A 57671-nucleotide genomic window follows, 5' to 3' on the forward strand; every position below is an offset into this window, starting at 1 on the left:
TGCGCTGGCCCAGCTCCACCACCCGGCCGCGCACCGTCAGGGGAACCCCCAGGGGCGTCGGCCGCAGGTAGTCGACCTTGAGCGACGCGGTGACACAGCGCGGCACCGGCTCGGGATCGCCCAGCCGGTGGCCGTCCCGGCGATAGAGGGCCAGCGAGGCCGTGGCCATGCTGTGGCAGTCGATCAGGGAGGCGATCAGCCCGCCGTAGACGAACCCGGGCACCGCCATGTGTTCCGGGCGGGGTTCGAACACCGTGACGGTTTCGTCGCCGTCGGGATAGGTCTTCAGGTGCAGGCCCGCAGGGTTGTGCCGGCCGCAGCCGTAGCACCAGGCGAAGTCGTCCGGGTAGCGGTCCTGCACGGCCGGCCCGCGGCGGGCGGGGCCTGCATCCGGCTCCATCGGCACCGTCGCTCCAGCTCCTTCCTGTCCCCCAGGCCGGGGCAAGTTCCTCGACCCGCCGGCTCCGGCCGCGGATCGGGAGGGCTGGCTTCCTTTCTCAGGTTTAACGCTTCCCGGCGGGTGGAACGGCCCGGCGGGGGAGCGTCCCGGTGGGACAGCGCTCCGGTGGCGCTGCGTCCCTCACGCCGCCCCGCCTCGCCCCATCCTGCCCGGCTTCCCTGAAGCTTGCGGCCTACGCCCTGACGGCCGCCACCGGTGCTTTTCCCCCCGTGCCGCCGCCTTCCCTGCCGCCTCTCGCCTGCCCGACCGGGCGGGCGGCACCGCAGGCCTCCGCCCAGGCTGGGGGAGGTGGCCCGCGAGTCCCCCTGCCTCCGGATCCCCCACCGTCCTTGGGGCCCGTGACGGACGGGCCCGCCGCTGCACACCCGCCCATGGCCACGGCATATCGTGGGGTAGTCGTCACGGCCAGTGCGTCAGGTTTCCTGACGCCGGCCGGCGGCAATCCCTGCGGGGGGTCCAGTATGGGAGGAAGAAGCTGGAAGAGCAGGCAGTGGGGCCGCTTACTTCCCGCCCTGGTGGTGCTGCTGGCAGCGGCGCTGCTGCTGGCCGCCTGCGGCGCCGGTGGGGGCACGGGAAGCGGGACCCCGTCCGGCACGCCGGCCGGTGGAGCGGCCGGCGGCAGCGGGGGCGGGGACGGGGGCGGAGGGGCGGCCGCCGGCGACTGCAGCCAGCGGCCCGGCCTGGCCGGCGTCCCGCCGCTGCCCCAGGAGGTCACCGTCAAGATCGCGGAGGATGGGGCCCCGTCGGGGGCGGGCTTCTACATCGCCACCGAGAAGGGGTACTTCCGCGACCTTTGCATCAAGCCCGAGTTCGTCACCTTCGAGTCCAGCGCCTACATGCTGCCTGCCCTGGCGGCCGACCAGGTGCAGGTGGCCGGCGGGGTGCTGAGCGTCGGCCTCTGGAACGCCATCCAGAGCGGCCTTGACCTGCGGCTTATCGCCACCAAGGGCGAGAACATCCCCGGGCGTTCCTACTTCAACCTGACGGTGGCGGCCGGCAAGGCCGGCGAGATCAAGGACTACACCGACCTCAAGGGCAAGCGCATCGCCATCACCGCCGAGGCGTCGCTGGACGAACAGTTCGTCGATCTGGCCCTCCGGCACGCGGGCCTGACCCGGGACGACGTGGAGTACGTGATCATCAAGTCCTTCGGCGACATGAACGCCGCCCTGGCCAACGGGGCCGTCGACGTGGCGATGCACATCGAGCCCCTGATCACCCAGGCGGAAGAACAAGGCATCCTCAAGCGCTTCGGCGATGCGGCCCGGGACTACGCCCCCGGCTTCCAGATCGCCGAGGTGCTGGCCAGCCCCCAGTTCGTCGCCGACAAGGAACTGTCCCAGCGCTTCATGCTGGCGTACGTCAAGGCGCTGCGGGACTACAACGACGCCTTCGTCAAGCGGGATGAGGCCAAGATGGCCGAGATCATCCCCATCATGACCAAGTACACCGCCCTGAAGGACCCGGAGCTGTGGAAGAAGGTCTACGTCCCGGGGTTGAACCCCGATGGGCGGCTGAACGTGGAAAGCCTGCAGGCCCAGCTGGACTGGTACCGGGAGCGGGGCTACTTCACCGGGCAGATCAACCTGAACAAGGTGGTGGACCAGTCCCTAGTGGAGTATGCGGTCCAGGTCCTTGGTCCGTACGGCGGGGGTCAATAGGGAAGGCGGGGCCTCCCTGAGGGGCTGCCGGTGAACTTGGGGGCGGTCGCAAGCGGCTGGGGGGTGTCCGGGTCCCACTCCCGCGGCCCGGCGACCGCTCCCTTTCCCGGCCACCGTTCGCCCTCCCTCCGGGGCGGGCCCGGAGGCGGGTAGCCGGGAGTCTGGTCAAGGAGGGAATGCCATGCTGAACCGGCGACAGGTGCAGGGTGACGGCTGGGCGCGGCAGCCGGGGCTGGAAGCGCCGGCGGCCGCGGGGGGCCGGCAGGACCGGCAGGCGGTGGTCCCCGCGGGGGCCACCGCGGAAAGGGGGCCCGGCGGGCCGGACGACCGCCGGTACGAGGCCGGTGCCCTGTCTCCAGGCGCCAACGGCGCCGGCCGGCGCCGGGCGGGGATCCTGCCCGGAAGGGGATCCCGGTGGGGCCGGGCCGGCGGTGCCGGGGCGGTTCCGGGGCGCCGCGTCCCCTGGCTCGATCGCGAGCGGTGGCTTTCCGTTGTCAGCCCCATCGCCCTGCTCCTCATCTGGGAGCTCATGGTCCGGGCGGGCATGCTGGATCCCCGGTTCTTCCCGCCGCCCAGCCGAATTGCCGTGCGGTTTGCCGCCATGGTGGCCGACGGGACCCTGGCCCAGCACCTGGGCATCAGCCTCCTGCGCGTCATCCTGGGCTTTGCCGCCGGCGCCATCCCGGCGGTGATCCTGGGCCTGACCATGGGTCTCTTCCCCCTGGTGCGGGCGGTGCTGGAGCCCATCGTGGCGGCCATCTACCCGATCCCCAAGATCGCCCTGCTGCCGCTTCTGCTGATGATCTTCGGCGTGGGCGAGGCCTTCAAGGTGGTGACCATTGCCCTGGGCTGCTTCACCCTGGTGCTGGTCAACACCGTGGCCGGCGTGGTGAACATCGAGCGGATCTACGTGGACGTGGCGCGCAACTTCGGCGCCTCCCGCCTCGACTTCTACCGCACCGTGGCCTGGCCGGGCGCCCTGCCGATGATCTTCGCCGGCCTCAAGCTGGGCATGGGCGTCTCGCTGCTGCTCATCGTGGCCGCCGAGATGATCGGCGCCCGCAGCGGCCTGGGCTACCTGATCTGGAACTCCTACCAGGTTTGGGACATGGCCGCCATGTACATCGGCCTGGTGCTGATGAGCTTCTTCGGTTACGCCTTCACCATGGCCCTGAACGAACTGGAGCGGCTGGTGCTGCCCTGGCGCCCCCGGTAGGCGGGGCCCAGGGCCGGCAATGCCGGAACGGAGGTTGCGGGGCGGCGGCCTGCCGCGAGGGGGAAGCCGGGGTGACGGGACGGCTTCAGGGGGGATGAGGATGTCCGAGCGGTGGAAGATCCGGATCCGCGGCCTGCGCAAGGAGTTCGTCGCCCGCCGCCGGGTGGTGACCGCGCTGGACGGGGTCGACCTGGAGGTGCAGGAGGGCGAGTTCGTCTGCCTGGTGGGGCCGTCGGGCTGCGGCAAGACCACGCTGCTGCGGATCCTGGCCGGCCTGGAGAGACCCACGGCGGGCGACATCCAAGTGGCGCGCAGCGATCCCTCCCGGCCTCTGCAGGCCATGGTGTTCCAGGAGCAGTCGGTGTTCCCCTGGATGACCGTCCGGCGCAACATCGGCTACGGCCTGGCCCTGCGGCGGGTGCCCCGGGCCGAGCGGGAACGCATCGTCGACCACTACCTCAAGCTGGTGGGCCTCGAAGCCTTCGCCGACGCCTATCCCCACCAGCTCTCCGGCGGCATGAAGCAGCGGGTCAGCGTGGCCCGGGCCTTTGCGGTCGACCCGGAGATCCTGTTGATGGATGAACCCTTCGCCGCCCTGGACGAGCAGAACAAGCTGCTGCTGGCCCAAGAGCTGCTCCGCCTCTGGGAGGCGAACCGCAAGACGGTGCTCTACGTCACCCACTCCATCGACGAGGCGATCCACCTGGCCGACCGCATCGTGGTCTTCACCGCCTCGCCGGGGCGGATCAAGGCCCAGGTGCCGGTGGCCATCCCGCGCCAGCGGGACCTGGACACCCTGCGCAGCCACCCGGCCTACGCGGCCACCTACCAGCGGGTGTGGGAGGCCCTGCGGGACGAGGTGCTGGCGGCGCGGGAGCGCGACGAGCGCCGGCTGGTGGCCGGGCGGCGCTAGTGGATGCCGGCTCCCGGCCGCGGCCCGCCCATTCATCCCGGGCGCCTGGGGAGCGGCAGCCGCACCCGGGGTTCACCGGACCGGTGGCGGAGGCTATACTGGAACCGTTGTGGGAGGGAGGCCGCACCCCTGGGTGGCGGGCCTCCCTCCCCGCGTGTCGAGGGATTTGCACGACGGCAACCTTGTTGTGGGGAGGAAATCCGGTGACGGCGCAGGCGCGGGCTCACCGCCAGGGGCAGGACCAGGCCGTCCGGGCCAGCTTGAAGGGGGCCTGGCTGAGCGCAGCCAGCTACGTCGTGTTGAGTGCGGTGAAGATCGGGGTAGGCTGGCGGGCCGGGTCGCGGGGCATGCTGGCCGACGGGCTCAACAACCTGACCGACGTGCTGGCATCGGTGGCCGTCCTGTGGGGCATCCGGGCCGCGGCGCGGCCGGCCGACGCCGAGCACCGCTACGGCCACGGCCGGGCGGAGACCGTCGCCCAGCTGGTGGTGGGCACCGTGATGGGCATGGTCGGGCTGAACGTGGGCCTGTCGGCCCTGCAGGCCGCCCTGGCGCCCAACCTGGAGCCGCCGGAGCCCTATGCGGCCGGGGTGGGCCTCGCTGCGGCAGCGGTGATGGCCGCGGTGTACTTCTACAACCGGGCCCTGGCCCGGCGCACCGGCAGCCCCGCCCTGCGCGCAGCCGCCCGCGACCACAGCTCCGATGCTCTGGTCAGCCTGGGCACGGTGGTGGGCATCTGGGGAGCCGGCCGGGGCTGGACCTGGCTCGATCCCGTGGCGGGCGTGGTGGTGGGGCTGCTGGTGGTGCGGACGGCCTGGCGGCTGGCCAGCGAGGCGACGCATGAGCTCCTGGACGGCTTCGAGCCGGAGCGCGTGCAGCGGCTGGGCCGGCGGGTGGCCCGCGTGCCCGGCGTGGAGACGGTCCGGGACGTCCGGGGGCGCCGCCTGGGCAAGGCCACGGCCATCGACGTGACCATTACCGTCGACCCCGGCTTGACGGTGGAGGAATCCCACGCCGTGGCCGACCGGGTCGAACAGGTCCTGCGCCAGGATCCCGACGTGACGCACGTCCACGTGCACGTAGAGCCCCACCGGGGAAAGGGTCCGGCCCGCCGCCGGGGGCCGGACCCGGAGGCCGGCGCGAGGGCCGGACCGGCCGGTTCGTCCCCGGAAGCCGGGAGGCCGGGCCGCCCGGTGACGCCGGTGGGACCTGCCGGCCGCAGGGGAGAAGACCCGGGGGACGGCCGGAAGGGCTGAGGGATCCGGCGCCGCAGCAGGCCGGTTCAGGCCGGGTCAGGCCGGCCCGTCGCCGTGGATGGCGTCGTGGTGGGTTCCCGGTGCCTGCTTGATGTACCTTTCCGGGTCCTGCTCGAACTGCTTGCGGCAGTAGGGGCAGCAGAAATAATAGGTGGTGCCGCGGTACTGCACCGTCTCGATACCCATCTCCTCGGCGGTCGACTCGTCGATGGTCATGCCGCATACGGGATCGACGGCCACGTCCCATGCGCCTCCTCGGTGCAGGCTGCAGGCCGCGCAGGCGGTGCCCGCGGGCCCGTTGCATGTGTATGTAGAGAATTGGCCGCCCGCCCGGGCATCCCTGCCCCGGCGGGTTGGACCGGCCCGGGAGGACTGGTCATGCCGCAAGATTCGCACCGCCGCCCACGAGCCCGCTCCCGGCGTTCCGGGACCCGGTTCCCCGGGCAGCCCGCGGACCGGCACCAGGCTCACCGCCGGCCCGCTCCGGGGGGCCGGCCGCAGGGTGCCGAACCGCAGGGGCACCGGGCGGCGGCCGCTGATCCGGCAGGGCACGGGCCGCCCACCGTGTCCCCCGCGTCCCCCCAGGCCGCCCCATCCCCCGCGCCCCTTCAGGTGGGCCAGGTGGTCGAGCTGGAACCCCATGCCCTGGCGGCCGGCGGGGACGCGGTGGCCCGCTACGGCGGCATGGCCGTGTTCGTCCCCTGGGTCGCCCCGGGGGACCGGATCCGCGCCCGGGTGACCGAGGTGAAGCCCCGCTACGCCCGGGCGGCGGCGGAGGCCGTACTGGCGCCGGGGCCGGACCGGGTAAGCCCCACCTGTCCTCTCTTTGCCCGCTGCGGCGGTTGCCGGCTGCAGCACCTGTCGTACCCGGCCCAGCTGGCCTGGAAGCGCCGCCTGGTGGTCGACGCCCTGGAGCGGGTGGGGCGGCTGGAGGCGCCGCCGGTGGCTGAGACCCTGGGTATGGACCCGCCCTGGTTCTACCGCAACAAGGCCGCCCTGCCCGTCCGCCGGCTGCCCGGCGGGCGCGTGGCCATGGGCTTCTTCGCCCCCGGCACCCACACCGTCGTCGACCTGGAAGAACACGGCTGCGCCATCCAGCACCCGGTGATCAACCAGGTGGCGGCCGCCCTGCGCCGCTGGCTGGAGGAAGACCCGGACGGCCGGGCGACGAGCACCTATGACGAGGAGCGGCACCAGGGACTGTTGCGGCATCTGGTGGTGCGGGTGGGGCTGCGGACGGGCGAGGCGCTGGCCGGGCTGGTGATCAACGGCGACGGCCTGCCGGGGGAAGAGCGGCTGGCCCGGCACCTGCAAGAGCAGGTGCCGGCCCTGGCGGGTGTGGTGAAGAACCTGAACCGGCGCCGCGGCAATGCGATCCTCGGACCGGAGACGGTGCCCATCGCCGGCCGGCCGTGGATCGTCGACCGCCTGGGCGGGCTGGAGTTCCGCATCTCCCTGGAGTCCTTCTACCAGGTCAACCCCGTCCAGGCCGAGCGGCTCTACCAGGTGGCCCTGGACTACGCCCTGGCGGGCCGGGAGGCCGGGTCCGCCGCCATGGGTTCGAACCCGGGGGCGGCGGTGGCCGAACGGGATACCGCGGCCGGCCGGCCGGCCCGGGACGCCGGGGCCACCGGGGCGAGGCGGGACCCCGGGACGGGGGACGCCGGGACTGCGGCAGGCGGCCGTCCTTTCTGGCTGGTCGATGCCTACGCCGGGATCGGCACCCTGGCGCTGCTGGCGGCGGCCCGGCTGGCCGCCGGCACCGCCGGCCGGGGGGTGGCCGGCTCCGGCTACCGGGTGACGGCCATCGAGGTGGTGCCCGAGGCCACGGCCGACGCCCGCGTCAACGCCGAACGCAACGGCCTGCAGGGCGTGGAGTTCATCAACGGCGCGGTGGAGGACGTCCTGCCCCGCCTGGCCGCGGAGAGCCAGGGCGGCGCCGGAGGCGGGGACGGGGCCGCGGCCCGCGGCGGCCGGCCCGACGGGATCCTCCTCGATCCGCCGCGCAAGGGCTGCGAGCCCGCGGCGCTTGCGGCGTGCCTCGAGCTGGCGCCTCCCCGGATCGTCTACGTTTCCTGCAATCCCGTCACCCTGGCCCGGGACCTGGCCGTGCTCTGCGACACGGGCTCGCCGGCGGCGCCCGCCGTCCATGGCAGCGGCCGGCGGCGGGGGCGGCGGGCCCGCTACCGCCTCGAGGCCGTCCAGCCGGTGGACATGTTCCCCCATACCGCCCACGTGGAGTGTGCCGCACTGCTGGTCCTGGAGGAAGGGTGAGGGCAGGGGACCCGGTGCAGGGCTGCAAGTTGGGGACGGGCCGCCCGGTCCGGCCACGCCGCCCTTGTCCCTCGCCGCGCCTTCTGTCATGCTCGTGGCGGTGAGGTGGATGCCCATGCACCCCGGTGGAACCGAAACCAGCCATCACTCCGCAAACCCCCAGTCGACCCACAATGCACCGCCCTTCACCCTGGAGGGCTGGTTCATCCTGCACGATTTCCGGCGGCTCGACTGGCGCCGCTGGAAGGGGCTCGACCCCGCCCGGCGGGCCCAGATTGCCCGCGAGGCGGCCGCGTTCCTCCGCCACGTGGAGGCCGCGGGGGACACGGGCGAGGGGGCCAGCGCCCTCTATCGCGTGGTGGGCCACAAGGCGGATCTGCTGTGGCTCCACTTCCGCCCGGCCCTGGCCGACCTGGGCGAGCTGGAGGCGGCCTTGGCCCGGACGGCCCTGGGCGACTATCTGGAGCCGGTGTACTCCTACGTCTCGGTGACGGAGCTGAGCTTTTACCGGTCCGGACCGGGCGGTCCCGAGCGGGACGTGCGCCAGGAGCCCTTCGTCCGCGCTCGCCTGTACCCCGCCATCCCGCCGGCCCGGCACGCCTGCTTCTATCCGATGAACAAGAAGCGGGCCGGCGCCGACAACTGGTACACCCTGCCCTTTGAAGAACGCGGCCGCCTGATGCACAGCCACGGGCTCATCGGCCGCAAGTATGCGGGCCGGGTCACCCAGATCATCAGCGGGTCCGTGGGGCTGGACGACTGGGAGTGGGGTGTCACCCTCTTCGCCGACGACCCCGTGGACTTCAAGCGGGTGGTCTACGAGATGCGCTTCGACGAGGCCAGCGCCCGCTACGGCGAGTTCGGCCCCTTCTACGTGGGAGTTCGCCTGGAGCCCGGCGAGCTGGTGCGGTTCCTCTGCCCCGAGACGGCGGCCGGGGCGGCGGGGGCCCAGGCGGCTGGCGGCTCCGGGCGCTGAGCCGGGTGCCCGGCCTTTCCCACCGGCTCGCACCTCGGAGTCGTCGAGGCCACGCCGCGGGCATCATCCCCTGGGCCCAGGCGGTCATCCTCTGGCGGGTCCGGCGGCGGCGAACCCAGGCTGCCGGGCCTGCCCGGTTTTTCCCGGCCCTTCGCCGCGGCCGGGTAGGGACGGGCCGGCCCGTCACGAAATCCCCGGCAAAGCAAAGGCAACAGGGGGTGCCCTCTTGGAAGAGCTGGTCCGTTCCATGGCTGAAGAGCTCCTGGGCCGCGGCGCGGTGGAGGACGAGGTGATCCGGGAGACGGCCGCCCGCCTGGAGGGGCTCGTCGCCCGCCTGCGGGCCTTCGGCGAGGAGGTGCTGGGCGAGACGCTGCCCGCCATCGCCTTCGACCCCGGCCACCCCGCCTACCACGCCGCCCCCGGCCTGCCGGTGGCAGCCCTCGAACGCCTGGGCACGGCGGGCGGGACGGGCTACGGGGCGGCCCGCCCTGCGGCTCCGCCTTCCGGGACGGAAGGCGCCGGGACCGGGTCCAGCCGCGAGGCGGCGGGCGGGGACCGGGAACGTTCCACCCGGGCCGCCGGGTCCTGGGCGGCCCCCGGCCGGCGGGCCATGGCCGGCGGGCCGCTGGCCGGAGTGAGCGCGGGGGAACTGGTCGAAGCCTTCCGCCGCGGCCGGCTGGGGGTCGAGGAGGTCACCCGGGCCGTTCTCGAGCAGGTGGAAACCCTGGACCGGGACCTTCGCGCTTTCGTCACCGTGACGGCCGAACAGGCCCTGGCCACGGCCCGCCGCCGGGATGAGGAGCTGGCCCGCTGGCGGCGCGGCGGGGGCGGGGCAGGGGAGGGTGCCGGCGGGCCAGGTGCCCTGTTCGGGGTGCCCGTGGCCCTGAAGGACCTCATCGACCTGGCCGGCGTGCCCACCACGGCCGGCTCCCGGGTGCGGGCCGGCCACGTGGCCCGGGAGAGCGCCACGGTGGTCCGGCGGCTGGAGGCGGCGGGGGCCGTGATCGTGGGCAAGACGGCCACCCACGAGTTCGCCTTCGGCGCCACCACCGACACGCCCTTCCACGGCCCTGTGCACAACCCGTGGAACCTCGAGCACTCGGCGGGGGGTTCCAGCGGCGGCTCCGGTGCGGTGGTGGGGGCGGGCCTGTTGCCCGTGGCCCTGGGCACCGACACCGGCGGCTCCATCCGGATTCCCGCCGCCGCCTGCGGCACCGTGGGACTCAAGCCCACCTACGGCCGGGTAAGCCGGCACGGCACCGTGCCTCTCAGCTGGTCCCTGGACCATACCGGGCCCCTGGCGGGCACCGTGGCCGACGCCGCCCGGGTGCTGGAGGTCCTGGCCGGACCCGATCCCCTGGATCCGGCCACCGTGCCCGCCACCGCCCAGGGCCTGGTCGAGGCCGCGGCATCGGGGGCCGCCGGGGACCTGGGGGGCGTGCGGGTGGGGGTGCTGGCCGCCTGGGCCCGCGACCGGATCCACCCGGAGGTCGAGCAGGCCTTCGCCGCCGCCCTCCGGCACCTGCAGGCCATGGGGGCCGAGCTGGTGGAGATCGGAGGAACGGGTCCCGGCGAAGCCGACTTTCCCGCCGCCGGGGTACTGACCCTGGTGAACCGCCTGCTGGCCCTGGCCGAGGGGGGCGCCTACCATGCGGCCACCCTGGCGCGGCAGGGCGGGGACTACAGCCGGGAGGTGCGGATCCGGTTCGAGCTGGGCCAGTTCCTCCTGGCCCGGGACTACCTGCTGGCCCAGCGGCTGCGGACCGAGCTGGCCCGCCGGGCGGCGGCGGTGATGGCGCGCTGCCATGTGCTGGTGGCGCCCACCCTGCCCATCCCGGCGCCGCGGCTGGGGCAGGCCACGTGGCAGCCCGAGGGTGCCGGCGCCGAGCCGGTGCCCGAGGCGCTGATCCGGCTGACGGCGCCCTTCAACGTCACCGGCCAGCCGGTGCTGTCGGTGCCGGTGGCCATCGGCCCCAGCGGGCTGCCCCTGGCCATCCAGATCGTGGGTCGGGCCTTCGACGAGGCCACGGTCCTGTGGGTCGGCGCGGCCCTGGAACGGGCCCGGGGCCCCCTGCGGGGGTGAGGGGCGGTACCGGGAGGACCGGGGGCCCCTGGCGACCGGCGGTTGGACCCGACCCGGGGGCGTGGTGCCTGCGGCCGGCGGTGGGATGGGGCCCGGCGGTTGCACGCGACCCGTGGGCGGAGCCAGCCGCCGGCCGCGGGACGCGTCCGGCGACCGGCCGGTAGGGGGCGGCGCCTCCGCCCGGAGGTGCCCAGCGGCTCCGTTCCAGCGAAACCGGTGAGAGTGAGCCTGGAGCCCACAGGCGGGGCCGGGACGCTGCGGCGTCCCGGCCCCGCTTTGCTTGGCTTGGCTTGCCTCCTTTGCCCCGAAATCCGACCGCTCGTCTTGACGCCCCGGGCGGCGGCCCGTTATACTTGGCCGCGGGCCACCATTATTGACACTCATTATCAACAAACCAACCTCCTGCGCAACGCGACCGGAGTGGAGGCGTGCCCGTGAAAGCGGCATCGGCCTTTGAGGTCATCGCAGCCCGCGGCTGGAACCTGCTCAACGAGGGCAAGAGCTTCTACCCGATCTTCAACCTGGGCCTGCTGGCGGTTCTGGTGGCGGCCGACCCGGCCTGGCGCCGGGGCGCCCTGGCAGGGGGCGGGGCGGGCCTGGCCCTGGCCCTGCTGGCCAGCCTGCCCCTGGTGCTGGCCTACATCCGCTGGGATTTCCCCCTGCACCTGCGCTGGTTCCTCTGGCCGCCGCTGCTGGCTTTCGGCCTGCTCTTCGGCTGGCCGCCGGCCGCCGCGGTGGGCCTGTCGGCCGGGCTGTACTTCTTCTTCACCGTCATCGTCTGGGGAACGATCTACTACCACCTGCGCACCGGCACGACCCTTTGGAACTTCCTCCGCTTCTGGAAGCTCGTCCTCAAGAACGCCGATTCCACCAGCGGCAACGCCCAGGAACAGCTGCCCAAGTCCTTCCTCACCCTGGCGGTGTGGCACCACCTGCTGGCAAGACCGGGTACCGCCTCCGCCGCCGCGGCGGGGCGCATGGAGGACCTCCTGCCCGTGTTCCTCTTCGCCCTGGCGGTGGCGGCCTACGGGGCGGTGGTCCACCGCCTCGGGTTCAACTGGCGGCCGGCCGAGTACCCGGACTACGCCCCGGTGCCCCCGCCGCTGCCCCAGCCGTCGCAGCGGGTGGTGGTCATCGTCATCGACGGGTGCCGCAAGGACAAGCTGGAGCGGGCCGAGACCCCCTTCCTGGACTGGCTGGCGGCCCGGGGGACCCGGTTCGACCGGATGGAGACGGTCTATCCTGCCCGGACGGTGGTCTGCTTCAGCTCGATGTTCACGGGCACCTACCCCAGGGAGCACGGCATCACCAGCAACCTGGTGCTGCGCCTGGGCGTACGGGACGAGAGCGCCTTCGACGTGCTGGCGCGCTACGGCCGCAAGGGCGTCCTGCTGGGGATCGCCCACCTGATCGACGCCTTCGGCGACCACGTGCGGGCCATCACCAGCGTGCAGAACGGCGACGAGGTGGACGGCAACATCATGGCCGCGGCCCGGGAGATCCTCCAGCGGGACGACCCGGACCTGCTCGTCGTCCAGCTGATCGCCACCGACCAGACCGGCCATGCCCGGGGTGTCCACTACCCGGAATACCTCCAGCGCATCCGCGAGGCCGACGCCCACATCGAGGCCTTCTTCGCCTGGATGCACCGCCACGGCTACACCCGGGACACCACCTTCCTGATCTGCGCCGACCACGGCCAGGGGGACGGCATCGGCGGCCACGGCCACCTGGGCGAGGGGGAGCGGTGGGTGCCCTTCTTCCTGGTGGGGCGGAACGTGGCCCGCGGCCGGCGCAGCGACCAGGCCCACAGCATCGTGTCGGTGGCCGGGACGCTGACGCACCTGCTGGGCCTCCCCCTGCCTGCCCGGGCCCGGGGGCCCGTGCTGGAGGAGGCGCTGGATCCCGGTGCCCCCGACCTGGCCCCGGACCTCGACCGCTACTTCGCTGCCGAGGGGAGGGCCGTCCTGTGAGGGAACGGGTTCATCCCCCGGGACGAACCGGCTGGGCCGCCCGGCTCGCGGCCGCCGGCAACCGGGCGGGGGATGCCGCTGCCCGGCCGGGAGGCGGGCCGGCAGCGGTCCGCGGCCGGCGCGCAGCCCGGGAGCGGCGCGCGGCCCGGGGGCGTGGCCACCGGTCCCCAGGCGGGGCCGGGGTGGCCGGCCTGACCTCCGGGCGGCGGCTGGTGGTGGTGTTCCTGCCGGCCTACAACGAGGCGGCTGCCATCGGCCAGGTGATCCGCCGGATCCCGCGGCCCGCCTGGCCGGGATGGGACACCCTGGTCCTGGTGCTGGACGACGGCTCGACCGACGGCACGGCCCAGGTGGCCCGGGCCGCCGGGGCGGACCTGGTGGTGCGGCACCCCCGCAACCGCGGCCTGGGCTACACCGTGCGGCAGGCCCTGCGCCTGGCCTACCGCCTGGGCGCCGGGGCGGCGGTGATGATCGACGCCGACGGCGAGTACCCGCCCGAGGCCATTCCGGACGTACTGGCGCCCATCATGGCAGGCCGGGCCGATTACGTGCTGGGCTCCCGCTTTCGCGGGCGCATCCGGGGCATGCGCTGGTACCGGCGGCTGGGCAACTACGCCTTCACCCTGCTGCAGGCCCTGATCCTGCGCCGGTGGATCAGCGACGGCCAGACGGGGCTGCGGGCGTTCAGCCGGCCCGCGCTCCGCCGCTGCCGGATCGTCCACGACTACAACTACGCCCAGGTGATGAATCTCAACCTTCTGCGCCAGGGGTTCCGCCTGGCCGAGGTGCCCATCCACTACCAGTTCCGGTCCACGGGCCAGTCCTTCGTCCGCTTCCGCGACTACGCCCGCCGGGTGCTCCCCGCCATGGTGCGGGAGCTGCGCCTGCCGGTCGAGCCGGCGCTGCGACGGGCCTATGAGCCCGGCCTGCCGGTGGAACCGGTGCCAGGGCGGGTGCGGGAGCTGGACCCGCCGGTGGAACCGGCACGGGGCCAGGGGGTGGTGGCTGGACAGGGTACGGCGGCCCCGGAGCTGGTCCGGCCCGCGGGCCGCACGGGGTGAGGCGGTGGCGCCGGCACTGGGGACCGGGGGCGCGGGGCGGAGGGGGGCGGCCGCGCCTGGCCCCGGGGAGCCCGGTAGGGCAGCCCGAGCCGGCCAGCCCTAGGCGGGCAGCGGTGGGGGCGGCGAGGGGGACGGCAAGCGGGGGGCGGGCAGGGGCCCGCCGAGCCCGCGGGAGGCCGGCGGGGGCGGTTCTCCGGGCGGTGGCCCGCCCGGCCCCGCCCGGAGACATCACCTGAGGTATCACCAACAGGCACACCAGCGGGCCGGAGGGCCCGCAAGGAGGGTGGTTCCATGACGGCACATGACGGGCGCCCGGGCGGGCGCCGCCCTTGCCGCCGGGCATGGGTGGGCCGGGCCGCCCTGGCGGCGGTGCTGGTCCTGACGGTCGTGGTGCTGGCGGCCTGCGGCCGCGGGGAAGACCGGCCGGGGACCGTGTCCGTGGATCCGGAGAGCTCGACCCCCTCGGTGTCGGGCTCGGGCACCGGTACGCACTCGGGCAGCGTGTCGGGCACCCACAGCGGGAGCAGCTCCGGCACCCACAGCGGCAGCGTCTCCGGCACCCATACCCACAGCGGCGCCGGGGCGGGTCACGTGGAGCCCAAGCCGGCCGGCGCCGCCCAGGTCAACGTCACCCTGAAGGAGTGGGCCATCGAGGTCGAACCGGCGGAGGTCAAGGCGGGTCAGGTCTACTTCCTGGTGACCAACGCCGGCCCCGAGCATCCCCACGAGCTGGTCATCGTCCGGTCCGATGCCGGGCCGGAGGAACTGCCTGTGGTGGACGGCCGGGTGCCCGAAGACCAGGTGGAGATGATCGGCGAGGTGGAGGCCTTCGCCGCCGGTACCCAGGCCTCGGGGCTCTTCACCCTGCAGCCGGGCCGCTACCTTCTGATCTGCAACATCGTCGAGGGTGAGGGCGAGCACGCGGTAAGCCACGTGGAAGAGGGCATGGTGGCCGAGCTCACCGTCACGCCTTGAAGGAGATGAGGCCCTTGCAGACCGTGGTCGAACAGGCGCCGGCCGCCTCCCGGCGGCCGGCGCCAGCGGGCAACGGCTGGAGTCCCGCCGCCGCACCCGGGGGCGGCCCGGACGGCGAACCCGTCGCTTCACCGCGGGCCCGGCGGGCCCGGGGAACCGCCGGTCACCGGGGTCCCGGGGCCTCGGGCTGGCGCCGCTACCTGGCGGCCGGGCACCGGCTCCTGGGGCCGGTGCTCCTCCTGGCGCTGGCCGGATTCGTTCTGGCGGGGTGCGGCCCGCTGGGCGGCGGCGGCAACCAGCAGCTGGTGATCTACTCCAGCCGGACCCAGAGCCTGGTCCACCCGCTGCTGGAGCAGTTCGCGAAAGAAACCGGCATCGACATCCGGGTGCGTTACGGCAGCACGGCCGAGCTGGTCAACACCCTGCTGGAAGAGAGGGACCGCACCGAGGCCGATGTCCTGTACCTGTCCGACGCCGGCGGCTGGGGCCCCCTGCGGGAGGCCGGCTTGCTGGCCCAGCTGCCCCAGGACGTTCTGGAGAAGGTCGACCCGCGGTTCCGCTCGCCGGACGGGCAGTGGGTGGGGGTGTCGGGCCGATCCAAGGTCATCGTCTACAACAAGGACCGCATCGATCCCACCCGTGACCTGCCCGATTCGGTCATGGACCTGACCGACCCCAAGTGGAAGGGCCGCGTCGGCTGGGCACCGACCCATGGGGAATGGCAGATCCTGGTCACCGCCATCCGGCTGACCCGGGGGGAAGAGGCGGCCCGGCAGTGGCTGGAGGGCATGAAGGCCAATGAGCCCAGGGAGTACCCCAACCTGATCAGCATCGTCCGGGCGGTGGCCGACGGCGAGATCGACATCGGTGTGGCCAACCACTACTACGTGCCGCGCCTCATGGAGGAGCTGGGCCCCGGCTTCGCCGCCCGCAACCACTTCCTCAAGAACGGCGATCCCGGCGCGGTGATCGACGTGACCGGGGCGGCCATCGTGCGTTCGACCGCCCAGAAGGAAGCGGCGGAGGGGTTCGTCCGGTTCCTGCTGAGCGAGGAGGCCCAGCGCTATTTCACCCAGCAGACCGAGGAGTACCCGATGATCGCCGGCGTCCCGCTCCCCGAGGGCGTGCCGCCCATGGAGGAGCTGGACCCGCCGGCCATCGACCAGAGCGACCTGGGCCAGATCCGGGAGACGGTCAACCTGCTGCGGGATACGGGCGTGCTGCCCTGAGAAAGCCTGCCTGGGGCAGCCTGAAGGGCAGGCCGGGAGCCGGCGGCACCGGCGGCGACGGTGCCGCCGGCCCGGCTGAGGCCGGCGGCGCCGCCGGATAGGACGGGTCCTCGGGGGTGCCGCCGGGCAGGCGCGGGGCCAAGGAGCAGGGACCGGGACGAAGCCGGGACGAAGCCGGGACGAAGCCGTGGCGAATCCCAGATGACGCCGACGAAGCGGGGATGAAGCCAGGACGGCAACCGCCGCCCGGCGGCCCGGGCGCCGCCGGGCAGGAGCGGGCGGTGGAAGATGCCCGGGACCCGGTGGCTCCGCCGGTCGCCCAGCAGCAACCGGTACGGGGTCGCCTGGCGGGTGCAGGCGGCTGCCGCGGACAAGGGGGTGGCGAGGATGGCCCGGAGGGCAGTGGCGCTGTTCGTCCTGCTGGCCGCGCTCTACAGCCTTTCGGCGGGCCTGCGGGCCAGCCGGGGCGCCGCCATCACGGGGGACGAGCCGTTCTACCTGCTCACCACCCAGAGCCTCCTGGAGGACGGCGACCTGGACCTGCGCCAGCAGTACCGGCGCCATTCCTACCGGGCCTTCTTCGACCATCCCGACGGCCTCTGGATGCAGTCGGTCCCCACGGCCGACGGGCGCATCCTGAGCCCCCACAACCCCGGGCTGCCGGTGCTGCTGATCCCCGGCTTCGCCCTGGGCGGCCTGCGGGGCGCCCAGCTCCAGCTCCAGCTGCTGGCCGCCCTGACCTTCGCCCTGGTCTACGTCTGGGTGGCCCGGGTGACGGGCGAGGCGCGCTGGAGCGCCTGGGCCACCCTGGCCCTGGCCCTGGCGGCCACGCCCTTCGTCTACGCCACGGAGATCTACCCGGAGGTGCCGGCTGCCCTGGTGCTGGTGGCGGCGCTACTGCTGCTGGAGGCCGGCGGGCCCGCGGCCGGGGATGCGGCGCGGGCTGCCGACGGTTCTTGCCACCTTCCCTTCGTCGCCGCGCCACGGGACCCTGGGGGAAGCCCCTCCCGGCGGCGGGAGGTGGCCCGTGCCCGGGTGCTGGCCCTCTTGCTGGCCGCCCTGCTCTGGCTGGGTATCAAATACGCGCCTCTGGCCGGGGTGGTGGCGGCGGCGACCTTCCTGAGGGCCGGGCGGGAGGGCCGCTGGGCGCTGGCCGGGGCGGGCGTGCTGCTGGCCGTGCCCTACGTGCTGTTCCACCTGCGGGTCTTCGGTGCCCTGACGCCCTACTCGGTCAACGTGGTGTACGCGGGCGACTCCACGCCCGAGGTGTTGCGGGCGCACGTGACGGACCTGGCCAACCGGTTCTACCGGCTCTGGGGGCTCTTCGTGGACCGCCGCTTCGGCCTGGCCCGCTGGGCGCCGGTGCTGCTTCTGGCGCTGCCGGGGATGGTGCTCATGGCACGGCGGAAGGGAGCCCCGCGCCTTGCCCTGGGCCTGATCGCGGCGCAGCACCTGATGGCGGTCTTCGTCGCCATCACCATGATGGGCTGGTGGTTCCCCGGCCGCACCGTGATGACCGTCCTGCCGCTCTACGCCCTGCCCCTGGCCCTGGTGCTGCAGCGGGGCGGGCGCGGGGCGCGCAGCGCCTTCTTCCTGCTGGCCGGGCTGTCGGTGGCGGTGACGGCGGCCCTGGTGCGGGCGGTCAACCTGAGGCAGGTCACGGTGGCCGTCGACCCCTTCGCCATGCCGGTGGGCTGGTTCCAGGCCATGGGCCTGCTGTTCCCGGACTACCGCTCCTGGGCGGGGAGCACCCCCTGGCTGACGGGGCTGTGGCTGGCCGTCCTGCTGGCACTGGGGAGCTGGGGATGGCGGCTTGACGGGATGGACTGGCGCGGCCGGCTGGACCGCCGGGACCGTTTGGCCGGGGGCCAGGCCTTGTTGAAATAGAGAATGTCTATCAATTCGACCGCGGCCGTGCTACAGTGAACCCGAGGAGGCGACCCCTGTGGCAGAGGCCTGGTCCCCCGTGCGGACCCCGGTGGCAGTCCCCCAGCCGGCGAGAAGGCCCGGCCCGGGCCCCCGGGCAGGTTCCCTGGAGGCCGCCCGCCGCAAGGCGGGAGGGCCGGGTCGCGGCCCCCAGCCGCCGCTGGCCCTGGTGGTGCCGGCAGCCCTGGTGGCCGCGGCGATGCTGCTGCCGGTGGCTTACCTGTTCATCCGCACGGCGGGAGCCTGGGACCGGGTGGCCGAGTTGCTCTTCCGGCCTGCCACCTGGGCCATCGCCGGCCGCTCCCTGGGGCTGGTGGCGGCGGTGACCGCCACGGGCGTGATCCTGGCGGTGCCCCTGGCCTGGCTGGTGGTGCGGACCGACCTCCCCGGGCGGCGCTTCTGGGCGGTGGCCACGGTGCTGCCCCTGGCCATCCCGAGCTACGTGGGCAGCTTCCTCTACGTGGTCGCCGCGGGGCCCCACGGGCTCCTCCAGCGCCTGCTGGCGCCCCTGGGCGTCCAGCGGCTGCCGGACCTGCACGGCTTCTGGGGCGCCTACCTGGTCATGACCCTTTTCACTTATCCTTACATTTTGTTGCCGGTGCGGGCCGCCCTGGCGCGCCTCGACCCGGCGCTGGAAGAAGCGGCGCTCAGCCTCGGCCGCAACCGCGGCGCCACCTTCCGGAGCGTCATCCTGCCCCAGTTGCGCCCGGCCATCCTCTCCGGGGCGCGGCTGGTGGCCCTGTACACCCTGGCCGAGTTCGGCGCCGTGACCACCTTGCGCTATGAGACCTTCACCTGGGCGATCTACGTCCAGTACCAGGCCGCCTTCGACCGGGCGGCGGCGGGGGGCCTGGCCCTGGTGCTGGTGGCGGCGGCCCTGGCCATTCTGGGACTGGACGCCCTGCTGCGGGAGCGGTGGCGGTACCACCGGGACACCCCCGGCACGCCGCGGCCACCGGCGCCGGTTCCGCTGGGCCCGTGGCGCTGGCCCGCCCTGGCCTTCTGCGCCGCCGTAGTCCTGCTGGGGCTGGGCGTCCCCCTGGGCGTGCTGGCCTACTGGGTGGTGCGCGGCGTGCTGGAGGGAAGCTGGTGGGAGCTACTCGGGCCGGCCACTTTCAACTCCCTGGCCGTCGCCGCCCTGGCCGCCGCCGGAACGGTGGCCGCCGCCCTGCCCGTAGCGGCCCTGGGGGCCCGGTTCCCCGGTTTCCTGAGCGGCCTGGTGGAGCGGGCCAGTTACGTGGGCTTCGCCATCCCCGGGATCGTCATTGCCCTGGCCATGGTCTTCTTCGGGGTGCGGTTCCTGGGCCCGCTGTACCAGACGGTGGCCTTGCTGGTGGCCGCTTACGTGATCGTCTTCTTGCCGACGGCCCTGGGCCCCTTGCGGGCGTCCTGGCTGCAGGTGGATCCCAAGCTGGAGGAAGTGGCCCGCACCCTGGGCCGGCGGCCGTGGCAGGTCCTGGCCCAGGTGACCCTGCCTCTGGTGCGGCCGGGCCTGCTGGCCGGGGCCGGGATGGTGTTTCTGGTGACGCTGAAGGAGCTGCCCTTGACCTTGATTCTGAGCCCGGCGGGGTTCGGCACCCTGGCCACCTCGGTCTGGAACTCCATCACCGAGGGCTTCTTCGGCCAGGCGGCGGTGAAGTCGCTGCTGCTGGTGGCGGCGTCGGCCGCCTCGGTCATGCTGATCCTCCGCCGGGAGGGGGAGTGGCAGGCGTGAAGGATGCCGGCGCGCCCGTCATCCGCTGCCGCGGGCTGGTGAAGCGCTTCGGGCCCACCCAGGCGGTGGCGGGCCTGGACCTGGATGTGTACCGGGGCGAGATCCTGGTGCTGGTGGGGCCCAGCGGCTGTGGCAAGACCACCACCCTCCGGCTGATCGCCGGCTTCGAGGTGCCCGACGCCGGCCGCATCGAGCTGAGCGGCCGGGTGGTGGCGGGAGCGGGCCGGCCGGTTCCTCCCGAAGAACGGCGGGCCGGGCTGGTGTTCCAGGAGTATGCCCTGTTCCCCCACCTGACGGTGGCGGAGAACATCGCCTTTGGCCTACCCCGGGGGCCGGAGCGCCGGCGCCGTGTGGCGGAAATGGTCGAACTGGTGCGGCTGGAGGGCCTGGAAGACCGCTACCCCCACGAGCTCTCGGGCGGCCAGCAGCAGCGGGTGGCCCTGGCCCGGGCCCTGGCCCCGCGGCCCCAGATCCTGCTCTTAGACGAACCCTTCTCCAACCTGGATGCCGACCTGCGCCAGCAGGTGCGGGAGGAGGTCCGGGAGATCCTGCGCCGCACGGGGACCACGACCGTCCTGGTGACCCACGACCGGCGGGAAGCGCTCAACCTGGGCGACCGGGTGGCGGTCATGCACGGGGGCCGCATCGAGCAGGTGGGCACTCCGGAGGAGGTCTACTACCGGCCCCTGACCCCCTTCGTGGCGGAGTTCATGGGACCCGCCACCCTGCTGGAGGGCCGGGTCGAACCCGGCGGCATCGCCACCGAGCTGGGGTTCTTCCGGCAGGGCGTCACCGTGGCGCCGGGCACGCCGGTGCGGGTGCTGGTGCGGCCCGACGACGTCACCCTGCGTCCTCTGGCGGGCGGGCGCGCCGCCGGCTGGACCGGGCCGGGGGCTACGGGCGTCATCGCCGGCCGGGAGCGGCGGGACGGCTACTACCATTACCGGGTGCGCCTGGATAGCGGTACCGTGGTGGGCAGCGAGCTGGTGCACGTCTACGACTACCCGGCGGGCACCCGCGTCTTCGTGACGGTCGACGCCGGCCATCCCCTCCACTGGTTCCCGGTGGGGGACGAACCGGCACCGGACGCGGCGCCGGCGGCCGGCGGGCCAGCCGCTGCCGCGAGTGGTCGGGGGCCGGCCGCTCCGGCCGGTCAGGACGGTGCCCGGACCCCGGCCGCCAAGGGGGCCCCGCCGGCGAAGGGGGTCCCGTCGGGTATGCCGGCGGGGAAAGACACCCCGGCGGGGCAGCGCCTGGGCGGTCCGGCGGTGGCGCGGCCCTACGCCCCCCATTCCGGGACCCCGGGGCGGGGGGAGCGGGCATGAGGTTGCTGATCACCGGCGGGGCCGGGTTCATCGGTTCCCACCTGGCCGAGCTGGCCCTCTTGCAGGGAGCGGACGTGGTGGTGTTGGACAGCTTGACGGCCAACTACGACCCGGCCCTGAAGCAGGCCAACGTGGAGTTGCTGCGGCTGCGGGCGGCCCGGGCCGCCGGCGCCTTCCGGTTCGTCCGGGGTGACGTGCGCAACGGCGAGCTTTTGGACCGTCTCTTTGCCCGCCACCGGTTCACCCACGTGGCCCACCTGGCGGCCTTGCCGGGGGTGCGCCCCTCCCTGGCCGAGCCCCGGCGCTACCTGGAGGCCAACGTGGGCGGCACGGTGGCCCTGTTCGAGGCGATCCGGCGGTATCCGGGGCAGGTCCAGCGGGTGGTGGTGGCGTCGTCGTCGTCGGTGTACGGCGCCCAGCCCGGACCCTGGCGGGAGGACATGGCGCCGGCGCCCCTGTCGCCCTACGCGGCCTCCAAGGCGGCGGCCGAACAGTACGCCCTGACGTACCAGCGGCTGCTGGGGATCGGCGTGACCAGCCTGCGCTTCTTCACCGTGTACGGGCCGCGCCAGCGGCCGGACATGGCCATCGCCCGCTTCACCGCGCGGGCGCTGGCCGGCCAGCCGATCCCCGTCTTCGGTGACATCCAGAGTCGCCGCGATTACACCGAGGTGGGCGACGTGGTGCGCGGGACCTGGGCGGCCTTGCTGGAACCCGGCGCCGGCTACCAGGTGTACAACCTGGGCAGCGGGCGACCGGTGTCGCTGCAAGAGCTGATTGCCGCCCTGGGACGGGTCCTGCACCGGCCCATCGCCCTGGATCTGCAGCCGCCGGCGCCGGGGGACGCGCCGGCGACCTGGGCCGATATCGCCCGCGCCCGGGAGCGGCTGGGGTACGAGCCGCGGATTTCGCTGGAGCAGGGGCTGGCACGGTACGTGGCCTGGGTGCGGTGGAACCTGCCGCTGGGGCGGGGGCACGGGCAGCCAGGCTTCCCGGCCGGTGACCGCTTCCGGCGCGGCTTGCGGCGGCGGGGGAACGGGCGTTAGAGGAAGGCGTGGGAGGAAAGGGGCCGCCGTTTCGAGAAGCGACAGCGAGCTCCCATCTCGCTGGTCGAAGGCGGGTAACCTGCTTGTGCCGTTTCCTCCGCTGCGAGAAGCCGCACCTCGGGCCAGGGCTCACGGAAGTCCTGTCGATCCTGGTCGCTACAGCCGCTCTGAGCGATCTCCTCGCCGTGCTGGTTCGTCCCCACGTCCAGGGAACGCCGTACGGTGTGCTGACCTCCTGGGCGTCCCACGGGCCCCAGTTGCTCATCCCATGGGTATGGTACCGCCTCCGGGTCGTTCCGGCCGTCAACCGGCAGGGACGCGCGACGGCGCCGCCGGCGGCAGGGAAATGGCGGCGGTCCCGGTCGTTTTGGATCCTCCTCTTCGTGCTTGGCGGCAGCAAGTTCATGGGCGAAGCGGCGACGTCCTGGGGAGAACCCCGCCCTCTTTGGGCTTCCGCCGGCATCCTGCCCATCGTGCTGGTCCTGCTCTTTCAAGGCGTGATGGTCGGTTTCAGCGAGGAAATGATGTTCCGGCCGGCCCTGCATCTCCCCCTTCGGTTCCTCGTACCCGGTCAGGTTCGGGCCGGCGGCCTCGTCCTTTCCCGGGCAATGCTCCTGACCGCCTTGCTCTTCGGGCTGTTCCACGGGTCCAACGTCCTGCTGGGCGCGAGCCTCCCGGCGGTGGTGGCCCAATCGGTTGCCGCAACGCTCGTCGGGATGATCCTGGGTTCCTACTACGACCGGACCGGCGACTATGCGGGCGTGGCCATGCTTCACAACGCGCTGGACGGGGGCTCCTATCTGGCCTTGCTCGTCGTGACCCGATAACGGCCCAGCCAGACCGACCGGCCTCGCTTTCCGCCCGTCGCGGACGCGCCGGCGGGTCGCGTCCAGTGAACCCGGGTCCGTTGGTGGGGTGGGCGATGGGCCGTGGGGGGCTGCGGGTAGCAAAAGGGGCCGGATGCCGGGCATCCGGCCCCTGCACGTTCCTTTGCCTTGCGGCGGCGTTCACAGCCACAGCGACGCCACGATGGGCGCGATCAGCAGGGCCACGATGTTGATGATCTTGATCATCGGGTTGATGGCCGGCCCCGCCGTGTCCTTGTACGGGTCGCCCACGGTGTCGCCGGTCACCGCCGCCGCGTGGGCCTCGGTGCCCTTGCCGCCGTAGTGGCCCATCTCGATGTACTTCTTGGCGTTGTCCCACGAGCCGCCGCCGTTGGTCATCTGGATGGCGATGAACAGGCCCGTGATGATCGAGCCCACGATCAGGCCGCCCAGCGCCTTGGGACCCAGGGCCAGGCCCACCACCACGGGACCCAGCACGGGGATCAGGCCGGGCACCACCATCTCGCGCAGGGCCGCCCGGGTGACGATGTCGACCGCCCGGCCGTAGTCGGGCTTCGCCTTGCGCTCCATGATGCCCGGGATCTCGCGGAACTGGCGCCGTACCTCTTCCACCACGTCGAAGGCCGCCCGGCCCACGGCCTCCATGCTCATGGAGGCGAAGAGGAAGGGCAGCACGCCGCCGATCAACAGGCCGGCCAGCACGTAGGGGTCGCCCAGGTCGAAGGTCAGGGCCTGGGCGCCCGCCTTGCCGAGTTCTTCCACATAGGAGGCGAAGAGGACCAGGGCGGCCAGCCCCGCCGAGCCGATGGCGTAACCCTTGGTCACCGCCTTGGTGGTGTTGCCTACGGCGTCCAGCTGGTCGGTGACCTCCCGGACGGAGTCTTCCAGGTCGGCCATCTCCGCCAGGCCGCCGGCGTTGTCGGTGATGGGGCCGTAGGCGTCCATGGTGACGATGATGCCCGTCAGGGACAGCATCGCCATGGCCGCGATGGCCACGCCGTAAAGCCCGGCCAGGTTGTAGGCCAGCAGGATGGCCACGGCGATGACCAGGGCCGGTACCGCCGTGGAGCGCATGCCCACGGCCAGGCCGGCGATGATGTTGGTCGCGTGGCCGGTCTGGGAGGCGTGGGCGATGTTCTGCACCGGCCGGTAGTTGGCCGAGGTGTAGTACTCGGTGATGATGATCATCGCCACGGTGACGCCGAGGCCGATCAGGGAGGCATAGAACAAGCTCATGTCCAGGCCCAGCCACCGGGTCACCGCGAAGAAGCCGATGGTGCCGATGATGCCGCTGGCCAGGGCGCCCTGGTAGAGGGCCCGCATGATGCCCCCCGGCTTGGCCGGCGGGGTCGCCAGCACGCCGGCGATGGAGCTCACGATGCCCACGGCGCCCACCAGCAGCGGGAAGAAGACGAACCGGGAATCGCCGGCGAACTCCGGGGTCAGCAGGCCCAGGAGGATGGCCGCCACCGCCGTGACGGCGTAGGTCTCGAACAGGTCCGCCGCCATGCCGGCGTCGTCGCCCACGTTGTCACCCACGTTGTCGGCGATGACCGCGGGGTTGCGCGGGTCGTCTTCGGGGATGCCGGCCTCCACCTTGCCCACCAGGTCGGCGCCCACGTCGGCCGCCTTGGTGTAGATGCCGCCGCCCAGGCGGGCGAAGACCGAGATCAGGCTGGCGCCGAAGCCGAAGCCCACCAGCGCCGAGTTGTTCTGGGCGCCGGTGAGCCACACCAGCGCCGTCACGCCCAGCAGGCCGAGACCGACCACCATCAGGCCGGTGACGGCCCCGCCCTGCAGGGCCACGCGGAAGGCGGCCGCCAGCCCCTGGCGCGCCGCCATGGCCGTGCGCATGTTGGCCCGCACCGCCACGTTCATCCCGATGTAGCCCGCCGCCGCCGACAGGACGGCGCCGACGAGGAACCAGACGGCCGTCGTCAGGCCCATCCCCGGCGCCGCCGCCAGGATGATGAACAGCACCGCGGCCACCACGGCCAGGGTGCGGTACTGGCGGTTCAGGTACGCCGTCGCCCCCGCCTGGATGTGGCCGCCGATGTCGACCACGGCGGGGTTTTCCACCGGCAGCCGGACGATGCGGTTGGCAAAGACGAGTCCGGTGAGGAGCGACAGCAGGCTCCCGGCCAGCGGGATCCAGAGCAAGCTGTTCATGTGCTTTGCCCCGCTGTGAGGCGGGTCCCTCCTTTCTTTCCCCGACAAATGCTGACGGTCCGATGAACATGATAAAAGTGTTGGAGGAACGGGACCAGTCCTTGCAGCAAAAGTCACGTGAAGGCATATCCTGCCGCCCCCAGCCCGGGATGGGCGGAGGAACCCGCGGCCCTGGCGACCGCACCGCCGGCCTGGCATCCGCAGCGCGGTTCCGCGCACGCGGCGCCGGCGACCGCGGGACGGCGGTAGACCAAGGTGCCCGGAGCCGGTGAGGGCCCTGGGCCGGGGTGGAACCCCGCCCGGCAGGAGCCGCCCCGCCCGGGGCCCGGAACCCCTCGGGGCCGGGACCGGCCCGGGCGGCTCAGCGGGCCAGGATCGGACCAGCGCGGGTGAAGCTTGTGACGAAAGATGGCGCATGGGAGGAGAGGTCCTTCGAGCCGGCGGCCGGGGAGGGCAAGGGCGGCGGCAGGGCGCCGGCGGGCGCCGGGCACCCCCGGGAGGTCGAACCCGCCAGCGATGCCGGCGCCGCCAAGGCAAAAGCCCGCCAACAGGTGTACCGGCGCCTGCGGGAAGCCGGTGCGGCCCGCTTCCCCTTTCCCATCGAAGGCCGCATCCCCAACTTCAAAGGCGCCGAGCGGGCGGCGGCCCGGCTGCGGGAGCTGGACGTCTACCGCCGGGCCCGGGCTCTGAAGGTCAACCCCGACACGCCCCAGCTGCCCGTCCGGGCCATGGCCCTGGCCGACGGCAAGACCGTGTACATGCCCACGCCACGCCTCCGGGGCGCCTTCCTGCGCATCCGGCCCGAAGACGTCCCCCGCGGCGAGGAGCGGCGCGCGGCCCAGCTGGGCAGGGCCGCGGAGTACGGCCGGTTCGTCACCCTGGACGAGATGACTCCGGAGGCGGCGCCCATCGATCTGGTGGTGGCCGGCGCCGTGGCCGTCACCCGGGACGGGGCCCGGGCGGGGAAGGGGGAGGGCTATGCCGACTACGAGTACGCCCTCCTGCGGGAACTCGGGCATCCCGAACTGCCCGTGGTGACCACGGTCCACCCCCTGCAGATCGTGGAGAGGCTGCCCGTGGCACCCCACGACCTTTCGGTGGACATCATCGTCACCCCCGATGAGGTGATTTTCACCCGGACCCCCTACCCCAAACCGCGGGGCATCCACTGGGAGGCGGTGACCCCCGAGGATCTGGAGGCCATGCCCGTGTTGCAGGAACTGCGGGCGCTCCAATGGGAGCGCATGCAGGTCCCCGACGTGCTGGCCCCGGGGCTTGGGGCCGTGTTCGTCGGGCTCAACCCGGGGCGGGCCAGCGCCACCGCCGGCCACCACTTCGCCGGGCCCAACAACCTGTTCTGGCGCCTGCTGCACGAGGCGGGCTTCGTGCCGCGGGTCCTGCGGCCTGAAGAGGACGGGCTGCTGCCCCGGTGGGGGCTGGGGGTGACCAACGTGGTGCCCCGGGCCACCCGGGGGGAGGCCGATTTGACCTGGGACGAACTCCGCGCGGGCGGTGCCGCCCTGCGGGAGAAGGTGGCCCGCTTCCGGCCGCGGCTGGTGATCCTCCTTGGCAAGCAGGTCTACCGGGCCTATGCCGGGCTGGCCCGCACGGCGCCCGTGGAATGGGGCCTGCAGCCACGCCAGACGGTGCCCGGGGTGGCCGAGTTCGCCGCGCCCAACCCGTCGGGCCGCAGCACGGTGCCCTATGCCGAGCGGCTGCGGCTCTTGCGGGAGGCCCGGGCCTGGCTGGCCGGCGGAGCGGGCGGCGGGCGGTAGCAGGGGGCCGGCGGGCGGTCGCTGCGGTGGCGCGGGTGGTGGCTCGGGGTGCCGCGGGCGATTGCGGCGGGTGCCTGAGGGCCATGCGCGCCGCGGGGGCCTGCGCAGCTTGTTTCATGACGAAAATATTTCGCTTGACAACGAACTTCGCCCCGCCTACGATCCCCATGATGAACGGCTGGGAGATCCTTCAGCACATCTGGCGCCTGCAGCAGGTCGTCCTGCGGGAGGCCACGCCCTGCCTGGAGCGGCACGGCCTCTTCCGCATGGCGCCCTTCGCCCTGGCCATGGTGCGGCGCTGCGGCACGCCCTCCGGGGTTGCCGCGGCCATGGGCGTGCCGGCTCCGACCGCCAGCCACATCCTGCGGCGCCTGGAGGCCGAGGGATGGGTGACGCGCCAGGTCGATCCCCAGGACCTGCGGCGCTACCGGCTGGCCCTGACACCGGAGGGGCATGAGGCCCTGCGGGCGGCCCGGGCCTGCCTGGAAGAGGCCGTCAACCGGCGGCTCGAGGGCCTGGCTCCCGCAGAGCGGGAGCTGCTGGCCCGGCTGCTGGCGCGCCTGCACGAGGATCTCCCGGGAGGATCGGCGGAACGCGAAGGAGCGGTGTCCGGTGAAGGAACGGAGCCCCATGACCCGTGAGACCATAGCCCGCGGCGAGCCCGGGGCGGGCAACCCCGGCCGGTTGGGGGCGGAGTCGCCGTCCACGGTGGCGTCCCGCGGCGCTGAAACGGCAACAGCGCCTGCTGGCGGCGCGTGGGCAGGCCCCGCGGCCGGAGGGGCGGGTGGTGCCGGCTCGGCGGCGGGTGGCTACCTCCCGGGCGAGCGGCGGCTGGCGATGATCGGCGTGCTGCTGTCCATGTTCCTGGGCGCGCTGGACCAGACCATCGTGGCCACGGCCATGCCCCGGGTGGTGGAGGAACTCCACGGCCTGGACCGCTACGCCTGGGTGGCCACGGCCTACCTGCTGGCCACCGTGGTGGCCCTGCCCGTCTTCGGCCGGCTCAACGAGCTCTTGCCGGGCAAGTGGGTGTTCACCACGGCGGCCAGCCTGTTCCTGGCCGGTTCGGCCCTGTGCGGCCTCTCGCCCAGCATGGACGCCCTGATCGCCTTCCGCGCGTTCCAGGGCATCGGCGGCGGCGGACTCTTCGCCACGTCCATCACCACCATCGGCCTGCTCTACCCGCCGCGGGAGCGCGGCCGGGTCCAGGGCGTCTTCGCCGCCGTCTTCGGGCTGTCCAGCGTGATCGGTCCCTGGGTGGGCGGCCTTCTGACCGACCACATCAACTGGCGCTGGGTCTTCTACGTCAACATGCCCGTCGGCGTCGTGGCCCTTTACTTCCTCCTGCGGCACATGCCGCTGCTGCCGCCCGTGCGGCGGTCGGCCTTCGACCTGCCGGGCGCGGTGACCATGGCCCTGTGGACGGTGCCGCTGATCCTGGCCTGTTCCTGGGGCGGTTCGGCCTATCCGTGGAGCTCGCCGGTGATCGTGGGGCTCCTGGCGCTGGCGGCGGTGGGGCTCGGCCTGTTCATCGCGGTCGAGCGGCGCAGCCCCCAGCCGCTGTTCGACCTGACCCTGTTCGCCAACCCCACCTTCCGCTGGTCGGTGCTGGCCCTGCTCTTCTTCGGCGGCACCTTCCTGGGCAGCGTGATGTTCCTGCCCCTGTACCTGGTGCAGGTCAAGGGCTTTTCGGCCTCCAACTCGGGCCTGGCCCTTACGCCGCTGACCTTCGGCACCATGGCCGGCAGCCTGCTGGCAGGCCAGCTGGCCACCCGTTCCGGGCGCTACAAGCCCATGCTGCTGTTGAGTTCGATGGGCTCGGTGGTGCTGTTCCTGGTCTTCCACGAGGTGCTGCGGGTCGACACGCCCCTCTGGCAGGTGCTGGTGCTGATGGTCCTCCTGGGCTTCGTCTTCGGCCCGTCCATGCCCCTCTACGGCATGGCCGTGCAGAACAGCGTCTCCAGGGAGCGCCTCGGCACCGCCAGCAGTGCGACCCAGTTCTTCCGCCAGGTGGGGTCCACGGTGGCCGTGGCCTTGCTTGGCACGGTGCTCAGCGGCGCCCTCCACGACGGGATGATCCGGCACCTGCCGCCGGCCTACCGGGCGGCGACCCAGGCGGTCCAGATGCCCGCCGAGGGCATGGCGGGCGGGACGGACCTGGAAGCCCGGGTGCGCCAGGGATTCGAGGCGGTGCTGGCCGACGTGGAGAAGGCGCTGCGCGGGGACGGACAGGCCTACGCGCGGCTGCAGGCCGACCCGCGGGTGCCCGCGGCCCTCAAGGAAAGCCTGCCCGAGGGCGGCGTTCGCGCCCAGGTGCGCCAGCAGGTGGCGGGCCTCAAGGCGGCCCTGGCGGCGGCCCTCCAGGGGGACGCGGGGGCGCGGCAGGTCCTGCTGGCCAACCCGGCGCTGCCCGCCTCCCTGCGCCAGCTGGTGGAGCACCCGCCGGCCGATCCGGCGGCGCGCCAGGCGGCCCTGGCGGCGGCGGAGCAGGCGCTGGACGGCCAGGTGGACGCCATGGCGGCCCAGGCGGAAGAACAGGCCATCGCCCAGATCCGCCGGGCCATGGAGCAGCAGGTGGACCAGGCGGTGGCCACCGTCCGCAACGCCTTCAACGAAGCCGTCACCGAGGCCCTGCGCCAGGTGTACCTCTACACGGCGGCCATGGCGGTGATGGGGCTCTTCTGCCTGTTCTTCCTGCCGGATGAGGAACTGAAGCGCAGCTACGCCCAGGGGGAGGCGGTGCCGGCTCCGGCCCGGCAGTGACGGGCCGGCGCGGGAAGGCTGCTCCCCGGCGGCCGGGGGCCAGGTTGCGCTGAGGCTCGGTGGCGTGAGGTCAAACTGCAGCGGCGCCGGCCCGGCAGTGACGGGCCGGAGCGCCGGGACTGCGCCGGTGGCCGTCCCCAGGAGCCGGCGGCGGGCGTCTCGCCGGCGGCGGGTTGCCGTTGCCACCACCGGGACGAGGCTCTAGCTTCGCGGCAGCCAGATGCGCACCCGGTCGCCCTGGGCGATGCGGCCCGGCCGCTCCACGGAGAGGACGATGCCCCGCCGCCCCCGTGCCACCTGGACGAACCGCACGGGCAAAGCCTCCCGCTCGGGGTGCAGGGGGTGCAGCGCCGCCAGCACCTGGCCCGGATGGCGGCAGGGGCGGTTCTCGCCCTCGCAGACCAGCCCCGCGCCGCCGGGAAAGAGCAGCCGGGCCCCCGCCGGCAGGCGGGTCAGCTCCGGCAGGCCCTCGAGCAGCAGGTTGGCGCCCAGCCATTCGGGCAGGACCGCATCGAGACCGAGGCCGGCGGCGATGGCGGCGCACTCCTCCACCGACACGGCGCTGAGCTGGCGCCGGTTGCGGATGGGGGTGCCCCGCGGGTACATGGGCTCCCGGCTGCCCGCCGGGCGGGTGAGGCCGTGGTGGCGGTCGCCGGGGATGCCGCCCAGGTCGACCTCCACCGCCTGGACCCGGCGGCTGATGAAGGTGTCCGGTTCGGTGGCGACCAGGACGGCGGCCACCACGCAGGTTCCGGCATAGGGCATGGCAAGATTCCTCGCTTTCGCGACCCGTGGCGGAAGCGCCCGCGCGACCCATGACGGAAGCGCCGCCGGGATCAGCGCCGATCCGCCGCGGCTGCCGGGGAGGTGGCGCCGGAGAGGCCGGCCGACCCCGGTTGCCGGCGGCCGGTGGGGTGCCGGCGGCTGCCGGCGGCTTCCCGCGCCCGACCCAGCAGCCGGCCCGGGCCTCCGGCCAGGCGCCAGGCCGGCTCCAGGCCCGCCGCCACCGCGAAGAGGTACTTGGCCAGGTGGGTGGCCAGGGCGATGCGGAAGGCGGCGGCGGGTTCCACCGCGTAGAGCTGGAGCGCCAGGGTCATGTTCGCTTCGTAGGTGCCCAGGCCGCCCGGGGTGATCGCCAGGACCTGGCCCGCCACTGCCACCAGGGTGGCGGTGAGGGCGGCGGCCGGGTCGAGGGGCGCGCCGAGGCCCCGGGCCACCACCGCCAGGATCCCCGCCTCCAGCGGCCAGCTGAGGGCCGAGAGCAGCCACGCCAGGGCCAGCCGCCGCCCGGGTACGGCGGCCAGGGCGGCGGCCATCGGTGCCAGGCGAGGCCAGCGCCGGGTCAGGCGCGGTGCCAGGCGGGCTCCCGCCGCCAGCCCCACGGGGACGGAGAGACCCAGGACCACCGCCGGCACGACGGCCGCATGGGCGGGCGACAGGAACAGGGCGGCGGCCGCCACCGCCAGTAAGGCGGCCGTGTCCACGCCCCGCGCCTGCACCACCGACACAAGGGCTTCCGCCCGGGGCAGGCCGGCTCGCACCGCCAGGGCGATGCGGGCGACCTCGCCCAGCTTGCCCGGGGCCAGGTGATTGACCAGGTTGGCTGCCAGGGTGAGGCGCCAGAGCAGCACGAAGGGCAGCCGGCGGCCCCTCGGCGGCAGGAGCACCTGCCATGCCCAGGCGCGCAGGGCAAAGGCGGCGGCGTACGCGGCCACGGCCGCCAGGGCCGGGGCCGGTTCGTCCCGGAGGAACCGGCCCAGCGCGGCCAGGTCGGCGGGCCGCACCACCCGGGCCGCCACGGCCACCAGGCCGGCCAGCAAGGCCAGGCGCAGGGGCAGGAGGCCGTAGCGGGTGACGGGCCCGCGCCGGGCGGCGGAGCGGAGAGCGGGAACGCGCATGGGGGTCATGACAACCGCATTGTACTACGGATGACGGGGTGCCAGGGGAACGGGGGAGGGGACGGGTGCCAGGGGGACCGAGAGGGGACGGGTGCTAAGAGGACCGCCGGCGCCACCCGGTGAACTCTAGGGCGGAATCTATCCGGGTGCGCCATCTCATCCGGTTTGCGAGGCTCGATCGATGACGGGAACCTTCCATACTTACGTATCTGGAGCGGACGCAGCGGGCAGGGCCGGTGCCGCCGGCAACGACGGGGCCGCCGCCCGGCCCGCCGTGGACACCGCGGCACCCGCGGCATCCCCGTCCACCGCCGGCCGGGGCGAGGAGCCCGTGGTGGCCGGTATCGACCTGGGAGGCACCAAGATCGCGGCCGGCCTGGTCGACCGCCAGGGCAGGGTGCTGGCCAGCCGGACGCTCCCCACGGACGCGCCCTCCGGCCCGGCGGCGGCCATGGACCGCATCGCTGCCGCCGTCCGGGAGCTGGCGGAAGAGGCGGGCCGCCGGCCGCTGGCGGTGGGGGTGGGCGCGCCCGGTCCCCTGGTGCTGCCCGAAGGCCGGTTCGCCGGCACCCCCAACCTGCCCGGGTGGAACGGCTTCGCCCTGCGGGACCAGCTGGCCGGGCGCCTCGGCTTGCCCGTCGCCGTCAACAACGACGCCAACGCCGCTGCCCTGGCCGAAGCCCGGCTGGGTGCCGGCCGCGGGGCGGAGGTCATGGTGTACGTCACCGTCGGCACGGGCATCGGCGGTGGCCTGGTGATCGGCGGGCGCCTGTTCAGCGGCGTCAACGGCAACGGGGTGGAGATCGGCCATACCACCGTCGACCCCGAGGGGCCGGCCTGCGGTTGCGGCAACCGGGGCTGCTGGGAGGCCGTGGCCGCCGGGCCCGCCCTGGGGCGCCTCGCCACCGAGCGCCTCGGCCCGCCGCCGGGCCGGCCGGGCGGCCGCTGGACCGCCCGCCAGTTGCTGGACGCGGCGGCCGCGGGTGATGAACGGGCCCGGGCGGTGGCGGAGGAGTACGCCCGGCTGCTGGGGATCGGGCTGGCCAGCGCGGTGAACCTGTTCAACCCCGACCGGCTGGTGCTGGGGGGCGGGGTGATGGCCCGCTACCCGTTGCTGGCGCCGGCCATGGAGGCCGAGATGCGTCGCCGGGCCCTGCCGGCCAACCTGGCGGCGGTCACCCTGGTGCCTGCGGCCCTGGGCAAGGACGCGGGACTGGTGGGCGCGGCGCTGCTGGCCTGGGACCTGCTGGACGAACCGGCACCCCGGCGCTGACCGCCCTGCAGCGGCGGCCCGTGGCGGGCACCCGCAGGGTGGCGGCGTGGCCGTCCGGCTGGCTGGCTGGATGACCCGCCGGCTGCGGCGGTTACTGCCCGGAACGGCGCCTTCGGGGCGGCCCGCGGCCCTGCCGGCCGGCCCGGCCCGCGGCCGGCCTGGTCCGCGGCCTGTGGCCTTCCGGAGCCGGCTACGGCCCGTACGCGGGTGCCGGGGGGAGGGGGAAACTGTGGCGCGGTGGTGGCTGCGGCTGGAGGGGGTGCTGCTGGCCGTGGCGGCGGTGGCGGCCTACGCGGCCGGCGGCGGCGGCTGGGCGGCCTTTGTCGCGTTCTTCGTCCTGCCCGGGGTGATCGGTGGGATTCCCTTCCGCAGGGCGGCACGGCGCCTGGAGAGGGATGGGGTGCAGGGCTCCGCTCCGGCCCAGGGAGCCCGCGGCCGCCGGCGCCCGGCGGGCGAGGCGCCCGAACCGCTGGTCCCGCGCTGCTGGTTCCTCCTGTACAACGCCGCCCACAGCACGGTGCTGCCGCTGCTCCTGGGCCTTGGGGGATGGTGGCTGGCGGGCCGGGTCTACCTGCCCCTGCTGGGCTGGCTGGCCTACATCGGGCTGAACCGGGCCCTGGGCCGGGGGCTCAAGCTGTACCCCTACCTGCGGTCGACCCACCTGCAGCTGGAAGAGGCGCCCCTCCGGCCCCGCTGGTGAGCCGGGGGCGGCCCAGAGACGGGGTGCACCCCCGGGGGTTCGGGGCGCTCCCGCAGGCGCCCTACAAGTGCTCCCGCAGGTGCTCCCGTATGTGGCCCCGCAGGTGCTCCCGCATGCTCCCGCAGATGGTGCAGGGCCCTCGAGCGGCTTTCCCGGGCCACTCCGGCCGGTCTTCCGGCGGGAACCCGGCCCGGGGTGGTTCGTCTTCTGGACGGGGGATGGGGCGGCCCTGGGTGAGGGAGGAGGAGCGGACCGTTGGAAGGCGGCGGGTATGCAGCGGACATCCCATGGCGGCTGCGCCACCTGGAGCCACCGCGCCCCGCGCGGCAACCGGCCCGGGACCGCAGGGACGCGGCCGGCACCGGCTCGGCCGGTGGGGCAGGGCTTGGGGCCGGGAAAGGGGATGGGAGCCGGGTCGAAGCCGCCGCCGCACGGGCTGGCGGGTTTCCCGGACGGGCCGTGACGGGGGCGACCCTTGGCCCTGGGGCTCGAGACACCGGTGCTCTTCCCGGTGCGGCCTCCCCCTTGCGGGCGCCTTCCCGCGGACCGGAGGAGGATGCCTCCTGGGAGGCCGGCCTGCGGGCGGGCGATCCGGCCGCCCTGCAGCGGCTGGCCGAGCACTGGGCACCCCGCCTGTACCGCTATGCCCTCCGCCTGGGAGCGGATCCCGAAGCCGCCCAGGACCTGGTGCAGGACACCCTGGTCCGGGCGCTGGGCAGCTTTCGCGCCGGCCGCATTCCCGGCCGCCTGGGCCCCTGGCTCTACACCATCCTGACGAACCGGCTGCGGGACGATGCCCGCAGCGCGTACCGCCAGCGGGTGGCCCTGGCGGCCGCCATGCCCGAGGGACCTCCACCATGGCACGCCGGATCCTCCCCTGACGGGGCCGCGGTGGACGGCCCCGGCTGCGATCCGGCTGAGGTGGTGGCCTGGCGTGCCGGCCACGCGGCCCGGGTCGAGAGGCTGCGGGCGGCCCTTGGTACCCTGCCGGAACCCTGGCGCCAGGTGGTGGTCCTGCGGATCCTGGAAGAACGCCCGGTGGCCGAGGTGGCGGCCATTCTCGGCATGGCCGAAGGGACCGTCAAGTCCCGCCTGCACCGGGCGCTGAAGAGCCTGCGCCAGGCACTTGAAGAGCTGGACCGGGAGTTGGAACCGGCGGGCGGCCAGGGGGAGGTGACGCGCGATGACGAGCCCTGACGCGGCGGCTCGCCGCAAGGGCGAGCGGCGGGAGCCCCCGGCGGCAAACCCGCCCGCACCGGCTGGGGAAGAACGGCCTGCTGCGCCCAATCCCTCCGCCGCGGCCCCGGCCGGTGCTCCGGACCACGATCCGGCCGCAGGGTCTGATGACCCCCGTCTCGCGGGGGCCACGGCGGCTCCCCAGGGTGCGGCGCAGGCCTGGGAGATGCTCTGGCAGGAAGCGGCGGAAGGGGCCCGCCGGGAGGGGGACGATCCCCTCTCCCCGGCGGAGGTGAAGGCCCTGTGGGCGGACTTCGCGGCCCTGCGGGCCGAGCCCGGACCCGTTCCCCAGGACCTGGTGCCCCGGGTGACCCGGGCCTTGCTGGCGACGGCGGGCGGGCAGGAGGAACCCGCGCCCGTTGCCGCGCTGCCCGCCGGCCCGGTCCCGGCCCGGGCCGGCGGCGGGCCCCTGGACCGGGACGCCCTGATCCCGGCCGGTACGGTGCGGCCTCGTATGGTGCAGCTGCTGAGGCTTCTGGCCGCGGAAGCCCGCTGCTTTCCCCTGCCGTTTCTCGCCATACAACTGCTTTTGATGGCCGGCGGCCTGCTGCTGCATCTGGTGGCGGTGGAGACGGCCCGGGGGCTCATGCCGGACTGGACCCCGGCGCTCCGTGCGGCAGGGGATGGGGCGGGAGCCCTGGGTCCCGCAAGCCGGCCGGTGCTGGACGGCTGGCGCCTCATCCTGCTCTCCGCCGACAGCCTCGCCCTGGTGGCGCCGTGGCTGGGCACCCTGGTGGCGCTGGCGGCCGTCTGGCCCCGGCGGCAGCGGCTATGGGCCGATCTGGAGACCCTGTCGCCGTTCCCTGCGGCCAGCCGGCTGCTGGCGCGGGCCGGCGTGGCGGGCCTGCTGGCGACCCTGTTCATCCTGGTGGCGGGGTGGATCCAGCCGGCCGCGGTGCAGGCGTTCATGGGCCTGCCGCCCGGGGGTCCCGCTCCAGACACCGTTCCGGCGTGGCCGGCTACCGGGGCGGTCGCCGGTTCGGCGGCCGGGACCCTCGGCGGGACCTTGGTGGTGATCCTGGCCCGGCTGGCGCCCCTCTGGCTGGCGGCGGCGTGGGCCCTGTGGTGGCACATGCGGGCGGGCACCCTGGGCGCCATGCTGGCCTCCGCCGGCCTGTGGACGGCCGTGACCCTGGGGGGCCACTGGCTCGGCCCCTGGAACCCGCTGGCCGCGGGCCCCTTGCCGGCGGTCGCCGTGCAGGCGGCCATGCTCCTGGCGGCGGCCCTGCTGGGGCGGGGGTTGGCCAAGCAGGCGGGCGCCGGGGAGGTGGCCGTATGAATGGGGCTCCTGGCGTGGGGAGATGGACCCCATGGCCCTGACCCTGGCCGGAGTGCGGCGCCTGGCGTGGGAGGAGCTGGTCCTGCCGAGCCGGCAGCCGGTGGCGGTCCCTGACACCGTGCTGGCACCAGGGGTGGTGCTGGTCACAGGGCCGCCGGGGGCGGGCAAGTCGCTGTTGCTCCGGGTGCTGGCGACGCTGGCCGTTCCTCGCCGGGGGCAGGTGCACTACCCCTGGCCGGCTCCCGGCGGGGAGCCGGTTTCCTTTCCCGGGGCAGGACCCGGCGCCCTGGCCGTGGTCCGGGGATGCACCGGATACGTGCCCCAGGAAGGCCGCGTGGCCCGGGGGATGAAGGTGGCCGCCGCCCTGGCCTACCTGGCCGCCCTGCGGGCCGTGCCCGAGCCACGGCAGGCGGTGGCCGCGGCCCTCCGGCGGTGGGGCCTGGACGGTGCGGCCCGCCAGCGCCTGGAGGAGCTTTCGGGTGGCCAGTGGCGCCGCTGGTTGCTGGCCCAGAGCCTGCTGGCGCGCCCGGCCCTCTGGATCCTGGACGAACCCGCCCGTGGCCTGGACCATGACGGCGTGACCCTTTTGCGGGCCGCCCTGGAGGAATACCGGGCGGCGGCCGCCGGCGGCCGGCCGGTATGGGCGGTGGTGGCCGACAGCGAGGGGCGGCTGGCCGATCTGGCGGACCAGTGCCTGGTCCTGCCGGGGCGGTGAGCGAGGCTCCGCGCCGCCCGTCGCCCGGCGCCGGCAGCCGGAGCAGGGCCCGCGCCGGGGCCACCGGTGCAAACGGCATAAGGAGCAGGAAACAGGGGGGACGGTGGTACCCATACGTCGCAACCAGGCCCGGCGGCGGCCGGGGTGGGGCTGGCTGCGGGCACTCGCCTTTGGGGTGTACCTGGCGGTTCTCCTGCGCGTGACGGTGTTCAAGTTTCCGGCGCCGCTGTGGCGTAACGGCTTGGACCCTGAATTGCTCGTGGCCCGCTGGCGCTGGTCCGTTAACCTGATTCCTTTCCGTACCATTGCCGGGTATCTGGCCGGCGAGCCGTCGCCCGGGGTAGCAATGCAAAACCTGGCCGGCAATGTGCTGATCTTCGTGCCGTGGGGGCTCCTTTGGGTCTGGTGCTGGCCGCGGCGGGCATCGGCCCGGCTCGTAACCGCCAGCGCCCTGGTCACCAGCGGCATCCTGGAGACGGCCGAGTTCTTCCTGGGGACTGGGTCGTGGGATGTCGACGATCTACTGCTCAACGTTCTTGGCGCCTTACTGGGCTACGGGGCCGCCCGGGTCGCCCGCCTGGGCTTCAGACGTGCCTGAGCGAGATGGGAAATGGACGCTGGCAGACGCTGAGCAATGCACGCCGGCCGGATCCTCCCGGCCGGCGTGCCGCTGGTAGGGAACGTCCGGCGATCTCGCCCGTCTCTCCGGGTGGAAGAGACGGTGCGGGGAGGATGAAGGATGGACGCGACCCGTCGCGCTCCCTCACGCCGCCCGGGCGGCCCGGCGGCGGCCGCTACGGGCAGCGCGGGAGAGGAAACGGGCATTCGACTGCACCTGACCGGCGTCAGCAAGATATACGGCCGCCGGAAGGTGGCCCTCGAAGACGTGAACCTGTCCTGGGGACCCGGCGTGCTGGGCCTTCTGGGGCCCAACGGAGCCGGCAAGAGCACCCTGCTGGGCATCCTGGCCACCCTGGTGGAACCCAGCCGGGGGCAGGTCCGCATCGGGCCTTGGACCCTGCCCCGGGACCAGCACGCGGTACGCCAGCACCTGGGCTACCTCCCGCAGGAAGGCGGCTGGTTCCCCCAGTTAACGGTCTACGAGACCCTGGACTTCGCTGCTATCTTCAAGGGGATCGGCAACCCCGCCGCCCGCCGGCGGGAGGTCGAGCACCGGCTCGGGCAAGTGGGACTTCTGGACGTGCACCATGTCCGGGCCGGCCGCCTCTCGGGCGGCATGCGCCGGCGCCTGGGCATCGCCATGGCCCTGCTGGGCGATCCCGCCCTGATCCTGCTGGACGAACCCACCGCGGGGCTCGACCCCGAGGAGCGCGTCCGCTTCCGCCAGCTGCTGGGCGGCCTGGGCCCCGAGCGGCTGGTCATCTTCTCCACCCACGTGGTGGAAGACATCGCCGCCACCTGCGAGGAGGTGGCCGTGATCGCCGGCGGGCGGCTGCGCTGGCTGGGACCGCCCCAGGACCTGGCCGCCTGTGCCGCGGGCCTGGTCTGGGAAGTGGAAGGGAGTGCGCCCGAAGGGGCCGTGGTGGTCTCGTCCCGGCGGGAGGGGGGCACCGCCCTGCTGCGGGTGCTGGCATGGCACCGGCCGCCGGGAGCCCGTCCCGCGGAGCCCCGGGTGGAAGACGGCTACGTGGCCCTGCTGCGGGGCCTGGCGGCCGGTCGCAGGGGGGGCCCGGGGGACCCGGCCGGGGCGCAGCGGCCGCAGCGGGTGACCGGTCCGGAGGCGCCGGATAGGGAGGAACCGGCGGGGCCGGCGGGCGGCGGCTCCGCCGGCCGGGCCAGCGGGGGCCGCGGGGCCGGTTCGCCCTCCGGCGGGAAGGGGGCCAGGCCGTGAGCTGGATCGCTTCCTTTCGGACGGCAACCCTCTTCACCTGGACCCGGGTGCGGCGCAGCTGGTGGTTGCCAGCCGCCGCGGCCGGCGGCCTGGCCACGGGCCTGGTGACGGTGACCCAGACCGTGGCGGAGACCGGAGCCGGCGTCCTCCAGCAGGCGGCCCAGTTCCTGGCCTTCCTCCAGGTGGGGGTCATGGTGCTGGCAGGGCTGGCGGCCGATCCCGAGAGGGATGAGGACAGCGCCGCGGTGCTGTGGTCCTGGCCGGTGGACAAGGCGGCCCTGGTCCTGGGCAGGTTCGCCGGGACGGCACCCCTGGCGCTGCTGGCGGCCCTGGCGGCGGTGCTGCCGCCGGCGGTACGGATCGCCATGTTGCTCAGGGAAGCCGGAATGGGCTGGCCCCACCTGCTGGCCGAGTGGGGCCTGCTGGCAGCCGGAATCGTTGCGGGTGCCCTGTGGGCCGCCGCCCTGGGCGTGGCCCTGGGCCTGTGGCTCCGGGGTCTGGGGCTGTTTGCGGCCCTTCTGGCCACCTGGCTGGCCGGCGTGCTGGGCCCCTACGTGCTGCAGGCGCTGTTCGACCTTTTCTTTCCCTTGGCCTGGCTCGCCCAGTGGACGGGCTCGGGCATGTTGCCGGCTGACTTCCTTAACGTGGATCTCACGGGTATTTCCGAGGACCTTCCACTGTACCTGATGCACAGGGCTTTCTATTTCGCCGCCGGCCTGGCGGTGTGCGGGGGTGTGGCCCTGTGCTACAGGCGCCGGCGGGGGGTGGCGCCCCGGCCCGGCCGGTGGCTGGGATGGGCGACGGCGGTGGCGGCGGGGATGGCCGTGGCCGCCGGTGCTGGCCTGGGGCTGCAGCTTTACGGCCGGGCTGATGCGGCCCGGCAGGAGCTTCTCTACTACGCCCGGCAGGGGGTGCCGGCAGAAGGGGAGGCGCTGGAACCGGATCCGGCCCCGCCTTACGTGGTCAGCCGCTACGACCTGGACCTGGATCTCCGCCGCGCTCCCGAGGTCCGTGCCCAGGTGGAACTGCAACTGGAGAATCCGGGGTCTCGCCCGGTAAGGGATCCTGTCCTGACGCTGCGCCACGTCTTCACCATCGAGAAGCTGGAAGTGCGGGCTTCGGGCGGCGGGAACGTCCAGGGACGTCGCCAGGGCGACTGGATCCGGCTAGAGGGGCTGGTTCTTCCGCCGGGGGGCGCGGTGACGGTATCCCTGCGCTACCACGGCCGGATCGATCAGTGGATCCTCCCTGGTGGCTACCCCCTGCGGAGCGGTCTGTACGCGGAGGTTCCTGCTCCCTGGCGGGGTGCCCACGCCGGCCGCACGGGGACTTATCTGCCCGTCTCGTACGGCTGGTACCCGCTGCCGGGCCGGGTGACCCTGGCCAGTGCCCTCCGCCTGACGGATCCGGCGACGGGTGGCGCGAGCCTCTGGCTTGATGAAGGCCCCGCCCTGGCCAGCAACGGGACCGTGCGCTGGCCGGGCAGCAGGCCACCGGTGGTGGACGGGGACCCCGCTTCATTTGAACCGGCTCCCGCCGCCTTCCGCATCACCGTCCGGCATCCGGGACACTATCCGGTGCTTTCCAACCTCAATGCCATCCACCGGCCCTGGGGCCCGGAAACCACCATGGAAGGGAGCACGACCTTCGTCCACCTGGTCGGCCGGCCCCTGGCCCGTTACGAGGCGGCAGGGGCCGAGATCTGGTATCCCCAGGAAAACCCTGGGAGCCTGGTGCGTGCCCGCCGGTGGGCGGGATGGTTGAAGCAAGCCCGGGCGCTGGTGGGCGAGACCTCTACGTCCCGGATCATCACCCTGCCGACCCAGGGCACGGCACGGATCAACCGGCTGTTCGTCGATCCCGCCACGGGGGTGGTGCTGGAAGCTGGCGACGCGATTCTCGTGCCGCAGCAAGCGGTCGAAGCCGTTCTGTTCGGATCCCGGGAGGTGGTGACGGAGGCTGAAGCCTGCCTTGGCCATGCCGTCACCAGCCGGATCCTGCGCGCGCAAGAACCGGCCGCGGCATCGCCGCCTCAGCCGGGCGGGCAGGAGGGGCCATGCGCCTCCCTGGCCGGGAGCCCCGCTCCCGATTTCGTCCAGCGCTGGGTAGCCGAGGCCTCCCAGAGGCAATTGGTGGCGGCTCTCGGCCAGCTCCGGCAGCGGGCCGCCCAGCGACCGCTGGAGCCGCACGATCTCTGGGAGGTCATGGGCCCATGAGCGGGGGCTGGCTGCGGGCCCACCTGCGCCTGGCCCGGGCCGGGCTGGGGATGGCCGTGGCGCTGGCGGCTGCCTTCTGGCCGGTCCTGCTCTGGCCGGTGCGCCTTCTCGGCCATCCTCTGCACCTGTACACGCTGGCGCGGATCCTCGAGGAGTTTCTGGTCCTGGCAGTGCTGCCGGTGGCTGTACCGCTCTGGTCCGACGTGGAGGGCCTCCGCCCGGGCTGGTGGCGGGCCCTTCCCTTCCGGCGGGCGCCCACGGTGGCGGGCCGGCTGCTCTTGCCTGTGGCCGTGTACCTCGTTCTGGCTGGGACGATCGTGGCACTGGCCTTTGCGGGTTCCGCCAAGGCAGGCACCACCGGGACGGAAACCCTTCCCCTGCCTGCGCTGGTGCGGGTGGTGGTGGCGGCGGTGCCGCCGGCCCTCCTCCTCTCCGGCCTGGCGAGCGTGGTCGCGGTCGCGGTACGGATGCCTGTGGCGGGTGCGGGCGCCGCTCTCGCCTGGTGGTGCCTGGAAATGCTGACCGGGGGTGATCTGTCCGGGCCCCTTTACCTCTTCGCCACCACCCACGGCCTTCCGCTCCTCGAGGTGGAGCCGGCAAGGATCCAGGCGGCCCTCAGGGGCGATGCTCCATGCCCGGCGGCCTTCCTCGCGAACCGCTGGGCTCTAGTCGGCCTGACGGGCGCTTTGCTCGTGCTCACCCACTGGCTCTACCGGCGCGACGAGGCGTTCCTGCGGCGGTGAGATGGGGCGAGACTTGGGCGAACATTGTCGCAGTTTATGGTTTTGTTGTTCGATGAAATTACTCGGCCGCCCCCTTGCCCAGGGGCAGCGACTATGCTAAAATCGCCCCCAAACCTGAACGATGGCCATGGTGCCGTTGAAGGGGCCAGTACCCTGTCGCGCCACCGCCAGAGAGCCGGCGGCCGGTGCGAGCCGGTGGGGCGGGCAGGGGAATCCACCCCGGAGGCGGCCCCCAGGGTCCGCCCGGACCGGAAGGGGCCCGGCCAGCCGCCGTTAACGGCCTGAAGAGGGCTTCACCCCGGTAGAGCCGCCGTAGGGCCGCCATAGAGCCGCCGGGGTGAGGTCAAGCGGGGTGGCACCGCGGGTGAGAACCCGTCCCGGAGGGGACGGGTTTTTCTGTTTTCGTGGACCGCATTGGGGCCTACCCGGCGCCCGGCCATCGGGCAGGAGCAGCCAGACCCCCTGGAGGAGGGAGCCGCCATGCAGCAGCCGCTGGAGATCGGACCCGGCGTCGCCGGCCGGCACGGTGCAGCGGCCGGATCGCCCCTGGCAGCCGGTGCGGGCAGGGGCGCGGGTTCGGGTGTCCACCCCGAGACCCCAATTGCCCCAGGAGCCGGCATGGCACCGGGCCCTGGGTTTGACGCCGCCTCCCCGTCCGGTCCGGGATCCGGCACCGCCCTGAGGACCAGTCAGGCGCTGGCCAAGCAGCCGCCGGCGCGCCCCGAGCCGGTGTTCCTGTCGCCGGGTCCCACCGCCGTGCCCCAGGAGGTGCGGGTGGCCTGCGCGCGCCAGGTGGTGCTGCACCGCAGTGCCGAGTTCGACCGGGTCAGCGCCGCCGTGCGGGAAGGACTGCGGCGGCTGTTCCGCACCAGCGGCCGCGTGGTGGTGTTCCCCTGCTCGGGGACGGGGGCCCTGGAGGCGGCGGTGGTCAACACCCTCTCGCCGGGCGACCGGGTGCTGGCGGTGGTGATGGGCCTCTTCGGCGATCGCTTCGCCGCCGTCGCCGAAGCCTACGGCCTGGAGGTCGACCGCCTGGAGGTGCCGTGGGGGCAGATCCCCCGACTGGAGCAAGTGCTAGAGCGGCTGGAGGCCGCGGGCCGCGGCGCGGGCCGGCCTTACCGGGCCGTGTTCCTCACCCACTCGGAGACCTCCACAGGGGCCCTTTTGCCGCTGGAGCAGCTGGTGCCCGCCATCCGCCGAGCGGCGCCCGAGGCCCTGGTGCTGGTCGACATGGTGAGCTCCTTTGCCGCGGTCCCCGTGGCCATGGACGCGTGGGGCATCGACGTGGCGGTGACGGGCTCCCAGAAGGCGCTGATGACGCCGCCCGGCCTGGGCATCGTGGCCCTGGGGCCGCGGGCCCTGGAGGCGGTGGAACAGGCCCGGCTGCCCCGGTTCACCTGGGACGTGCGGCCCTACCTGGTGGGGGAGGGCGACTTCCCCTACACCCCGGCGGTGACCCTCTGGTTCGGCCTGCAGGCGGCCCTGGAGCGGATCGCCGCCGAAGGGGAGGAAAACGTCTACCGCCGGCACCGGCTGCTCTCCGCCATGGTGCGGGCGGGGGTGCGGGCGCTGGGGCTTGAGCCCCTGGCGCGGGACGAGGAGGCCTCCCCCACGGTGACGGCGGTGCCGCTGCCCGCCGGGGTGCGGCCCGGCGAGGTGATCCGCCGCCTGGCGGACGACCACGGCGTGGTGGTGGTCAGCGCCCAGGGGCCCCTCAAGGACCGGGCCTTCCGCATCGGCCACATGGGTGCCCTGGAGCCGGCTGACATCGTGACCGCCATGGCGGCCCTGGACGCCGTGCTGGGGCCCATGCTGGCGGAAGCCGGCCGGCCGGTGCGGGCCGGGGCCGCGGCGGCGGCCGCCCGGGCGGTCTGGGCCCAGGTCGCGGGGGAGGAGGTGGGCGCATGAACCCAAGGCCCAGGGTGGTGGTGGCCGACCCTTTGCCCCGGGACGGCCTGGCTCTTCTGGAAGAACACTGCCATCTCATCGATGCCGCAGGCGCGAGCCTTGAGACCCTGAAGCGGGACCTCCTGCCCGCCGCCGACGCCCTGATCGTGCGCAGCCGGGTCAGGGTGACCGCGGACCTCATTGCCGCGGCGCCCCGGCTGCGGGTGATCGGCCGGGCGGGGGTGGGGGTCGACAACATCGACCTGGAGGCGGCCACCGAACGGGGCATCGTGGTGGTCAACGTGGCCGACGGCAACACCGTGGCCGTGGCCGAGCACGTCTTCGCCCTGCTGCTGGCCCTGGTCCGGCGCCTCATGCCCGCCGCTGCCTCCCTGCGCCAGGGCCGCTGGGAGCGGAACCGGTTCGTCGGAGAGGAACTGCGCGGCAAGGTGATGGGCCTGGTGGGCTTCGGGCGCATCGGCCAGGAGGTAGCCCAGCGGGCCCGCGCCTTCGGCATGGCCGTGCTGGCCTATGATCCCTACGTGCCCGAGGCCCGCATCCGCCAGCTGGGGGCCGAGCCGGTGACCCTGGACGACCTCTTGGCCCGTGCCGACGTGGTCAGCGTCCACACGCCCCTGACGCCGGCGACCCGGAATCTGATCGATGCCGAGGCCCTGGCCCGCCTGCGCCCGGGCGCTTACCTCATCCACACCGCCCGCGGCGGCATCGTGGACGAACAGGCCCTCTACCAGGCCCTGGTCGAAGGCCGCCTGGCGGGGGCGGGGCTGGATGTGTTCGCCACCGAGCCCCCGGGGGAAAGCCCCCTGCTGGATCTGCCCAACGTGGTGGCCACGCCCCACCTGGGCGGTTCGACCCGGGAAGCCCAGGCCTACAATGCCCGGGCCATCGCCGAGCAGGTGCTGCGTGCCCTCCAGGGCCAGCCGGTGCGGGGCGCCGTCAACCTGCCGCCCCTTTCGGACCAGGACTGGCACGCGGCGGGGCCGCTGGCGCCGGTGGCGGAACTGGTGGGCCTGGTCTACCGCGAGGGGCTGGGCGGCCCGCTGGACGACTTGGAGCTGCGGGTGGCGGCCCGGGATCTGCCCTCGGAGCGGGGCTTCGAGCTGCTGGCGGGTGCCGTTCTCAAGGGCCTGCTGACCGGGGTGGTCGACGGCCCGGTGAACGTCGTCAACGCCGCGGTGCTGGCGGCCCGGCGCGGCATCGCCCTGCGCTGGCGCAGCGAGCGGCACCCCGACCTGCCGGTCCCGGTGGTGGAACTGGCCGGCGGCCGGGGCCCGCGGCGGGCGGTGGCCGGGAGCCTGAGCCCCGAAGGGCTGCCGCGCCTGGTTCATCTGGACGGCCTGCCCCTGGACATGGTGCCGGCGCCCCGGCTGCTGCTCACCCGGCATCACGACCGGCCGGGCATGATCGGCAAGGTGGGCAGCCTGCTGGGCATGGGGGAGATCAACATCGCGGCCATGCAGGTGGCCCGGCGGCAGGTGCGGGGCGAGGCCATCATGGTCCTGGCCCTGGACGATCCCGTGCCCCCGCCCCTGCTGGCGGAGATCCGCCGGCTGCCCGGCATGGAGGAAGCGCGGCTGGTGCACGTGCCGGCGGCCCTGCTCCAGCCGGTGCCCCGGCCCGCACCGGGCGCGACTGCGGAGCCCGCCGGCGGGGACGGGCCGGCCCGGCGCCAGGGAGGGACCGGGCCGGCCCCGGGAGCCGCCGGGCCGCCCGCTGGCATGGCGGCGACCCCGGCCGTGCAGGAGCGGGCGGGCTGATCTGGCCGCTAGCGGAACAGCGGAATCACGTAATTGGCCAGAAAGTACAGCACGGCCAGCAGCATGATGATCCAGGCACCGTACTTGATGGCCGTGGCGCCGGCCCCGTTGCCGGCGCCCTGCTTTTCTTCGCCCATGATCCGACACCTCGCAATATCTGGAACCCGGGCCGTTTCCGCTCAAAGGGCAGGATTTTCCCCACCCCTTCGCAAAACAGGATGACATTCTACTCCACCTTTCATCACTGGGGGGGTACGGCGGTGGGACGCAGTACGGGCAGGCTGCCGGCGGGCGCCGGCGGCGAGGCGGAAGTCGCGGTGGAAGGGCAACGCCCGGCCCGCCGGCGGCGGCGCCGGTTCGGCCGCTGGGCGGTGGGGGCAAGTCTGGCCCTGGCGCTGGCGGTGCTGACGGCGTGCGGCGGCGGTGGCGGCGGGACCGGCGGCGGGGCTGGCGCAGGTGAGGGCGGCAGCTCTGGCGGGGCCGGGGGTGCGGAATCCATCAAGGTAGGTATCGTCCTGCCCCAGACGGGGCGGGAGGCCAAGCCCGGCACCTACCAGCTGGAAGGCATCCAGCTGGCCATCGAGCAAATCAACGCGGCCGGCGGGATCGAGGTCGCCGGAAAGCAGCTCAAGGTGGAGCCGGTCGTCTACGACGACGAGTCCGACCAGGCCAAGTCGGCTTCACTGGTACAGCGCGCCATGGAGCAGGACAAGGTGGTGGCGGTGATCGGCGGCTACTCCACCGCCCTGGGCCAGGCGGAGTCGCCCATGGCCGACCGCTACCAGGTGCCCTGGATCACGCCGGGCGCGGCGGCCAGCTCCATCTTCAGCCAGGGATACCAGTACACCTTTGGTACGCTGGCTCCGGTCAGCCTGCTCGGGTACACCACCGGGGAGTTCCTGGGCTGGCTGGTCGACCAGGGCAAGCTGGAGAAGGGCCTGGCCATCGCGCTGGTGGTCGAGAACACCGACCACGGCGTGGACTACGCCGACGGCATCAAGAAGTGGATCGAGGAACACCCCGGCTACTTCGAGATCGTGGTGGAGGATACCTTCGAGCTGGGCGGCACCGACTTCTCCGGCGTCCTGCAGAAGGTGAAGAACGCCAACGCAGACATCTTCCTCTCCGACGCGCACCTGGAAGACTACATCACCATGCACCGGCAGTACGTCCAGATGGGCCTGCATCACCAGATGATCAGCTACGGCGCCCGCGGTCCCGAGGCGGCCGCCCGGGAGGCGCTGGGCGACGCCGTCGACTACATCTTCGCGGGCATCTGGTGGTCCAAGGAACTGCCCTACCCGCAGGTCAAGAAGTTCGTTGAAGATTACAAGGCGAAGTACGGCCGCGAGCCCGACTCCTGGTACGCGGCCACGGCCTACGACGCCATGCGCATCCTGGCCAAGGCCATCGACCAGGCGGACAGCCTGGATCCCACGGCGATCCGCGATGCGCTGCGCCAGGTGGAGCTGACCGACTCGTTGCTGCCCGGCCAGCGGCTGAAGTTCCCCGAGAACGGTCAGGTGGAGCTGCCCTTCGTCATCGTGCAGAACAAGCCCGGCGGTAAGGTCGACATCGTGTACCCCGAGGATGCCGCCACGGGCGAGGCCGTGGCCCCTGTGCCGGCCCGCTGACCGCCGGAGCCCGGCCCCTGCCGCAACGGCATTCGACCAGTTGGGGAAGGGAACGCGGCCCACGGCCCTCGGGCCGGGGCCGCGTTCCCCTGTCCCCGGAGGGGGTGCAGCACCGTTGGGTTGGCTGGACGTTCTGAACCTGCTGGTGGCCTCGCTGCTGCTGGCGGGGATCTACACCACCATGTCCTTCGGCATGACGATCATCTACGGCGTGATGAAGATCATCAACCTGGCCCACGCCGGCTTCATGATGCTGGGGGCGTACTTCGTCTTCGAGCTGTTCAACCGGGTGGGGCTCAACCCCATCCTGGGCGCGCTGCTGGCCTTCCCGGTGTTCTTCGTGCTCGGCATGGCCGTGCACTGGCTGCTGGTCCGCTGGCTGCCGGTTTCGGACCAGCCCACCCTGCCGTCGCTCTTGCTCCTGTTCGGCCTGTGGCTGGTCCTGCAGAACATCGGCTACGCCATCTGGGGCAACCACGACCGGTCCATCTACACGGACATGACACTGGCCACGGTGAAGGTGGGTCCCCTGACCCTGTCGGTGGTGCAGCTGGTGGTCTTCGCGGTGGCCGTGGTCTCCCTGGTCCTGCTGCAGCTGCTGCTGACCCGCACCTGGTTCGGGCGGGCGGTGCGCGCCCTGACCCAGAACCCGTTCGCCGGCCGGCTGGTGGGCATCGACACGGCCCGGACCGCCCGGCTCAGCTTCGGGCTGGGCATCGCCTTTGCAGGACTTGCCGGCGCGCTGCTGGCCTCCCTGTACTCCTTCGACCCCGACTTCGGCCGGCCGTTCCTCTTGCGATCCTTCGTCATCATCGTGCTGGGCGGGCTCGAATCCTTTGCCGGCGTGGCGCTGGGGGCGCTGATCCTGGCCCTGGTGGAGACCTTCAGCGTGCAGTTCGTACCGGCCGGGTACCAGATGGCCATCTCCTTCTCGCTGCTGGTGGTGGCCCTGCTCGTTCTGCCGGGCGGCGTGGCCAGCCTGCTGGAGCGAAGGGGGCGGGCCACATGACGGCGGCACGGCCTGCGGCCGGACAGGCCCTGCCCCGGGTCACGGCCACCCGCGATCTGGCGGTGGCTGCCGCCCTGACGGCCTTCCTCATCGCCCTGCCCCTGGCAGGGTGGCAGGGCAACCTGCGGCTGATCTTCACGACCCTGCTCTGGACCACCTGCAGCATCGCCTGGAACCTGGTGGGCGGCTTTGCCGGGCAGGTGTCCTTCGGTTTTGCCGTGTTCTACGGCCTGGGGGCCTACACCGCCGCGGTGCTGATCACGGCGGGGCACGTCAACCCGTACCTGTCCCTGGCGGGGGCCGCGCTGGTGGCGGCGGCGGCCTCCTTGCTGATCGGCCTGCCCACCTTCCGCCTGCGGGGGCCCTACTTCGCCATTGCCACCATCGGTGTCAACGAGGCGGTGCGGGTGGTGATGAACAACCTGGAGGCCCTGGGCGCCGCCAGCGGTTACCGGGTGGACGAGCTGGCCGGCGGAAGGCGGGTGCCCTTCGTCATGGAGCACCACTACCTGACGGCGGTGGTGATCTTTGGCCTGGCGCTGGTGGTCTCCATCCTGGTGGCCCGCTCCCGCTTCGGCCTGGCCCTGAACGCCATCCGGGACGACGAGGACGCGGCGGCCGACACCGGCATCAACCCCTTCCTGCACAAGCTGGCGGTTCATGCCCTGGCCGCGGCCCTGGTGGGCGCGGCGGGCGGGGCTTATGCCCGGTATGCGGCCTTCATCGACCCCAGCGGGGTCTTCAACTTCAACAACAGCGTGTCCATCCTGCTGATGCCGGTGATCGGCGGGCTCGCCACCATCTGGGGACCGGTGATCGGCGGTGCCGTCTACGGCATCGTGCAGGAAGAACTGGTCGCCCGCTTTGCCCAGATCCACCTGGGCCTGTACGGTGCCCTGCTGATCCTGGTGATCCTCTTTGAACCCGGGGGCGTGGTGGGCCTGGCCCGGCGAATCTGGAAGGCTCTAGTCCACCGGCGGGCGACCGGCGCTCCGGTGCAGGCTGGGGGGGTGAAGGCATGACGAGCCCGGTCAGGCTGACCCGGGAGCCCGGGGCCGCCCGGGGACCGGCGGGATCCGGGGCCGGTCCCGCGCCCGGTGGCGGTGCCGGGCCCGGAGGCGGGAGCAGCGACCAGGCCGGAGGGCCGGCCCGCGGGGTTCCGGTCCTGGAGGTCAAGGGGCTAAGCCGCTATTTCGGCGGCCTGGCTGCCGTGAAGGACGTCGATCTGGTGGTGCCGGAAGGGAGCATCTTCGGCCTCATCGGGCCCAACGGGGCGGGGAAGACCACCACCTTCAGCATGATCGCCGGGTCGCTGGTGCCCAGCTCCGGCCGGGTGATCTACCGGGGGCGCGATGTCACGCGGCTCAAGGCCTTTCAGCGGGTGCGGCTGGGGATCGCCCGCACCCACCAGATCGTTCGCCCCTTCCGGTCGCTGACGGTGGTCGAGAACGTGGAGCTGGCCACCCGCTACGGGCGGCGACCGCCCCGCACGGCCACCGAGGCCCGCCGGCGCGCCCTGGAGGTGCTGGAGTTCGTCGGCCTGGGTGCCCAGGCCGGCCTGCCGGCCGCGGTCTTGCCCGTGGGCCAGCAGAAGCTGCTGGAGCTGGCCCGGGCCCTGGCCACGGCACCGGACCTCCTGCTGTGCGACGAGATCTGCGGCGGCCTGACCGATGCGGAAACCCGCAACGTCATGGACTTGCTGCGCAGGATCCGGGATGCCGGCACCACGATCCTGTACATCGAGCACGACATGCGAGCCGTCATGTCGGTGTGCGATCGGATTGCCGTGCTGAACTTCGGAGAGAAGCTGGCCGAGGGAAGTCCGGAGGAGATCCAGCGGAACCCGGCGGTGATCGAGGCGTACCTGGGCCGGGCGGCGGTGGAGGTGGAGACCGGTGCCTGACGCCCGTGGAGCCCGCCCCGGCGGGGAGCCCCTGCTGGAGGCGGAAGGGCTGGAAATCGCCTATGGGGCGGTCCAGGTGGTGTGGGGCCTGAGTTTTCAGGTGGCCCGGGGCCAGGTGGTCGCCCTGATCGGCTCCAACGGTGCCGGCAAGACCACCACCCTGCGGGCCGTCGCGGGGGTCTTGCCGCTCAAGGCCGGGCGGCTGCGGCTGGCAGGGGAAGACATCAGCGGCCTCCCGGCCCACGCCCGGGTCGCGCGGGGCCTGGTCCTGGTTCCTGAAGGCCGCCAGCTGTGGCCCCGCATGACGGTTGAAGAGAACCTCATCCTGGGGGCCTATTCTCCAGCCCTGCGCCGCCGGGTGGGAGAGAACCTGGAACGGGTCTATGCCATGTTCCCTCGCCTCAAGGAACGCCGCGCCCAGCTGGCCGGCACCCTCTCCGGCGGCGAGCAGCAGATGCTGGCCATCGGCCGGGGGCTTATGGCCGAACCCCGGGTCCTGATGCTGGACGAGCCGTCCCTGGGCCTGGCCCCCAGGCTGGTGGAGGACATCTTCCGGTTCGTGCGGGAGATCGCCGCCCAGGGGGTGACGATCCTGCTGGTGGAGCAGAACGTGCACTACACCCTGGAGATGGCCGATTACGTCTACGTGCTGGAGACCGGGCGCCTTGCCCTGGAGGGGCCCGCGGCGGAACTGCGCCAGAATGACTACGTCCGCCGGGCCTACCTGGGGGCTTAGCCCCCGGGCCGGTGCGGGAAGAGCCCGGGCGCGGTCGTGGCCCGGGCGACCACGGGCGACCAGGACGGCGCCGGCGGCCAGGGCCGGCGCCCAGGGCAAGCGGGCAGGGCAAGGGATGGGTCGTTCGGGACGGATCCTTGCGGGGGCACCCCGGACGGGTGCCCCCGTGGCCTTGGGCGAGGGCGGCGGCACCGGCCGGGGACGAACGGGACCGGCCCCCTAGCGGCCCCGGAACACCGGGGGCCGCCGCTCGACGAAGGAGCGCATCCCCTCCCGGCGGTCGTCGGTGGGGACGCAGGCGGCGTAGAGCTCCAGTTCCCGCCGCCGGCCCTCTTCCCACCCCAGGGACCGGGTGGCGCGAATGGCCTGCTTGACCTGGCGGACGCTGATGGGGGCGTTGGCCGCAATCACCCCGGCCAGCTCCAGGGCCCGCGGCACCACCCGCTCGGGTTCGGTCACCTCGGTGACCAGGCCGATCTGCCGGGCCGTCTCCACGTCGATGATCTCCCCGGTCATGATCAGCCGGCTGGCCCAGGCTTCGCCCACGACCCGGGGCAGGATCTGGGTGGCGCCGCCGCCCGGCATGATGCCCCGGGTGACCTCGGGAAGGCCGAAGCGGGCGTCGGCCGCCGCGACGATGAAGTCGCAGTTCAGGGCGATCTCGAACCCGCCGGCCAGGCAGTACCCCCTCACCGCCGCGATGACCGGCACGGGCGTCTCCGACACCGCCCGGAACATCCGCTGGAAGACGTGATGCTGGGCGAACCAGGCCTGTTCGTCCAGGGTGGCGCGCTCCTTGAGGTCGGCACCGGTGCAGAAGGCCCGGTCGCCGGCGCCGCAGAGCACCACCGCCCGCAAGCCATCCTCCCGGCGCAGATCTTCAAAGCAGGCCGCCACGGCTTCCGCCATGGCGGTGTTGAAGGCGTTGAGCCGGTCCGGGCGGTTCAGCCGCACCAGGGCCACCTCGGGCTGGGGCCACTCCAGCTGGACCAGGGTGTGATCCACGGCGGTCCACCTCCGTAGGCCGAAAGTTCCATGGACCCGGGCGGCGCCCCTGCCGGCGTCCCTTGGCGGATCCCATCCCGTCCCGTCCCTTGGAGCCCGGGGCGAGGTGGAACCGGTGCCCCGGCGGCCTCATTCCGTTGCACCCGGGGCCGTGGCCCCGCCCCGGCTCCGGCGCAGGGCCCGCAGCAGCCGGCGGCGGGCAGCGAAGGCGGCGCGGAAGGCCCAGTAGCGGGCGGGGGCGTAGATCCGCTCGAACTCGCCGACGTACTCCACCAGCTCGGCGCCAAAACCCTTCTTGAACCGGTAGAGGCCGTAGTGGGGGTCGGAAGGGTCCAGGTTGCCCGACACACCGCGGAAGTCGTAGATGCGGCACCCCTCGGCGATGGCCCACTGGATGGCGGCCCACTGGGCGGCGTGGCTGGGCATCACCTTGCGGGCCTCGTAATCGGTCCCGCCGTACAGGTACCACGCCGTATCGCCGCAGCGGAAGACCATGATCCCCGCCACGGGCCGGCCCTGGTGTTCCGCCAGGAAGATGCGGCCATGGCCCGGAACCAGCAGATGGCGCCAGAGCGCCTCGTAGTAGGAGAAGGCGCGGACGGCAAAGCGTTGCCGGGCCGCCGTCAGCTGCAACAGGCGGTAGAACGCGGCCAGATCCTGCTCGTCCCGGGCGGCCCGGGCCGTCACCCCCTGGCGGGCGGCGTAGCGGATGTTGTACCGCGTCTTGGACTCGAAGCGGGCCAGGGTTTCTTCCGGGGTCGGCGCCAGTTCCAGGCGCATGACGAAGCGCGGCTGCAGGGCCTCGAAGGCCGTGGCCTCCGTCCCGCGGCGAAAGCCCAGGCGGGTCAGGAGCTCGACCGCATCGCGCCGTCCGGCGGGGATGTCAGGGTCGACCCGCAGGACGAAGGCCCGGTGCCGGCGGGCCTCCTCGGCGGCCGCGGCCAGCAGCGACCGGACCGTCTCCTGGTCGGCATAGTCCACGGCGGGTCCCGTGGGGGCGTAGAACACCGTCCCCAGCCCGGGCAGGCGCCGGGCCAGCACCGTCATGGCACCGGTGACCCGGCCGCCCCGGGTGGCCAGGAAGCGCAAAGGTTCCCAACCGGTGGCCCGCTTGACCTCGCCCCAGCCCCAGAGCTGCATGAAGTGGGGCTTCCCGGACCCGGCCACCGCCCGGTCGTAGGCCTCCCGGTCCTGGGGGCCGGCGCGGACCACCTTCAGGCTGGCTGGCTGGTTCATCCCATCGTCTCCTCGTCCGGATGCGCCGGGCCGCCGGCCACAGGAGGGGCCACCGCAGCTTCTGGGCTTACCGCCCCAGCCCCGGGGCTCGCCGCCCCCGTCACCGGCCGGAGTTCCTGCCCGTCCCCGGCACCGGCGGGAGCCTCGGCCGCCGCCGGTGCGTCCCCGCCTGCGGTTCCCCCCGGCGCGGCCGTTGCGGTCCCGGCCGTGACGCATTCCAGCACCTGGCGCTGGGGCCAGGCCACGGCCACGGGACGCCCGCCGCGCAGGTACACCACCGGCAGGTGGGCGGGCGCCGTCAGCCGGCTGACCAGCAGCTCCACCTCCTGGCCGGGGGCGAGGGGGAGACCCGTGGCGTCGAACAGGCAGTGGTTCATCATGAACTCGCCGCGCAAGGGCACCTCCCGGTGCCCGGCGCGAACCCGCGGGCCGGGGGGTGCGGTGCTGGCGCCCAGCACCTGGCGGGCCCCCAGGGCGCCCAGCAGCCGGCGGCCCAGGATCACCATGCGGTCGCCCCAGTGGCGGGCTTCCCGGGCGGGGCGCAGGCCGTCGGCCAGCCCCACCGGCAACACCGCGACGGGGGTCCCCGGCCGGGCCCACCCGCCGCGGTAGCCGGGGGTCATGTCGCCGGCCCGGTGGACCGCCCATACGCGCACCACCAGCCGCGACGGGGGCCGCACGGCCAGGCCCGCCCGCCGGGCCGCCCGCGGCGCGTAGCCGTAGAGCAGGTTGCCCACCCGAACCATGTCCAGCTGGGCGTAAGGGGCCAGGACCAGGAGGTGGCTCTCGGCGCAGTGCACCAGGGGCGGCCGGAGGCCGCGTTCTTCCAGGTCCCGGACCAGCCGCAGGAACCGGTCCAGCAGGCGCAGGGCCAGGCGGGGCCGGGCAGCCGTGGGCAGGTGGGTGTAAAGCCCCTCGATCCGCACGCCCGGAAGGGAGGCGGCGCCCGCCAGCAGCGGCGCCACCTGGCCGGGCGCCAGCCCGCCGCGGCCCAGGCCCATGTCCACCTCCAGGTGGACCGCCAGGGGGCGGCCCACTCCCAGCGCAACAGCCCGCTGGGACAGGGCATGCAGGGTCGCGGCGTCATGGACCGTGGCCTGCAGGCCTTCCCGCAGCCAGAAGTCCAGCAGGGGTGGCTCCGGCGGCTGAAAGACCAGGATGGGCGCCGTGATGCCGGACCGCCGCAGGCGCAGGGCGCTTTCCAGGGTAGCGGTGCCCAGGGCGTCGGCGCCGGCGGCCGCGAAGGTGCGGGCGGCCATCTCCGCGCCCACGCCGTACCCGTCGCCCTTCACCACGGCCAGGAGGCGCGTCCCGGGCTGGAGGAACCGCCGCACGGCGGCCAGATTGGCGGCCAGCATGTCCAGGTCGACTTCGATGCGTGCCCGGGCCAGGGTCGCCGCCAGTTCGTCCGGCCAGGTGGCCAGCGTGTCCGTCGCAAACAGGCTGGCGATACCCTTGCCGTCGGAACCGGCGGGTCCGGCGGCAGGCCCCTGGCCGTCGCCGCTGGCCTGGAGATGGTGCTCCACCGTCAACGCCCTTTCCTGCTGCCGCCCGGCCGGCGGCTGCCGGCCGGGCGGGATCCCGCCGCCTCCCGCCGGGCCGCGGCTGGCCCACGAGCGCCAGGGGACCTTGCCCGGGGCCGTAGGGTTGCCTTGTGGTTCGCGTCCGGCGGGGCGGGATCCTGTCACCGGCGGTTGTGGCTTTCGTCAGCGGCGGCTTTTCATCAAAAGGCTTCCTGGGGGGCCGGCCTTCCATTCCCGCTTTCCCGTTCCCCTGCGGAATCCGGCGACCTGCATGGGGCCGCCCCCGTCACCTTCACCGGGATCTGGCAGGCTTTGACCGGGCCGCCGCCGAACCGCAACATATCCAAAAAAAGCACCATGGCCCCGGACAGGCAAGCCCCCGCCTCCGGCCACCCTCCGCACCGATCCGGCCGGGTCCGGGCCCATGGTGTCGCCGGGGCCGGCGGGGCTCGGGGCCGGCCCCGGCTGCGGGCAGGAAAGGAGAAGGGATATGCCAGAGACGCCGGTGCAGGACGCCACGAGCGGAGTCACCGCAACGGGCCGGGCGACCGGCTTGGTGCCGCCGGACGCGCCGCCGGCCTACCATCGCCTGCTGGAGCGGCTGGGGCAGGTGAGCGATCTTCACGCGGCGACCACCCTGCTGAACTGGGACGAGGAGGTCAACATGCCGCCCGGCGGAGCGGCGGCCCGGGCCGAACAGAAGGCCACCCTGAACCGGCTGGCCCACGAGGCCTTTACGGCTCCCGAGGTGGGACAGTGGCTGGACGAGCTGGCCGGGTGGGAAGCCCAGCTGGACCCGGAGAGCGACGCCGCCGCCCTCCTGCGGGTTACCCGCCGGGACTACGAGCGGGCGCGCCGGGTTCCTCCGGACCTGGTGGCCGAACTGGCCCGGGCGTCGTCCCAGGGGTACCAGGCCTGGGTGGAGGCCCGCTCCCAGCAGCGGTTCGCCGTGTTTGCCCCGGCCCTGGCCCGGCTGCTTGAGCTGCGCCGCCAGATGGCCGACGCCCTGGGCTACCCCGAAGAGCGGTACGACGCCCTTCTGGAGGGCCACGAGCCGGGCATGCGCACGCGGCAGGTGCGGGAGCTCTTCACCCGCCTCAAGGAAGGCCTGGTCCCGCTGGTCCAGGCCATCGCCGAGCGGCAGGACCGGGTGCGGGACGACTTCCTCCATGGCGATTACCCCGACGCCGCCCAGTGGGAGCTCACCCTGGAGGCCCTGGAGGCCATCGGCTTCGATTTCCAGCGGGGACGCCAGGACCGGTCCATCCACCCTTTCACCGCGCCCCTGGCCACCGGCGACGTGCGGCTGACCACCCGCATCAACCCCCGCGTCTTCGGGCCGGCATTCTTCAGCAGCTTGCACGAGGGCGGCCACGGCTTGTACGAGCAGGGCTTCCCCGCCGCGTGGCACCGGACCCCCCTGGCCGACGGCGCCTCCTCGGCGGTGCACGAGTCCCAGAGCCGGCTGTGGGAGAACGTGATCGGGCGTTCCCGGGAGTTCTGGCGTTTCTTCTTCCCGCGGGTCCAGGCTCGTTTCCCGCAGCAGCTGGCCGGCGTGGACGCCGAAGCGATGTACCGGGCGGTCAACCGCTCGCGCCCGTCGCTGATCCGGGTGGACGCCGACGAGGTTACCTATAATCTTCACATCATGCTGCGGTTCGAGCTGGAGCTGGCCCTCCTGTCGGGCGACCTGCCCGTGGACGACCTGCCCGGCGCCTGGCGGGAGAAGACGCGGGCCTACCTGGGCATCGAACCGGCGCACGACGTGGAGGGCGTGCTGCAGGACATCCACTGGTCCTGGGGCGGCTTCGGCTATTTCCCCAGCTATGCCCTGGGCAACCTGATCGCCCTGCAGCTCTGGGAGGCGGCCCTGCGGGACGAACCCGGCCTGCCGGAGGAGATCGCCCGCGGGCGGCTGGGCGGCGTCCTGCAATGGATGCGGCAGCACGTGCACCGGCACGGCGCCCGGTACGAGCCTCTGGAGCTGGTGCGACGGGTGACGGGTGCCGAGCTCAGCGAGCAGCCCTTCCTGCGCTACATCCGCCGCAAGTACGGAGAGCTCTACGGGCTCTGATTCGGGGGAGGTGGAACCGTGGCCATCGTAGCCGTCAGCATCGCTCCCGTGGGGGAGGGGGTGAGCGTCAGCCCCTGGGTGGCCAGGGCACTTGAGGTGCTGGCCGGCCAGGACCGGGTGCGTTACCAGGTGGGGCCCATGTTCACCACCCTGGAGGGCGACCTGGACGAGATCCTGCGCCTGATCCGGGCCATGCACGAGGCCATGTTCGAGGGCGGGGCCCGGCGGGTGTCCACGGTGATCAAGATCGACGACCGCCGGGACCGGGCCCAGACCATGGAAGACAAGGTGGCGGCCGTGGAGCGGCGGCTGGCTGCGACCCAGGGTGAAGGGGCTCCGGGTGCCGGGGCCCGCCCGTCGTGAAGAACCGGCGGCGCCATCCGGGCCACCCGGGGGCGGCAGGGGGCGCCGGGGTACCGGCGGCGGCCCGCCCGGCCGGCCTGGCCGGGACGCCCGGACCCGCGGCGCGGGGGGCGGGGCCCGCGGGGGCCGGCGCCGGACCGGCCACGGCCGGTAGCGGTGCGGCTTCCGCCGGTATCGAGGTGCGCACCACCCACAAGGGGCTCATCTTGGTGGCCCTCATGCTGGCCATGTTCATGACGGCCATCGAGGGGACCATCGTGGCCACGGCGATCCCGTCCATCGTGGCGGACCTGGGGGGCTTTGCCCGGTTCAGCTGGGTGTTCTCGGCCTTTCTTCTGACCTCGGCGGCGTCGGTGCCCATCTACGGCAAGCTGGCCGACCTGTACGGCCGCAAGCCCGTGTTCCTGGCCGGCGCCGGCCTGTTCCTCCTGGGTTCGGCGCTGTGCGGAACGGCCAGCACCATCGGCCAGCTGGTGGCCTACCGGGCCCTGCAGGGGCTGGGTGCCGGGGCGGTGCAGCCCATCACCATGACCATCGTCGGCGACCTCTACCGGCTGGAAGAGCGGGCGCGCATCCAGGGCTACCTGTCCAGCGTGTGGGGCGTCTCGGCGGTGGTGGGGCCGGCGGCCGGCGGCCTGCTGGTCCAGTATGCCGGCTGGCCGTGGGTGTTCTACATCAACCTGCCCATCGGCCTGCTGGCCTGCCTGGGCCTGGCGCTGTTCCTGCACGAGCCGCCGCGCCACGGCCGGGTGGCCGTCGACCTGGCCGGTTCCTTCTGGATGGTGGTGGCCGTCTCGGCCCTGCTGGTCCAGCTGGTGGAGGGAGGCAGCGCCTGGCCCTGGCTCTCGGGGACCACGGCGGCCCTGCTGGCCCTGGCGCTCGGTGCGGGCTGGATGTTCGTCCGCCAGGAACGGCGGGCGCCCGAGCCCCTGCTGCCCCTGGAACTGCTGGGCCGGCCCGTCATCCGG

47 protein-coding genes (2 of these 47 only partly in view) are annotated in these 57671 nt (G+C 73.5%); 38 read left to right on the forward strand and 9 right to left on the reverse strand.

What is annotated here, in order from left to right; genetic code table 11:
- Positions 1–400, reverse strand: the 5' portion of a protein-coding gene (locus DYI95_RS02165) for a PaaI family thioesterase (protein WP_116901033.1). The gene continues 125 nt to the left of window position 1, outside the view; 400 of the gene's 525 nt are visible here — the first part of the coding sequence; it begins with the start codon at positions 398–400; its stop codon lies beyond the left edge, outside the window.
- Positions 401–921: 521 nt separating this feature from the next.
- Between DYI95_RS02165 and DYI95_RS02170 the strand changes: the two genes are divergently transcribed.
- From DYI95_RS02170 to DYI95_RS02185, 4 genes are all read left to right on the forward strand, one after another.
- Complete coding sequence (locus tag DYI95_RS02170; RefSeq protein WP_116901032.1) at positions 922–2121, forward strand: ABC transporter substrate-binding protein; 1200 nt, start codon at positions 922–924, stop codon at positions 2119–2121.
- 181 nt (positions 2122–2302) lie between these two features.
- Positions 2303–3337 carry an ABC transporter permease gene (locus DYI95_RS02175; RefSeq protein ID WP_116901031.1) on the forward strand — a complete coding sequence of 345 codons (1035 nt, stop codon included), beginning with the start codon at positions 2303–2305 and terminating at the stop codon, positions 3335–3337.
- A gap of 100 nt (positions 3338–3437) precedes the next feature.
- Positions 3438–4250: an ABC transporter ATP-binding protein gene (locus tag DYI95_RS02180; RefSeq protein ID WP_116901030.1), complete on the forward strand. Its 813-nt coding sequence runs from the start codon at positions 3438–3440 to the stop codon at positions 4248–4250.
- Positions 4251–4453: 203 nt separating this feature from the next.
- On the forward strand, positions 4454–5506 hold the full coding sequence (locus tag DYI95_RS02185; RefSeq protein WP_116901029.1) for a cation diffusion facilitator family transporter: 1053 nt from the start codon (positions 4454–4456) through the stop codon (positions 5504–5506).
- 36 nt (positions 5507–5542) lie between these two features.
- Here DYI95_RS02185 and DYI95_RS02190 read toward each other — a convergent pair whose 3' ends face one another.
- Entirely contained in the window at positions 5543–5746 is a 204-nt protein-coding gene (locus tag DYI95_RS02190) for a YHS domain-containing protein (protein ID WP_006904356.1), read from the reverse strand.
- 324 nt (positions 5747–6070) lie between these two features.
- Between DYI95_RS02190 and rlmD the strand changes: the two genes are divergently transcribed.
- The 12 genes from rlmD to DYI95_RS02250 all read left to right on the forward strand — a co-directional run bounded on the left by rlmD (position 6071) and on the right by DYI95_RS02250 (position 22915).
- Positions 6071–7780 (forward strand): 23S rRNA (uracil(1939)-C(5))-methyltransferase RlmD, encoded by a 1710-nt coding sequence (gene rlmD, locus DYI95_RS02195; RefSeq protein ID WP_243149802.1) that lies wholly within the window; start codon positions 6071–6073, stop codon positions 7778–7780.
- Positions 7781–7895: 115 nt separating this feature from the next.
- The gene (gene hemQ, locus DYI95_RS02200) at positions 7896–8756 is read left to right on the forward strand and encodes a hydrogen peroxide-dependent heme synthase (protein ID WP_116901027.1); all 861 of its coding nucleotides are present in this window, start codon (positions 7896–7898) and stop codon (positions 8754–8756) included.
- 226 nt (positions 8757–8982) lie between these two features.
- Positions 8983–10839: an amidase gene (locus tag DYI95_RS02205; RefSeq protein WP_116901026.1), complete on the forward strand. Its 1857-nt coding sequence runs from the start codon at positions 8983–8985 to the stop codon at positions 10837–10839.
- A gap of 434 nt (positions 10840–11273) precedes the next feature.
- Positions 11274–12812 (forward strand): alkaline phosphatase family protein, encoded by a 1539-nt coding sequence (locus tag DYI95_RS02210; protein WP_116901019.1) that lies wholly within the window; start codon positions 11274–11276, stop codon positions 12810–12812.
- Positions 12809–13873, forward strand: a complete 1065-nt coding sequence (locus tag DYI95_RS02215; RefSeq protein ID WP_243149803.1) for a glycosyltransferase family 2 protein — start codon at positions 12809–12811, stop codon at positions 13871–13873. The genes DYI95_RS02210 and DYI95_RS02215 overlap by 4 nt, the downstream gene beginning before the upstream one ends.
- A 291-nt stretch (positions 13874–14164) precedes the next feature.
- Positions 14165–14848 carry a hypothetical protein gene (locus DYI95_RS02220; protein WP_116901018.1) on the forward strand — a complete coding sequence of 228 codons (684 nt, stop codon included), beginning with the start codon at positions 14165–14167 and terminating at the stop codon, positions 14846–14848.
- A gap of 5 nt (positions 14849–14853) precedes the next feature.
- Positions 14854–16077, forward strand: coding sequence for an iron ABC transporter substrate-binding protein (locus DYI95_RS02225; protein ID WP_243149804.1), 1224 nt, complete (start codon positions 14854–14856; stop codon positions 16075–16077).
- A gap of 387 nt (positions 16078–16464) precedes the next feature.
- Positions 16465–17964 (forward strand): hypothetical protein, encoded by a 1500-nt coding sequence (locus tag DYI95_RS02230; protein ID WP_116901024.1) that lies wholly within the window; start codon positions 16465–16467, stop codon positions 17962–17964.
- A gap of 58 nt (positions 17965–18022) precedes the next feature.
- Complete coding sequence (locus DYI95_RS02235) at positions 18023–19717, forward strand: iron ABC transporter permease (protein WP_116901016.1); 1695 nt, start codon at positions 18023–18025, stop codon at positions 19715–19717.
- Entirely contained in the window at positions 19714–21042 is a 1329-nt protein-coding gene (locus tag DYI95_RS12910) for an ABC transporter ATP-binding protein (protein ID WP_305849868.1), read from the forward strand. The genes DYI95_RS02235 and DYI95_RS12910 overlap by 4 nt, the downstream gene beginning before the upstream one ends.
- Complete coding sequence (locus DYI95_RS02245; protein ID WP_116901015.1) at positions 21039–22088, forward strand: GDP-mannose 4,6-dehydratase; 1050 nt, start codon at positions 21039–21041, stop codon at positions 22086–22088. The genes DYI95_RS12910 and DYI95_RS02245 overlap by 4 nt, the downstream gene beginning before the upstream one ends.
- Positions 22089–22171: 83 nt before the next feature.
- Positions 22172–22915, forward strand: a complete 744-nt coding sequence (locus DYI95_RS02250) for a CPBP family intramembrane glutamic endopeptidase (RefSeq protein ID WP_116901014.1) — start codon at positions 22172–22174, stop codon at positions 22913–22915.
- 180 nt (positions 22916–23095) lie between these two features.
- Here the strand turns inward: DYI95_RS02250 and DYI95_RS02255 are convergent, their stop codons facing one another.
- The gene (locus tag DYI95_RS02255) at positions 23096–25105 is read right to left on the reverse strand and encodes a sodium-translocating pyrophosphatase (protein WP_116901013.1); all 2010 of its coding nucleotides are present in this window, start codon (positions 25103–25105) and stop codon (positions 23096–23098) included.
- 389 nt (positions 25106–25494) lie between these two features.
- Between DYI95_RS02255 and DYI95_RS02260 the strand changes: the two genes are divergently transcribed.
- The 3 genes from DYI95_RS02260 to DYI95_RS02270 all read left to right on the forward strand — a co-directional run bounded on the left by DYI95_RS02260 (position 25495) and on the right by DYI95_RS02270 (position 29643).
- On the forward strand, positions 25495–26880 hold the full coding sequence (locus tag DYI95_RS02260) for a 5-formyltetrahydrofolate cyclo-ligase (RefSeq protein WP_243149805.1): 1386 nt from the start codon (positions 25495–25497) through the stop codon (positions 26878–26880).
- A 134-nt stretch (positions 26881–27014) separates the two neighbouring features.
- Positions 27015–27521: a MarR family winged helix-turn-helix transcriptional regulator gene (locus DYI95_RS02265; protein ID WP_243149806.1), complete on the forward strand. Its 507-nt coding sequence runs from the start codon at positions 27015–27017 to the stop codon at positions 27519–27521.
- Entirely contained in the window at positions 27493–29643 is a 2151-nt protein-coding gene (locus DYI95_RS02270; RefSeq protein ID WP_116901011.1) for an MDR family MFS transporter, read from the forward strand. Before DYI95_RS02265 ends, DYI95_RS02270 begins: the two co-directional genes overlap by 29 nt.
- A gap of 201 nt (positions 29644–29844) precedes the next feature.
- On the opposite strand, the gene DYI95_RS02275 is transcribed toward DYI95_RS02270, so the two are convergent.
- A complete protein-coding gene (locus tag DYI95_RS02275; RefSeq protein ID WP_116901010.1) occupies positions 29845–30408 on the reverse strand; it encodes an MOSC domain-containing protein in 564 nt (187 codons plus the stop codon).
- Between the two features lie 71 nt (positions 30409–30479).
- On the reverse strand, positions 30480–31550 hold the full coding sequence (locus DYI95_RS02280; RefSeq protein ID WP_116901009.1) for a lysylphosphatidylglycerol synthase transmembrane domain-containing protein: 1071 nt from the start codon (positions 31548–31550) through the stop codon (positions 30480–30482).
- Between the two features lie 172 nt (positions 31551–31722).
- On the opposite strand from DYI95_RS02280, the gene DYI95_RS02285 reads away from it, so the two are divergent.
- The 11 genes from DYI95_RS02285 to serA all read left to right on the forward strand — a co-directional run bounded on the left by DYI95_RS02285 (position 31723) and on the right by serA (position 45220).
- Positions 31723–32814: an ROK family protein gene (locus DYI95_RS02285; protein WP_116901008.1), complete on the forward strand. Its 1092-nt coding sequence runs from the start codon at positions 31723–31725 to the stop codon at positions 32812–32814.
- A gap of 229 nt (positions 32815–33043) precedes the next feature.
- Positions 33044–33514, forward strand: coding sequence for a DUF4260 family protein (locus tag DYI95_RS02290; protein ID WP_116901007.1), 471 nt, complete (start codon positions 33044–33046; stop codon positions 33512–33514).
- A 255-nt stretch (positions 33515–33769) separates the two neighbouring features.
- Positions 33770–34711 carry an RNA polymerase sigma factor gene (locus DYI95_RS12915; RefSeq protein WP_116901006.1) on the forward strand — a complete coding sequence of 314 codons (942 nt, stop codon included), beginning with the start codon at positions 33770–33772 and terminating at the stop codon, positions 34709–34711.
- Positions 34698–36029, forward strand: coding sequence for a hypothetical protein (locus DYI95_RS02300; protein ID WP_116901005.1), 1332 nt, complete (start codon positions 34698–34700; stop codon positions 36027–36029). The genes DYI95_RS12915 and DYI95_RS02300 overlap by 14 nt, the downstream gene beginning before the upstream one ends.
- Positions 36030–36060: 31 nt before the next feature.
- A complete protein-coding gene (locus DYI95_RS02305) occupies positions 36061–36744 on the forward strand; it encodes an ATP-binding cassette domain-containing protein (protein WP_116901022.1) in 684 nt (227 codons plus the stop codon).
- Between the two features lie 103 nt (positions 36745–36847).
- Positions 36848–37342: a VanZ family protein gene (locus DYI95_RS02310; protein WP_116901004.1), complete on the forward strand. Its 495-nt coding sequence runs from the start codon at positions 36848–36850 to the stop codon at positions 37340–37342.
- 141 nt (positions 37343–37483) lie between these two features.
- Positions 37484–38596 (forward strand): ATP-binding cassette domain-containing protein, encoded by a 1113-nt coding sequence (locus DYI95_RS12920; RefSeq protein WP_116901003.1) that lies wholly within the window; start codon positions 37484–37486, stop codon positions 38594–38596.
- A complete protein-coding gene (locus DYI95_RS02320; RefSeq protein WP_116901002.1) occupies positions 38593–40812 on the forward strand; it encodes an ABC transporter permease in 2220 nt (739 codons plus the stop codon). The genes DYI95_RS12920 and DYI95_RS02320 overlap by 4 nt, the downstream gene beginning before the upstream one ends.
- Positions 40809–41555: a hypothetical protein gene (locus DYI95_RS02325; RefSeq protein ID WP_116901001.1), complete on the forward strand. Its 747-nt coding sequence runs from the start codon at positions 40809–40811 to the stop codon at positions 41553–41555. Before DYI95_RS02320 ends, DYI95_RS02325 begins: the two co-directional genes overlap by 4 nt.
- A 480-nt stretch (positions 41556–42035) precedes the next feature.
- A complete protein-coding gene (locus tag DYI95_RS02330) occupies positions 42036–43463 on the forward strand; it encodes an alanine--glyoxylate aminotransferase family protein (protein ID WP_116901000.1) in 1428 nt (475 codons plus the stop codon).
- Complete coding sequence (gene serA / locus DYI95_RS02335) at positions 43460–45220, forward strand: phosphoglycerate dehydrogenase (protein WP_243149807.1); 1761 nt, start codon at positions 43460–43462, stop codon at positions 45218–45220. The genes DYI95_RS02330 and serA overlap by 4 nt, the downstream gene beginning before the upstream one ends.
- A gap of 8 nt (positions 45221–45228) precedes the next feature.
- On the opposite strand, the gene DYI95_RS12800 is transcribed toward serA, so the two are convergent.
- Positions 45229–45357 (reverse strand): hypothetical protein, encoded by a 129-nt coding sequence (locus DYI95_RS12800; RefSeq protein ID WP_256366254.1) that lies wholly within the window; start codon positions 45355–45357, stop codon positions 45229–45231.
- A 123-nt stretch (positions 45358–45480) separates the two neighbouring features.
- Here DYI95_RS12800 and DYI95_RS02340 point away from each other — a divergent pair, with 123 nt between their 5' ends.
- The 5 genes from DYI95_RS02340 to DYI95_RS02360 all read left to right on the forward strand — a co-directional run bounded on the left by DYI95_RS02340 (position 45481) and on the right by DYI95_RS02360 (position 50502).
- On the forward strand, positions 45481–46854 hold the full coding sequence (locus DYI95_RS02340) for an amino acid ABC transporter substrate-binding protein (protein ID WP_158556074.1): 1374 nt from the start codon (positions 45481–45483) through the stop codon (positions 46852–46854).
- Between the two features lie 115 nt (positions 46855–46969).
- A complete protein-coding gene (locus DYI95_RS02345) occupies positions 46970–47863 on the forward strand; it encodes a branched-chain amino acid ABC transporter permease (protein ID WP_158556073.1) in 894 nt (297 codons plus the stop codon).
- Positions 47860–48885: a branched-chain amino acid ABC transporter permease gene (locus DYI95_RS02350; protein WP_116900997.1), complete on the forward strand. Its 1026-nt coding sequence runs from the start codon at positions 47860–47862 to the stop codon at positions 48883–48885. The genes DYI95_RS02345 and DYI95_RS02350 overlap by 4 nt, the downstream gene beginning before the upstream one ends.
- A complete protein-coding gene (locus DYI95_RS02355; protein ID WP_116900996.1) occupies positions 48882–49766 on the forward strand; it encodes an ABC transporter ATP-binding protein in 885 nt (294 codons plus the stop codon). The genes DYI95_RS02350 and DYI95_RS02355 overlap by 4 nt, the downstream gene beginning before the upstream one ends.
- Positions 49767–49797: 31 nt before the next feature.
- On the forward strand, positions 49798–50502 hold the full coding sequence (locus DYI95_RS02360; protein ID WP_116901021.1) for an ABC transporter ATP-binding protein: 705 nt from the start codon (positions 49798–49800) through the stop codon (positions 50500–50502).
- 219 nt (positions 50503–50721) lie between these two features.
- Here the strand turns inward: DYI95_RS02360 and DYI95_RS02365 are convergent, their stop codons facing one another.
- The 3 genes from DYI95_RS02365 to DYI95_RS12925 all read right to left on the reverse strand — a co-directional run bounded on the left by DYI95_RS02365 (position 50722) and on the right by DYI95_RS12925 (position 54269).
- Positions 50722–51507 carry an enoyl-CoA hydratase/isomerase family protein gene (locus tag DYI95_RS02365; RefSeq protein WP_116900995.1) on the reverse strand — a complete coding sequence of 262 codons (786 nt, stop codon included), beginning with the start codon at positions 51505–51507 and terminating at the stop codon, positions 50722–50724.
- 129 nt (positions 51508–51636) lie between these two features.
- Positions 51637–52743, reverse strand: coding sequence for a peptidoglycan bridge formation glycyltransferase FemA/FemB family protein (locus DYI95_RS02370; RefSeq protein ID WP_116900994.1), 1107 nt, complete (start codon positions 52741–52743; stop codon positions 51637–51639).
- Positions 52740–54269 (reverse strand): alanine racemase, encoded by a 1530-nt coding sequence (locus tag DYI95_RS12925; protein ID WP_305849883.1) that lies wholly within the window; start codon positions 54267–54269, stop codon positions 52740–52742. The genes DYI95_RS02370 and DYI95_RS12925 overlap by 4 nt, the downstream gene beginning before the upstream one ends.
- Before the next feature lie 487 nt (positions 54270–54756).
- Between DYI95_RS12925 and DYI95_RS02380 the strand changes: the two genes are divergently transcribed.
- The 3 genes in view from DYI95_RS02380 to DYI95_RS02390 are tightly spaced (at most 18 nt apart) and all read left to right on the forward strand, a layout consistent with a single transcriptional unit that may run on beyond the window.
- Complete coding sequence (locus DYI95_RS02380; RefSeq protein ID WP_203530681.1) at positions 54757–56340, forward strand: carboxypeptidase M32; 1584 nt, start codon at positions 54757–54759, stop codon at positions 56338–56340.
- Positions 56341–56358: 18 nt separating this feature from the next.
- On the forward strand, positions 56359–56703 hold the full coding sequence (locus DYI95_RS02385) for an MTH1187 family thiamine-binding protein (protein ID WP_116900992.1): 345 nt from the start codon (positions 56359–56361) through the stop codon (positions 56701–56703).
- A protein-coding gene (locus DYI95_RS02390; protein WP_116900991.1) for an MDR family MFS transporter crosses the window boundary here: on the forward strand, positions 56700–57671 show its 5' portion. The gene runs 720 nt beyond the window's last position; 972 of the gene's 1692 nt are visible here — the first part of the coding sequence; its start codon is at positions 56700–56702; the stop codon falls past the right edge of the window. The genes DYI95_RS02385 and DYI95_RS02390 overlap by 4 nt, the downstream gene beginning before the upstream one ends.

The sequence above is a fragment of the Thermaerobacter sp. PB12/4term genome (assembly GCF_003403315.2).
Lineage (GTDB): Bacteria > Bacillota > Sulfobacillia > Thermaerobacterales > Thermaerobacteraceae > Thermaerobacter.

Coding starts and splice junctions, on each gene's coding strand:
- DYI95_RS02170 (WP_116901032.1), top strand. CDS start 922: ATGGGAGGAAGAAGCTGGAAGAGCAGGCAGTGGGGCCGCTTACTTCCC.
- DYI95_RS02175 (WP_116901031.1), top strand. CDS start 2,303: ATGCTGAACCGGCGACAGGTGCAGGGTGACGGCTGGGCGCGGCAGCCG.
- DYI95_RS02180 (WP_116901030.1), top strand. CDS start 3,438: ATGTCCGAGCGGTGGAAGATCCGGATCCGCGGCCTGCGCAAGGAGTTC.
- hemQ (WP_116901027.1), top strand. CDS start 7,896: ATGCACCCCGGTGGAACCGAAACCAGCCATCACTCCGCAAACCCCCAG.
- DYI95_RS02220 (WP_116901018.1), top strand. CDS start 14,165: ATGACGGCACATGACGGGCGCCCGGGCGGGCGCCGCCCTTGCCGCCGG.
- DYI95_RS02225 (WP_243149804.1), top strand. CDS start 14,854: ATGAGGCCCTTGCAGACCGTGGTCGAACAGGCGCCGGCCGCCTCCCGG.
- DYI95_RS02230 (WP_116901024.1), top strand. CDS start 16,465: ATGGCCCGGAGGGCAGTGGCGCTGTTCGTCCTGCTGGCCGCGCTCTAC.
- DYI95_RS02245 (WP_116901015.1), top strand. CDS start 21,039: ATGAGGTTGCTGATCACCGGCGGGGCCGGGTTCATCGGTTCCCACCTG.
- DYI95_RS02255 (WP_116901013.1), bottom strand. CDS start 25,105: ATGAACAGCTTGCTCTGGATCCCGCTGGCCGGGAGCCTGCTGTCGCTC.
- DYI95_RS02275 (WP_116901010.1), bottom strand. CDS start 30,408: ATGCCCTATGCCGGAACCTGCGTGGTGGCCGCCGTCCTGGTCGCCACC.
- DYI95_RS02280 (WP_116901009.1), bottom strand. CDS start 31,550: ATGACCCCCATGCGCGTTCCCGCTCTCCGCTCCGCCGCCCGGCGCGGG.
- DYI95_RS02285 (WP_116901008.1), top strand. CDS start 31,723: ATGACGGGAACCTTCCATACTTACGTATCTGGAGCGGACGCAGCGGGC.
- DYI95_RS02300 (WP_116901005.1), top strand. CDS start 34,698: ATGACGAGCCCTGACGCGGCGGCTCGCCGCAAGGGCGAGCGGCGGGAG.
- DYI95_RS02305 (WP_116901022.1), top strand. CDS start 36,061: ATGGCCCTGACCCTGGCCGGAGTGCGGCGCCTGGCGTGGGAGGAGCTG.
- DYI95_RS12920 (WP_116901003.1), top strand. CDS start 37,484: ATGGACGCGACCCGTCGCGCTCCCTCACGCCGCCCGGGCGGCCCGGCG.
- DYI95_RS02325 (WP_116901001.1), top strand. CDS start 40,809: ATGAGCGGGGGCTGGCTGCGGGCCCACCTGCGCCTGGCCCGGGCCGGG.
- DYI95_RS02330 (WP_116901000.1), top strand. CDS start 42,036: ATGCAGCAGCCGCTGGAGATCGGACCCGGCGTCGCCGGCCGGCACGGT.
- serA (WP_243149807.1), top strand. CDS start 43,460: ATGAACCCAAGGCCCAGGGTGGTGGTGGCCGACCCTTTGCCCCGGGAC.
- DYI95_RS12800 (WP_256366254.1), bottom strand. CDS start 45,357: ATGGGCGAAGAAAAGCAGGGCGCCGGCAACGGGGCCGGCGCCACGGCC.
- DYI95_RS02350 (WP_116900997.1), top strand. CDS start 47,860: ATGACGGCGGCACGGCCTGCGGCCGGACAGGCCCTGCCCCGGGTCACG.
- DYI95_RS02355 (WP_116900996.1), top strand. CDS start 48,882: ATGACGAGCCCGGTCAGGCTGACCCGGGAGCCCGGGGCCGCCCGGGGA.
- DYI95_RS02370 (WP_116900994.1), bottom strand. CDS start 52,743: ATGAACCAGCCAGCCAGCCTGAAGGTGGTCCGCGCCGGCCCCCAGGAC.
- DYI95_RS02380 (WP_203530681.1), top strand. CDS start 54,757: ATGCCAGAGACGCCGGTGCAGGACGCCACGAGCGGAGTCACCGCAACG.